The following is a 56229-nucleotide window of genomic DNA, read 5'->3' as shown; positions in this document are numbered from 1 at the left end:
AAGCCCAAGCCAACCAGATCAGCGAGAACCTCCATGTCCAAACGTACTTTCCAGATTTACCGCTACGACCCCGACACCGACGCCAAGCCCTACATGCAGACCATCGAGGTCGAGCTCGACGGCAGCGAACGCATGTTGCTGGACGCGCTGATGAAGCTCAAGGCGCAGGACCCGACCATCTCCTTCCGCCGCTCCTGCCGCGAAGGTGTGTGCGGTTCGGACGCGATGAACATCAACGGCAAGAACGGCCTGGCCTGCCTGACCAACATGCGCACGCTGCCGGGCACCATCGTGCTCAAGCCGCTGCCCGGCCTGCCGGTGGTGCGCGACCTGATCGTCGACATGACGGACTTCTTCAAGCAGTACAACTCGATCAAGCCTTACCTGATCAACGACAACGTGCCGCCCGAAAAAGAGCGCCTGCAAAGCCCCGAGGAACGCGACGAGCTCAACGGCCTGTACGAATGCATCCTGTGCGCGAGCTGCTCCACCAGCTGCCCGAGCTTCTGGTGGAACCCGGACAAGTTTGTCGGCCCGGCCGGCCTGCTGCAGGCCTACCGCTTCATTGCCGACAGCCGCGATGAGGCCACCGCCGACCGCCTGGACAACCTCGAAGACCCGTACCGCCTGTTCCGTTGCCACACCATCATGAACTGTGTCGATGTCTGCCCCAAGGGTCTGAACCCCAGCAAGGCCATCGGCAAGATCAAGGAAATGATGGTCTTGCGTTCTGTCTAGAACCCAGAACCACGGGACGGCTTGAGATGAACGGGATGGATGAACGACTCGACGAACGGGCCCTGAGCAAGCTCAAATGGCGGTGCCGCCGGGGTTTGCTGGAAAACGACCTGCTGATCGAAAAGTTTTTCCGGCGCCACGAAGCCACCCTGACCGTCAGCCAGGCTAAAGGCCTGAATGATTTAATGGATTTGTCTGACAACGATTTGCTGGACCTTCTGCTAAAACGTCGGGAGCCCAGCCAGCTTTCAGAAGCGGACGCGCAGGTAAGTGCATCTACTTACGAGGCCTTGCAGGTCTTAAACTTGATTCGCGCCGCAGCCACAGCCCCGTGACCGACCCCCTTTGATTTGACAAGAAAGACGCAAGAAATGAAGCTAGCTGACAACAAAGCCACCATGTCCTTCAGCAATGGCAGCCCCAGTGTTGATTTGCCGGTGTACCACGGCACCGTGGGCCCCGACGTCGTGGACATCCGCAAGCTGTATGCACAGACCGGCATGTTCACCTACGACCCGGGCTTCCTGTCCACGGCGTCCTGCCAGTCGGCCATCACCTACATCGACGGCGACAAGGGTGAGCTGCTGTACCGCGGCTACCCGATCGAGCAGCTGGCCACCAATTGCGACTACCTCGAAACCTGCCACCTGCTGCTTTACGGCGAACTGCCCAAGCCCGACCAGAAACGGGATTTCGTCAGCCGCGTGACCAACCACACCATGGTCAACGAGCAGATGCAGTTTTTCCTGCGCGGCTTCCGCCGTGACGCGCATCCGATGGCCATCATGACCGGCCTGGTCGGCGCCCTGTCGGCCTTCTACCATGACAGCACCGACATCACCAATCCCGAGCACCGCGAGATTGCCGCGATCCGCCTGATCGCCAAGATGCCGACCCTGGTCGCCATGGCCTACAAGTACACCGTGGGCCAGCCCTACATGTACCCCAAGAACGACCTGAGCTACGCCGGCAACTTCCTGCACATGATGTTTGCCACGCCATGTGAGGAGTACAAGGTCAACCCGGTGCTCGAACGCGCGCTGGACCGCATCTTCATCCTGCATGCCGACCACGAGCAGAACGCCTCGACCTCCACGGTCCGCCTGTGCGGCTCGTCCGGCACCAACCCGTTTGCAGCGATTGCAGCCGGTGTGGCCTGCCTCTGGGGCCCTGCGCACGGCGGCGCCAACGAAGCGGCGCTCAACATGCTCGGCGACATCCAGAAAAACGGCGGCGTCGAGAACATCGGCGAATTCATCAAGCAGGTCAAGGACAAGAACTCCGGCGTCAAGCTGATGGGGTTTGGCCACCGCGTCTACAAGAACTACGATCCGCGCGCCAAGCTGATGCAGGAAACCTGCAAGGAAGTGCTGCAGGAAATGGGTCTGGAAAACGACCCGCTGTTCAAGCTGGCCATGGCGCTGGAAAAAATTGCGCTCGAAGACGACTACTTCGTCTCGCGCAAGCTCTACCCCAACGTCGACTTCTACTCCGGCATCGTGCAGCGCGCCATCGGCATCCCCGTGCCGCTGTTCACCGCGATCTTCGCGCTCGCCCGCACGGTCGGCTGGATCGCCCAGCTCAACGAGATGATTGGCGATCCCGAATACAAGATCGGCCGTCCGCGCCAGCTGTTCAACGGCTCCGTCCAGCGCGACGTCAAGCCGATCACCGCACGCTGATCCGCCTGCATGCCTGAATCCGGCCCGCCCGTGGCAACATGGGCGGGCTTTTTTGCGGCCCTGGCCGCTTGAGGAGTTCACCCTTGACATTCATCCAGACTGCTGCCGAGCTGCGTTCGGCCATCACCCGCCCCACCGCGCCCCGCGCCTGCGAGTGCGCGCTGGGTGCCTGCGCCGGCTGGGAAAGCCTGGCCGAGTACCGCTGGGAGGCCGGGCAGATGACCCGGGTCGCCACCTTGCGCGACCCGGCTGTGGAGGAACCCACACTGGAAGAAAAACACCCCCAGGGCACGCGTTACGACTCGCCCGAGGCCCCGGTGGCTGTCGGCTTTTTCCCCTACAACCGCAGCGAGGTCTGGCACTGCGGCCGCTGCGCGCGGCACCTGCTGCGTTACACCGAGTTCGGCGGCTACAACGTGGACCACCGGGTGCGGGCGCTCGATCCCGGCAAGATCATCGACTGAATGCTATCAATTCAGTAGCCTCCTTCGCCCGTCCCCTCTGGGCTGGAGGCCAAAAACACCCAAAACCCCTGCGCGGCAGGCGAGGCAGGCCCAGCCAGCGGGCAAGCCAGTCATCGCATTTCGCGATGACCAAGTCAGAATAAAGCGGTCAAAATAGGCAAACATCGTGAACCACGATGACTTTGACCCCTTTTGATGCTTAACTCAGAACGCAACTTCGCCCGCCGCATGGACCTCACGTCGCTGCAATTGTTTGTGGCCGTGTGTGAGCTGGGCAGCATCGGCAAGGCGGCGGAGCGGGAATTCATTGCCGCGTCGGCCGTCAGCAAACGCCTCTCCGACCTCGAAGCTGCGCTCGATACCCCCTTGCTCTACCGCCACACGCGCGGCGTGGACCTGACGCCGGCCGGCCAGAGCCTGCTGCACCATGCCCGTTCGGTGCTGTTCAGCCTCGAGAAAATGCAGGGCGAGCTCAGTGAATACGCGGCCGGCGTGCGTGGCCATGTGCGCGTGCACGCCAGCATCTCGGCCATCGTGCAATTCCTGCCGGAAGACCTGGGCACCTTCATCAGCCAGCATCCCGAGGTCAAGATCGACCTCGAGGAACACCTGAGCACGGAAGTCGTGCGCGCGGTGCAGGAAGGCGCGGCCGATCTGGGCATCTGCAACACGGCCGACGGCATTGGCAAGCTGCAGACCCTGCCCTACCGCCAGGACCGCCTGGTGATGATCGTGCCGCGCGGGCACGTGCTGGGCACGCGTGACAGCATCGCTTTTGCGGACAGCCTGGATTTCGACCACGTCGGCCTGCATTCGAACAGCTCGATTTACCTGGCCATGCGCAATGCCGCCGCCTCGGCCGGGCGCACCATCAAGCTGCGCATCCACGTGACCGGGCTGGACGCGATGTGCCGGATGATCCACAACGGCCTGGGCGTCGGCGTGATGCCGCAGCGGGCGTTCGAGCTGATGCACGGCGTCGGCGAACTCGAATCGGTCGCGCTGACCGATGCCTGGGCGTCCCGCCAGATCGAACTGGTGGCGCGCGATTTTTCCAGCCTGCCCGTCACCGCCCGCCTGCTGGTGGACCACCTCACTGCGCGTGCGGTGACCCCGGACAACACACCCCGACCCCCTTAAAATCGACAGACCACGAAGGAAAACACCATGGGACGCACCCTTTACGACAAGATCTGGGACGAACACGTCGTCCACACCGAGGAAGACGGCACGGCCATCCTCTACATCGACCGGCACCTGGTGCATGAAGTCACCAGCCCGCAGGCCTTCGAGGGCCTGCGCGAGGCCGGCCGCAAGGTCTGGCGCATCAGCTCCATCGTCGCCACCGCCGACCACAACACGCCGACCACCGGCTGGGAACTCGGCTACGACGGCATCACCGACCTGGTCAGCAAGGAGCAGATCACCACGCTGGACAGCAACATCGCCGAGTTCGGCGCGGCCGCCTACTTCCCCTTCCTGTCCAAGCGCCAGGGCATTGTGCATGTGATCGGTCCCGAGACCGGCGCCACCCTGCCCGGCATGACCGTGGTCTGCGGCGACTCGCATACCTCGACCCACGGCGCGTTTGGCGCACTGGCGCACGGCATCGGCACCAGCGAGGTCGAACACGTGATGGCCACGCAGACCCTGCTCGCCAAAAAAGCCAAAAACATGCTGGTCCGGGTGGACGGCATGCTGGCACCGGGCCTGACCGGCAAGGACATCGTGCTGGCGATCATTGGAAAAATCGGCACTGCGGGCGGCACCGGCTACACGATTGAATTCGGCGGCCCGGCGATACGCGCGCTGAGCATGGAAGGCCGCATGACGGTCTGCAACATGGCCATCGAAGCCGGCGCCCGTGCCGGTCTGGTGGCGGTGGACGCCAAGACCATCGCCTACGTCAAGGGCAAGCCGCTGGCCCCCACCGGCGTGGAGTGGGACCAGGCGGTGCAGTACTGGAGCACGCTGCAGTCCGATGCCGATGCCGTTTTCGACACCGTGGTGCAGCTCGATGCGAGCCAGATCCGGCCGCAGGTCACCTGGGGCACCTCGCCCGAGATGGTGCTGTCCATCGACGACCGCGTGCCCGATCCCGACAAGGAAAAAGACGCCAACAAGCGCGATGCCATCGAACGCGCGCTGACCTACATGGGCCTGCAGCCCGGCAAGGCCATCAACGACATCCTCATCGACAAGGTCTTCATCGGCTCCTGCACCAACAGCCGCATCGAGGACATGCGCGAAGCCGCTGCCATGGTCCAGAAGATCGGCCAGAAGGTCGCCGCCAACGTCAAGCTCGCGCTGGTCGTGCCCGGCTCCGGCCTGGTCAAGGAACAGGCCGAGCGCGAAGGCCTGGACAAGATTTTTGTGGCCGCGGGTTTTGAGTGGCGTGAGCCCGGCTGCTCGATGTGCCTGGCGATGAACGCCGACCGGCTCGAGCCGGGCGAGCGTTGCGCCTCCACCAGCAACCGCAACTTCGAAGGCCGGCAGGGCGCCGGCGGCCGCACCCACCTGGTGAGCCCGGCCATGGCCGCAGCCGCGGCCGTGCACGGTCACTTTGTCGATATCCGCAAGTTTTCCTAGCCCCATCTCAGGAGAGTCATCATGAAAAAGACCACCGCGCTGCTCGCACTGTCACTGGCCGCTGCTGCGTTTGTGCTGGCTGGCTGCAACACCGCCAGGGGATTCGGCCAGGACCTGCAAAAAGTCGGCGAGAAAATTGAAGACAAGGCGAAAAAATAATGCAACCCTTCACCGTGCACAAAGGCCTCGTGGCCCCGATGGACCGCGAGAACGTCGACACCGACGCCATCATCCCCAAGCAGTTCCTCAAGTCCATCCGCAAGACCGGCTTCGGCCCCAACCTGTTCGACGCCTGGCGTTACCTGGACCCCGGCTTTCCCGGCCAGGACCCGGCCACACGCAAGCCGAACCCGGACTTCGTGCTGAACCAGCCGCGTTACCAGGGCGCCTCCATCCTGCTGGCGCGCAAGAACTTCGGTTGCGGCTCCTCGCGCGAGCACGCACCCTGGGCGCTGGACCAGTACGGCTTTCGCGCCATCATTGCGCCGAGTTACGCCGACATCTTTTTCAACAACAGCTTCAAGAACGGCCTGCTGCCCATCGTGCTCAGCGAAGCGCAGGTCAGCCAGCTGTTCGACGAGGCCCTGGCCTTCCCCGGCTACCAGCTCACCATCGACCTGGAGCGCCAGGTGGTGATCAAGCCGCAGGGTGAAGAGCTTGCCTTCGAGGTCCAGGCCTTCAAGAAATTCTGCCTGCTCGGCGGTTACGACGACATTGGCCTGACCCTGCGCCAGAGCGACAAGATCAAGGCCTTTGAAGCCGAACGGCTGGCGAAAAAGCCCTGGCTGGCGCATACCCTGATCGCCTGATCACCTGTTATTTAATACATAAAAAACGACCCGGCCCCTTATGGGTCGGGCGCCAACAGCTATCAATAAAAGAGCAAGCATGAAAATCGCAATTCTTCCGGGTGACGGCATCGGCACCGAAATCGTCGCCGAGGCCGTCAAGGTCCTCCAGGTGCTGGACCTGAAACTCGAGATGGACACCGCGCTGGTCGGCGGTGCCGCTTACGAAGCGCATGGCCATCCGCTGCCCGACGCCACCCTGAAACTCGCGCAAGCCTCGGACGCGGTGTTGTTCGGCGCCGTCGGCGACTGGAAATACGACAAGCTGGACCGCCCGCTGCGCCCCGAGCAGGCCATCCTGGGCCTGCGCAAGCACCTGGGCCTGTTCGCCAACTTCCGGCCCGCCATCTGCTACCCGCAGCTGGTGGATGCCTCCAGCCTGAAACGCGAACTGGTGTCCGGCCTGGACATCCTGATCATCCGCGAGCTGACCGGCGACATCTACTTCGGCCAGCCGCGCGGCCGCCGCACCGCCACCGACGGCCACTTCCCCGGCAGCGAGGAAGCGTTCGACACCATGCGTTATTCGCGGCCCGAGATCGAACGCATCGCCCATGTCGCCTTCCAGGCGGCGCGCAAGCGCGGCAAACGCGTGACCAGCGTGGACAAGGCCAATGTGCTGGAGACCTTCCAGTTCTGGAAAGACATCGTCACTGAAGTCGGTCTGCAATACCCCGATGTCGCGCTGGACCACATGTACGTGGACAACGCCGCCATGCAGCTGGTCAAGGCGCCCAAGAAGTTCGACGTGGTGGTCACCGGCAACATGTTCGGCGATATCCTCAGCGACGCGGCCGCCATGCTGACCGGCTCGATCGGCATGTTGCCCTCGGCCAGCCTGAACACGAAAAACCAGGGCCTGTACGAACCCAGCCATGGCAGCGCACCCGACATCGCCGGCAAGGGCGTGGCCAATCCGCTGGCCACGATTTTGAGCGCGGCCATGATGCTGCGTTTCAGCCTGAACCAGCCGGAAGCCGCCGCACGTATTGAAAAAGCCGTGGACGCGGTGTTGACGCAAGGCCTGCGCACCCCTGACATCTACAGCGAAGGCACGACCAAGGTCGGCACGGTGCAGATGGGCGACGCGGTCGTCAAGGCACTCAGCCAGTCCTGAAAACGCCGCCGACGCTTCGGCGTTGGCTGGCTGCCACAGGCCAAACCGGCAAATGGTGCCTTGCGGCGCCGGGCCGGCCGGCGGTGATTACAATAGCTCCATGCGCAAAAACCCCGCTTTCACCCGTCTTGTCGCCGCTTCGCGCGCGATCGGCGCTGCGCCGGTTTTTGCCCAGACCACCAAAACGACCACCATTAAAGGCTAGCAAGCCTGGTTCGTCGTGCCCTGCCGGCTCGATGAGCCGGGCCGAAAAGCTTCATTTTTGACTTTTTGAAGGGCGCATCATGAAACTCAAGGGCAATCTCACGGGACTCGTCGGCTGGCGCGGCATGGTCGGCTCGGTGCTGATCGACCGCATGCAGGCCGAAGGCGACTTCGACCTGATCGAACCGGTCTTCTTTTCGACCTCCAATGCCGGCGGCAAAGCCCCGGCGCAGGCGAAGAACGAAACCACGCTGAAAGACGCGTTCGACATCGAGGCCCTGAAAAAGTGTGACGTGATCATCACCGCCCAAGGCGGCGACTACACCTCCGAGGTCTACCCCAAGCTGCGCGCCGCCGGCTGGACCGGCCACTGGATTGATGCCGCATCGACCCTGCGCATGAACGACGACGCCATCATCGTGCTGGACCCGGTCAACCTGCCGGTGATCCAGAACGCACTGGCCAAGGGCGGCAGGAACTGGATTGGCGGCAACTGCACCGTGAGCTGCATGCTGATGGGTGTGGGCGCGCTGTACAAGGCCGGCCTGGTCGAGTGGATGACCAGCATGACCTACCAAGCCGCCTCCGGCGGTGGCGCCCAGCACATGCGCGAGTTGTTGACGCAGTACGGCACACTCAACGCTGAAGTCCGTGCGCTGCTGGACGACCCGAAATCGGCCATTCTTGAAATCGACCGCCGCGTGCTGGCCAGGCAGCAGTCGCTGTCATCCGCAGAGACCGCGAACTTCGGCGTGCCGTTGGGCGGCAGCCTGATCCCCTGGATCGACAAGGACCTGGGCAACGGCATGAGCAAGGAAGAGTGGAAGGGCGGCGCCGAAACCAACAAGATCCTGGGCCAGGGCGCCAGCTTCGGCACCGCCGAAACGCCGGTGGACGGCTTCTGTGTGCGCATAGGCGCGATGCGTTGCCACAGCCAGGCGCTGACCTTCAAGCTCAAGAAAGACGTGCCGCTGGCCGACATCGAGGCCATGATTGCGGCCGACAACGCCTGGGTCAAGGTGGTGCCGAACACGCGTGAAGCCAGCATCACCGACCTGACCCCCGTGGCCGTGACCGGCACCATGGGCATCCCGGTCGGCCGCCTGCGCAAGCTGGCCATGGGTCCCGACTACCTGGGCGCTTTCACGGTGGGTGACCAGCTCCTCTGGGGTGCGGCAGAGCCGTTGCGCCGCATGTTGCGCATCCTGCTGCAGGCCTGAAAACACGAGGAAGTGGCCAATGATGCCCGGCCACCACCCGTAACCACTTGTGACAGCCCGTTGTCGTCAGGCAACATCTGGAAGATGTAAGTTGATGCTAACCCGGGGTGTCAAAACTTAAGTGCTGTCTTAGCTTGTCAGCCTAATGCCTTGATGTTAATGTTGTTTTGTCGAAATTAGCGCTGAGGTTTTTGTGCGGACCAGCAGAATAAAATTTAATGCAACCCGGGCCCCAAAGGCTCCGAATCCCATGATTCAACCCGTCCGTTGGCGCATGGGAGCCGTGGCGGCTGCCATGGCTGTTTTGGGTAGCATGGCCGCTTTGCCGGCACATGCGCTGGGGCTGGGCCGGGTCACCGTCCAGTCCGCCTTGGGTGAACCCCTGCGGGCAGAAATCGAAATCGTCGAAATCAGCGCCGAAGAAGCAGCCTCCCTGAAGGCCAGCGTCGCCAATGCCGATGCCTTCAAGGCCGCCGGCCTGGAATACACGGCGGCCGTGGCCAATGTCAAAATCAGCCTGCAGCGCCGTACCGATGGCCGGTCGTTCCTGCGCCTGAGCAGCGACAGGCCCGTCAGCGAACCTTTTGTCGACCTGATTCTCGAGGCCCGCTGGGCCTCCGGGCGCATCGTGCGTGACTACACGATGCTGTTTGATCCACCGAACCTGCGTCAGGCCGCCGCCCCGGCCATGCCGGCCCCGACCGCACCTGTCATGTCGCGGCCTGCCGCCCCGCCTCCGGTGGCCTCCTTGCCGGCGCCACCGCGGCCAGGCGTCGCGCCAGCACCCTATTCCCCTCCGGGTCCGCCACCTTCCAGGCCAGCCCCGGTGGCCAAGGCGCCTGCGCCCGCACCCGCCGAACGGCCCGCCTCCGCGGAGGGCCAGAAAATTGTCGTCAAAGCTGGCGACACCGCCGGAAAAATCGCGGCGCAGGCCAAGCCGGCCAGCGTGTCGCTGGACCAGATGCTGGTCGCGCTGCTGCGCAGCAACCCCGATGCCTTCATAGGCGGCAACGTCAACCGGCTCAGGTCCGGCGCCGTCCTGGAAGTCCCGACGGGCGACCAGGCGGAATACGTCCCTGCCGGCGAAGCCACCCGGACCATTGTTGCGCAGAGCAAGGACTTCAACGAATTCCGCCGCAAGCTGGCCGAAGGCGCCCCGACGACCCAGGTCGCCGGCGCGGACCGCAAGGCCGCAGGCCAGGTCCAGGCCAAGGTCGAGGACAAGGCCCCTGCCGCCGCCACGCCTGACAAGCTGACCCTCTCTAAAGGTGCGGTCCAGAGCAAGGCCGCGGCCGAAGAAAAAATCGCGCAGGAACGCCAGGCCAAGGAAGCAGCGGCCCGCGTGGCCGAGCTGTCAAAAAACATCAGCGACCTCAACAAGCTGACCAGTGCGCCCACCACAGCGCCCATAACAGCACCCACCCCTCCGGCAACGACCCCTGCCACCCCCCCCGCAACGCCAGGGCTGGCCGTGCCAACACCGGCGGCCGTATCCGCTGCGCCCGGCGCATTGCCAGCTGCCGCACCCGCGGCTTCCGCCCCTGCCGCCGTCACCACGGCAAGTCCGGCCAGTGCGGCCGTGTCACCTGAAGCCGCTGCCAGCGCCCCCGCAGCGGTGCTTGCTGCAGCCCCGGCGCCAGTGAAAAAGCCGGTCGTGATTCCTCCTCTGCCTCCGGAACCCAGCCTGATCGACGAACTGCTCCAGAACCCGCTGATGCTGGCCGGTGGCGCTGGCTTGCTGGTGCTTCTGGCAGCCTTCGGCGTGTACCGCTCGCGCCAGCGCAAAAATGCCGTCGCGGTCGACAGCTCCTTCCTCGAGAGCCGCCTGCAGCCCGATTCCTTCTTTGGCGCCAGTGGCGGCCAGCGCATAGACACCAATGAAGCCAATGTCACCGGCTCGTCGATGGTGTACTCACCGAGCCAGCTCGATGCCGCCGGCGATGTGGATCCGGTCGCTGAAGCCGATGTTTACCTGGCTTACGGGCGTGACCTCCAAGCCGAGGAAATTCTCAAGGAAGCCATCCGTGTGAGTCCCACCCGCGTGGCCATCCATGCGAAGCTGATGGAGATTTATGCCAAACGCCGCGACACCAAGGCGTTTGAAATGGTGGCGACCGAAGCGTTCAACCTGACCCGGGGCCAGGGCGTTGAGTGGGCGCACATGGCTGAAATGGGCCGTGAGCTCGACCCCGCCAACCCCATGTACCAGCCCGGTGGACAACCGGTGTCTGCCGCCGCAAGCAGCAGCATGGCGGTTGCCGGCGCCAGCGCCGCCGGATTGGCCGCGGGACCAACCCTGGCCCAGGCTGCCAGCCCGGCGCCGGAGCCGGCGGCCGCGGCCGTGGATTTCGACCTGGACCTTGATTTCTCGCTGGACGACGAACCCACCGCGCCGGTAGCCGTTACGGCGCCGGCCCCGGTGGCGCCGGTTCAACCTGTCCTGGCCATGCCGGTTGCGGCAGCCCCTGCAGCCGACGACAACAGCCTGGACTTCAGCTCCGCGACGTTCGATATGCCTGTTGCGGCACCGGCTCCGGCGAAAGCCGCCGCCCCCGTTGCCTCACCCGCAGCGGGCAACAGCCTGAACTTCGCCACCGAACCGGCCACCCTGAGCACGGGTGCCGCAGATCTGGACACCTCTGGCGGCATGCTTGAATTTGATATGGGCGCCCTGTCGCTCGATCTCGATGGCCCGTCCACGGAAAGCCAGAAAATCACCGCAGCCAGCGCGGCGGCGCCGTCGGTGGACAGTGACGATCCGCTGGAAACCAAGTTTGCGCTGGCCGAAGAGTTCCGCGCGATTGGCGATGTCGAGGGCGCCCGCTCACTGGCCGAGGAAGTGCTGACGCAATCGAGCGGCTCCCTCAAGAGCAAGGCCCAGGCATTTCTTAACGCCCTGGCCTGACCCCTTGCACCTTTCCCTTGAGGGCTACCCGTGAGGATCGCTCTGGGACTGAGCTACAGCGGCACCGCTTACGAAGGCTGGCAAAGCCAGCTTTCGGGCAACACGGTGCAGGACCGGCTGGAAAAAGCGCTGGGCAAGTTCGCCGCCCAGCCTTTGCGCACGCTGTGCGCCGGACGTACCGATGCCGGGGTTCACGCCCTGATGCAGGTGGTTCATTTCGACACCCCCTTGCAACGCGAGCTGTCCTCCTGGGTGCGCGGCACCAACGCTTTCTTGCCCCGCGACATCGCCGTGCAGTGGGCGCGTGAGGTACCCGCCGAGTTCCATTGCCGCGGCAGCGCCACAAGCCGCCGCTACGCCTACGTGCTGCTGGAGTCGCCGGTGCGCCCCAGCGTGGAAGCGGGCCGCGTCGGCTGGGTCTACCGGCCAATGGACCCGGCAGCCATCCGCACAGCCATCACCCACCTGCTGGGTGAACACGACTTCAGCTCCTTCCGCGCGGCCCAGTGCCAGGCGAAGTCGCCGGTCAAGACCATCAGCCGCATCGAGGTGTCGCAGCGCGCAGGCTACTGGCGCTTCGAGTTTGAAGCCAATGCCTTCCTGCACCACATGATCCGCAATATCATGGGCTGCCTGGTCGCCGTCGGCCAGGGCCAGCACCCTCCTGACTGGCTCGCCGAGGTGCGGGCCGCGCGCCGCCGGGACGTCGCCGCCCCCACCTTTTCGCCCGACGGCCTGTATTTTCTGGGTCCGCGTTACGAGGCCCGCTACGGCCTGCCCGAGCGCACCGCAGCTTATGATTGGTTGCCATGACCATGCACAGGACTCGCATCAAGATCTGCGGCCTCACCCGCGAAGAGGACGTGGACGCCGCCGTGGCTGCCGGTGCCGATGCCGTGGGTTTTGTCATGTACGCGCCCAGCCCGCGCAGCGTCAGCGCTGAACGCGCCGCCGAGCTGGCCCGCCGCCTGCCGCCTTTCGTCACACCGGTCCTGCTTTTCGTCAATGCTGATGCTCCTGAAATCATAGCTGCCTGCACCCATGTACCAACGGCCTTGCTTCAATTTCATGGAGATGAAACGCCCGAGACCTGCCTGCGCGCCGGGCGCCCCTTCCTGCGCGCGGCACGCATCCCGCTGGATGAAAAACCCGCTGATGGCGCCACCGCTTTTGATCTCGTAAAATACGCGCAAGACTTCAAAGCTGCCCAGGCCATCCTGCTCGACGCCCATGTCGACGGATTCGGGGGCGGCGGAAAAACATTCAATTGGTCACTTCTTCCTCCAAGCGTCAACGCTCACCTCGTTTTGTCTGGTGGACTCACACCTGCAAATGTGACCGATGGCATTTTGCAAGTGCGGCCGCGTTGTAAGACGCTGGCCGTCGATGTCAGTTCGGGCGTCGAGATTTCGAAAGGAATCAAAAGCGCCGACAAGATCCATCAGTTCGTCGCAGCCGTTCGTGCCGCCGACGACTTACTTGCAAAAAACCATGTACACCTACCAGCAACCTGACCCGACGGGCCACTTCGGGATTTACGGCGGCAGTTTCGTTTCTGAAACGCTGACCCATGCGATCAACGAGCTGAAAGACGCGTACGCGAAATACCAGCACGACCCGGCCTTCCTCGCGGAATTCCACTACGAGCTCAAGCATTTCGTCGGCCGCCCCTCCCCGATCTACCACGCCGCCCGCATGAGCCGCGAGCAGGGCGGCGCGCAGATCTACCTGAAACGCGAAGACCTGAACCACACCGGCGCGCACAAGATCAACAACACCATCGGCCAGGCCATGCTGGCCCGGCGCATGGGCAAGCCGCGCATCATCGCCGAAACCGGCGCCGGCCAGCACGGCGTGGCCACCGCCACCATCTGCGCGCGTTACGGCCTCGAATGTGTGGTCTACATGGGCAGTGAGGACGTCAAGCGCCAGAGCCCCAACGTCTACCGCATGAAGCTGCTGGGCGCCACCGTGGTGCCGGTCGAGTCCGGCAGCAAGACGCTGAAGGACGCGCTCAACGAAGCCATGCGCGACTGGGTCGCCAACGTCGACAACACCTTCTACATCATCGGCACCGTCGCCGGCCCGCACCCCTACCCGATGATGGTGCGCGACTTCCAGAGCGTGATCGGCGAAGAGTGCCTGACGCAGATGCCGGAAATGACCAGCGGCAAACAGCCTGACGCGGTGATTGCCTGCGTCGGCGGCGGCAGCAACGCCATGGGCATTTTCCACCCCTATATTTCGCATGAAACAACACGCCTGATCGGCGTCGAGGCGGCTGGCGAAGGCATGGACAGCGGCAAACACTCGGCCTCCCTGCAGCGCGGCAGCCCGGGCGTGCTGCATGGCAACCGCACCTATGTGCTGCAAAACGAGGACGGCCAGGTCACCGAAACGCACAGCATCAGCGCCGGCCTGGACTACCCCGGCGTCGGCCCCGAACACGCGTTTCTCAAGGACATCGGCCGCGCAGAGTATGTCGGCATCACCGACAAGGAAGCGCTGTCGGCCTTTCATTACCTGTGCCGCACCGAAGGCATCATTCCCGCGCTGGAGTCCAGCCACGCCGTGGCCTACGCGATGAAACTGGCCAGCACCATGCGCAGCGATCAGTCCATCCTGGTCAACCTCTCGGGCCGCGGCGACAAGGACATCGGCACCGTGGCCGACCTGTCGGGCGCGGACTTCTACGACCGACCGTCCATGCGCGGCCACGCCGTCAAGGGAAGTGGGACACCATCATGAGCCGCATTGCTGCCACTTTTGCCGCGCTGAAAGCCCAAAACCGCAAGGCGTTGATTCCCTATGTCACCGGCGGCTTCCCCTATGCCGACATCACGCCCGCGCTGATGCACGGCATGGTGGCCGGCGGCGCCGACGTGATTGAGCTCGGCGTGCCCTTTTCCGACCCGAGTGCCGACGGCCCGGTGATCCAGAAAGCCGGCGACCAGGCCCTGGCCATGGGCATTGGCCTGGCGCAGGTGCTGGAGATGGTGCGTATGTTCCGCCAGCAGGACGACAGGACGCCGGTGGTGCTGATGGGTTATGCCAACCCGATCGAAGCCTATGACCTCAAGCGTGGCAAGGAGGCCTTTGTGCGCGATGCGGCCGCGGCCGGCGTGGACGGCGTGCTGGTGGTGGACTACCCGCCCGAGGAATGTGTGGCTTTTGCCGCCACCTTGCGCAGCCACGGCATGGACCTGATCTTCCTGCTGGCCCCGACCAGCACCGATGCACGCATGGCGCAAATCGCCGGCGTGGCCAGCGGTTATGTCTATTACGTCTCGCTCAAGGGTGTGACCGGGGCCGGCACCCTGGACCTGGGCGCGGTGGAGGCCATGCTGCCACGCATCCGCCAACACGTCAGCATCCCGGTGGGCGTGGGCTTCGGCATCCGCGATGCCGCGACCGCCAAAGCCATCAGCCGGGTCGCCGACGCCGTGGTCATCGGCAGCCGCATCATCCAGCTGATCACCGACCAGCCGCGCGCGGAAGTCGTGCCCCTGGTGCGTGATTTTCTGGCCGGCATCCGCCAGGCGCTGGACGCCCCGGCCGGGTCCGGAGACAGCGCATAATCCCCTTTCTTTTCCGGTTTGACCCCCGCGAGCGGCCAGCGCCCTCCCGGGGGCACCACCCCACAAGGACATAAGGACCCATCATGTCTTGGCTAGAAAAACTCCTCCCGCCGAAAATCAGCCCGACCAACCCGACCGAGCGCCGCAGCGTGCCCGAAGGCCTGTGGGTCAAGTGCCCCAGCTGCGAAGCCGTGCTGTACAAGACCGATCTGGAAAAAAACCAGAACGTCTGCCCGCAGTGCAGCCACCACCACCGCATGGACGCGCGGGCCCGGCTGGACTCGTTTCTGGACCCCGAGGGCCGTTACGAGCTGGGCCAGGAAGTGCTGCCGGTCGACCCGCTCAAGTTCAAGGACAGCCGCAAATACCCCGAGCGCCTGAAAGAAGCGCTGGAGAACACCGGCGAGACCGATGCGCTCATCGTCATGGGCGGCGCGGTGCACAGCATTGGCGTGGTGGTGGCCTGCTTTGAGTTCGACTTCATGGGTGGCAGCATGGGCAGCGTGGTCGGCGAACGTTTCGTGCGCGGCGTGCATGCAGCGATCGAGCAGAAAGTGCCGTTCATCTGCTTTACCGCCACCGGCGGTGCGCGCATGCAGGAAGGCCTGCTGAGCCTGATGCAGATGGCCAAGACCAATGCCTCGCTGACGCGCCTGGCCAAAAAAGGCCTGCCCTACATCAGCGTGCTGACCGACCCGACCATGGGTGGGGTCAGCGCCGGCTTTGCGTTTGTCGGCGACATCGTTATTGCCGAGCCGAAAGCGCTGATCGGTTTTGCCGGCCCGCGTGTCATCGAGTCCACCGTGCGCGTGACCCTGCCGGAAGGCTTCCAGCGCGCCGAGTTCCTGCAGACCAAGGGCGCGGTCGACTTCATCTGCGACCGGCGCGAACTGCGCAAGACCGTGGCAAATTCACTGGCCATGCTGCTGCGCCAGCCGGCGGACGCCGTCGCCTGAGGTCACGGCGCCCCAACCACGGGCGCCGGTCAGGCCGCTTTCACTCTCAATTTGATAGCTGCCAGCGCTCTGCCCGAAAGGGCTGGAGTCTGTTTTAATGCATAACCACGGCCTCAGCCGGTCCGGGGCCTGCCTGCCCGCCGGCGAACCGCCTGGCAGGAATTGCCCAACGGGCATCAAAACCCGCACAAGGGAAAACAGGATCGTGGGAAGATAGTGCTAAACAGAAATTCCCCACCTGATCGATGTCTGACGTGCTCACCCTTTCCTCTCTGCCGCTTTTCCCGCTGGGCACGGTGCTCTACCCCGGTGGTCTGCTGCCGCTGCGGATTTTCGAGGTGCGTTACCTCGACATGATTGGCAAATGCCACAAGACCGGCGCGCCCTTTGGTGTGGTGGCGCTGACCCAGGGCTCCGAGGTGCGCAAGCCCGAGGACGGGCCCGGCGGCGACGGGTTTGCCAGCGAGGCTTTTCACAAGGTCGGCACCCTGGCCACCATCACCAGTTTTTCCGTGCCGCAGCCGGGCCTGATGGCGATTCGCTGCACCGGCACCCAGCGTTTCGAGGTTTCCCGCCGTGAAAAACTCAAGCACGGCCTGTGGATCGCCGACGTGACGCGGCTGGACGACGACCTGGCCATCCCGGTTCCCGAGGACTTGCGCGGCACCGCCAATGCGCTGGGCAAGCTGATCCGCACCCTGCAGGAGCGCGGCGTGCCGGCGGACCAGATGCCGCTGGAGCCGCCCTACCGGCTCGACGACTGCGGCTGGGTGGCCAACCGCTGGTGCGAACTGCTGCCCATGCCGCTGGAGCTCAAGCAGCGGCTGATGGAGCTGGACAACCCGCTGGTGCGGCTGGAACTGGTCAGCGACATCCTCGAAAAAACCGGCATCGCGATGTAGCGAGCCGACCGCTCCGACTGGAGCGGCAACGCAGCCTAAAATCAGGGGTTTGGCACTTTGCCCGTTCCCGCCGGTTTTTCCGGCCCGCCGCCCTGTGCGGCCCGGCCTGCCCTCTTTCTTCGAGAACCTTTTTCATGTCCAACACCATCACCAGCCCCGCCCCCGCGCCCGCCCATGACGAGAACCAGCTCATGGCCGAGCGCCGCGAAAAGCTCAAGGTCCTGCGCCAGCACCAAGCCGACGGCAAGGGCGTGGCCTTCCCGAACGACGTCAAGCCGGAACACCGGGCCGAAGCCCTGTTTGCCCAGTACGACGAAAAAACCAAGGAAGAGCTGGAGCCGCTGGCCGTCAACGCCAGTGTGGCCGGCCGCATGATGCTCAAGCGCGTGATGGGCAAGGCCAGTTTTGCCACCTTGCAGGACGCGTCGTTCGGCCCTTCCGGCGGGCGCATCCAGGTGTACGTCAACAACGAAGGCGTGGGTGAAGAGGTTCACAACGCCTTCAAGCACTGGGATCTGGGCGACATCGTGGCCGCGACCGGCACGCTGTTCAAGACCAAGACCGGCGAGCTGTCGATTCACGCCACCAGCATCCGCCTGATCACCAAAAGCCTGCGGCCGCTGCCCGACAAGTTTCACGGCGTGGCAGATCAAGAGGTCAAGTACCGCCAGCGTTATGTGGACCTGATCACCGACGAAGCCGCGCGCAAGCGTTTTGCCGCCCGCAGCAAGGCCGTCTCGGCGATGCGCAACTTCATGGTCGACAACGACTTTCTCGAAGTCGAAACCCCGATGCTGCACCCGATTCCGGGCGGCGCCAATGCCAAGCCGTTTGTGACGCACCACAACGCGCTGGACCAGCAGATGTTTTTGCGCATTGCGCCCGAACTCTACTTGAAGCGCCTGATCGTCGGCGGCTTCGAACGTGTGTTCGAGATCAACCGCAGCTTCCGCAACGAAGGCATCAGCGTGCGGCACAACCCCGAGTTCACGATGATGGAGTTCTACGCCGCCTGGTGGAACTACGAAGACCTGATGAGCTTCACCGAAGACCTGATCCGCCACGTCGCCACCCGGGTCACCGGCGGCACACAGCTGAGCTACCAGGGCCAGCCGGTGGACCTGGGCCAGCCGTTTGAACGCCTGACCATCCGCGAAGCCATCCTCAAGCACACCGACGCCGGCGCCCATGTGGACGACGCCGCCTGGCTGCTCGCCGCCCTGAAGAAACTCGGCAAGTTTAGCGCCAAGGACCGGCTCGATGCGCGCTCGCTGCCCAGCCTGCAGGTGACTTATTTTGAAGAGCTGGTCGAAGACAAACTCTGGCAGCCCACCTTCATCATGGAACACCCGACCGAGATCTCGCCGCTGGCCCGCGCCAACGACGCGCGCCCGGAAGTGACCGAGCGCTTTGAGCTTTACATCACTGGCCGCGAGTTCGGCAACGGCTTCAGCGAGCTCAACGACGCCGAAGACCAGGCCGCGCGTTTTCTCGCCCAGTCAGACGCCAAGGACGGCGGCGACGAGGAAGCCATGCACTACGACGCCGACTACGTGCGCGCCCTCGAATACGGCATGCCCCCCGCCGGCGGCTGCGGCATCGGCATCGACCGCTTCATGATGCTGCTGACCGACAGTGCCAGCATCCGTGACGTCATTCTGTTCCCGGCGCTGCGGCACGAGGCTTGAGGTTTGGGCCGGGCTGAACCGGCGCTCCGCACCGAAACGGCCGTTGCCCACGTCTGCCTCCCTGTTTAAGCGTTGAATTCCACAGTTGCCGCAGGCGGTCTGCTGGGCTAGGCGATGCGTTCCTGGCGAGGCGTCTGGGCGCTGAGTGCACGAGCCTGAATCTCAAAATGGTTGTCCCAATACGCGCTGCGGCCCCGCATGAGCTGCCAGAGGCTTGATGCGCCATACGCGAAGAAAAACAGCAGCCCCCAACGCCCGTACTGCTGCACATGCACACGCTCATGCGGACCGATGCTTAGCAGCTCCTCACGCGTCACGGCAAGGATGACATGGCCGAAGACGATGCCGCGAAACGGAAGCTTGCGCGCCAGCTTGCCGCAACCCGCCTGGTTTTCGCGGTAGGTCACTTCCAGCGCGCCCGATGACCACCTGGCTCGGCCACCGGCCAGCAAGGGAATGCAGGCAAGCACGATACCGACGGCGGAGCAAGGCGAAGCCCACAGCAACTTCACGATTTCAAGCCAATGCTTCATGACGGCGCCTAACGTTTAAGGTAAGGGCCGCGATTTAGCGCGTCCCGCTTGGCCGCAATGTTAGGCACCTGATTGCCATGGAAGACAATTTACTTGCAGGTGAACTGGATCTCAGCTGCCGCAGATGATTGATAGGGTTTGTAATCCTCATTTGTGGAGAGCCTGTCAGAAATTTTGTGTGTGAGGCATAACATGTCACGAAGGAACATGAATGCCAAGCAAGATCAACAAGGGCAAGGCCGCGCCGGCGCTGCCCACCATCCCCAAAGAACTCATTGACCAGTTTGTCGATGGCCCCATGAGTGCCGAGGCGGTCAATGCCGCCTCCATGGCATTCAAGAAGGCGCTGATCGAGCGTGCGTTGGGAGCGGAGCTTACCCACCACCTGGGCTATGCGCCTGGCGCAGACAAGCCCCTTGAGGCCAAGAACCACCGCAATGGTGCCTCAGGCAAGACCGTCCTGACCGAGGACGGCCCGCTGCGGATAGAGGTTCCGCGCGACCGCACGGGCAGCTTCGAGCCCTTGCTCATCCCCCCCGATGGCCACCCCAAACTGCTCCACTTATGGCCAGTCAAACTGCTCCAGGCAGGACGGCTAAATTATCGACTCTTTGGCCTGTCTGGTTCTGACTTCCTTTCTTGGTAATTCCTCCCTGACTTTTTGGAATTTTTCATAAAAAGGCTGTTTGGCAAGCGCAGCGCGTCAGGCCGAAGGCGAAACGCCGGGGAGCGGTGGGCAACTGTCGTACCGGTGCGCAGCACCGGCTGTCCACAGGCTCGTCCTGTGGTCAGGACAGTTGTCCACGGCGGGCGAGTGCTTCACGGACGTCTGCATCTGGCTGGACAGCCAGTAATCCGCAAACACGCTGTGGCTCGCAGATGCAGGATTCATGAAACAGTGGGCGCTGGTGCTGCAATTCGAGCTGCCGCCTCCCTGAGTCGATAGCTCTTTCCTTCGAAGTCGAGCATGCTGCAGCGGTGCATCAGGCGGTCCAGGATGGTGCTGCCCATGGTGGCGTCGCCCAGATATTTGCCCCAGTCCTGGACCACGCGGTTTGAAGTCACAACAATGGAGCGGCGCAGTTTGTAGCGCTGGTGCACGATCGCCTGGAGCAACTCCGCGCTCACCTCGGCAATGCGTCGGGCCAGAAAGAGATCGTCAAGGACGAGTAGATCCGGCTCGGTGTAGGCGCTCAGTATCTTGGCTTGTTCTGCCTGGGTGGCCAGGCCAAACTTTGCAAAGTCGCTGTCGGCCTCGACGTACTTGACGCTGTAGCCCTGCAGGGTTGCCTGGTAGGCCACGGCCTTGGCGATGTGACTTTTACCGGTGCCGGGCTTGCCAATGATCAGGGCGTTGGCACCCTCGGTAATGAATTTGAGTGTGTGCAGCTCGAAGCAGGCTTGCCTGGGAACCTTGGGGTTAAAGCGCCAGTCAAAGTCAGCCAGGCTCAGCCGTTCATCGAGTCCGGATTGTTTGAATCGGCGCTCTGTTAAACGCGAGCGGCGCCGATCCAGTTCGTCCTGAAGCATGGAAGCAAAGATGTCGAGAAACGGCTCCTGCGAGCTTTGGGCCTGCATGACGCGGGTGTTCAAGGTGGCGGCAATGCCGGAGAGGCGCAGTTCGCTCAGGGCGCGTTCAATCTCAGTGAGGGTCATGGGAATATCTCTGTCAAAAATAAAAATGGATGGGGGGGTTATGGCTGGGCGCTGCAGCGGGCAAAGAGGTCTGCGTATTCATCAGGGCTGCGGATGAGGTGGTGCTCCTGGGTCAGGGGCAACTCGGCCTGAGCGGGGGGAGTTTCTGGCGAAGAATCGATGGCCGCCAGGGCGTCGGCCACGAGCCGCTCGGTAAGCGCCTTGACGTGCTTGTAGCTGTAAAGGCCATCGTTCAGGGCGCGCTCGCAAGCCGAGTTGACCAGACGGAGCGGGTAGGTCCGACCCAGGCCCACGATGCCCCAGAGCTTGCGCTGGCCCACACGCCCCTCAATGCCAAAGAGCATCTCGCACAGCCGGTGCGCCTGAGGTCCGATGTCCTTGGCTTGGTTGAGGATGTACAGGGTCTCACGGGAGGGGTTGAAGACGCGCTCCTCATTGGGCAGGATCACTGATCCCGGGCGCTGCGCGCGCGGGTGGGTACGCAGCAGGGATTTGGAGTGGAGGTCACGAATCTCGATGCGGTGCTCGAAGATGCGCACCAGAACAAGGGAGCCAATGGGGGCCGGGCGTGCTGCGTAGCTGCTGTGGTCAACGCGCACGCAGGTGTCGTCGTAGACGGTGCGCTGGGACTCGGTGAAATACTGCATGCCCACGATGGGCAGGGCTTGCAGGTGGGGCTTCTCTTCTTCAAACATGGCCTGCACCTGGCGGCGCTCACTGCCGTGGATACGGGTGGCGGCCCAGGTGACTTCCCAGTGTTCAAGAAAGTCATTCTGCTCTTCGATGGTCTCAAAGCGCCGGCCCTTGAGGGCGGTGGCCTGTGTGTGGCCGATGGCGTTCTCGACCGTGCCCTTGCGATTCGGATCCCGTACGCGGGCGGGGTCACCCACGACGTCATAGTGTTTGAGCGCGGCGGCATAAACCGGGTTGAGTTCGGGCTCGTGGATGTCGGGCTTGAGCACGCCTTCCTTCAGGTTGTCCAGCACGACGTATCGGCAAGACCCGCCGAAGTAGCGCCATGCCTGCTCATGCAGCCGCGCCCAGGTCTCTTGGCTGGACTTCCAGACCACCCGGCGAAAGCTGCGCCGGGAGTAGCGCAGCGTTGCCACGAACAGGCGTGGTTTACGGTATCGGGTGGTTCCAAGCACGCGGGTGGGTGCACCCTCGCCGTAGTCAACCTGCATCTCCTCGCCGGGCGAAAACTCCAGGCGGTCGAACTGTTCGGGCTCGCGGTAGCGTAGTTTGGCGCTAAAGCGCTTGACGGCGTTGTAGGCACCCGTGAAGCCGAACTGATCGACCAGGTCCTGGTAGATGGCCATGGCGTTGCGTTTGAGGCGCAACTGGGCCTCGATGTAGTCGCGGTAGGGCTCGCAGATGGAGGCACTGGTCTGTTGTTCAGTTGGTGCAGCCGCTGGAGTCGGTGGCCAGGGTGGGGCAGTTTGAATTGGCGCGCTGGCCTGATCACGAGCCGGGTCAAGGTTCTGACTGTCGAACTTCTTCTTGTAGGCCCGTATCGTGTGGCGCGAAATGCCTGTGGCGCGCTCAATCTGGCGCTGGGTGGACCCGGCTTTAAGCAGGGTCCAAATGGTGGTTTGCAAATGCAGTTTCAAGACGTTCACTCCGGTTATCCCCTCAAAGGTGAGGGGGTGAAAGTAACGTCCTGCCAGTGGCCGCCGAGCTACTGGTGCGCCCAGGTCAGCACATCAATTTACGGTGGTCGGGGTGGAGCAGTTTGACTGGCCATAAGTGGAGCACTTTGAGTGGCCATCGGGGTCCCCAAGCACGAACGCCGCTTCACCGGCTTTGACGACAAGATCGTGGCCATGTACGCGCGGGGCATGACGGTGCGCGAGATTCAAGGCTTTCTGGCCGAGCAATATGCCACCGAAGTCTCGCCGGATCTGATCAGCTCGGTCACGGACGCGGTGATGAGCGAGGTCACGGCCTGGCAGGCGCGTGCCCTGGAGCCGATGTATCCGGTGGTCTTCTTCGACGCCCTGAGGGTGAAGATCCGCGAGGACGCGGTGGTGCGCAACAAGGCCGTCTACTTGGCGCTGGGCGTGCGCCCGGACGGCACGCGCGACATCCTGGGCCTGTGGATTGAGAACACCGAGGGCGCGAAGTTCTGGATGAAGGTGTTCAACGACCTCAAGACGCGGGGCGTCAATGACATCCTGATCGCCGTCACCGATGGGCTCAAGGGAATGGCTGAGGCGCTGGGTGCAGTGTTCCCGGCCACCACGCTGCAGACTTGCGTCGTGCACCTGATACGCAACAGCCTGGACTACGCCAGCTGGAAGGACCGCAAGGCACTGGCGGCGGCCATTAAGCCGATCTACACAGCACCCAGCGCTGAGGCCGCGCTGGGCGAGTTGGATGCGTTTGAGCAGGGTCCATGGGGCAGCAAGTTCCCGACCGTGGTGGGGGCCTGGAGGCGGGCCTGGGACAAGGTAATTCCCTTCTTTGCCTTCCCCGCTCACATCCGGCGGGTGATCTACACCACCAACGCCATCGAAAGTGTCAACGCCAGATTGCGCAAGATCATCAAGACGCGGGGGCACTTCCCCACGGACGATGCGGCCACCAAGCTGATCTGGCTGGCCCTGCGAAACATCACGGCCGACTGGCACCGAGCAGGCAGGGATTGGAAGGAGGCGATGAACCAGTTCGCGATTCTCTACGACGACCGATTTACCAAGCAATTCAACTAAGATGAAATCCGTTTGCCCAAACCTCGGGCAGGCAATCTCGCCTCACACACAGAAATTCAGACACCCCCTTTGTGGAATTAAGTGGCGCAAACTTCTTGCCCTTACCCGCACAGAAAGCGTTAGCTTCTTTATATAGCTCCGCTTTAACAACACTACCTGAATATGCCATCCAGTCCTGCTTGGCATACATATATGTGTCTTCGGAAATTTGAACAATCCCTGTATTTGTAGATGCACAACCAGCAAGAGCAGATGTGATGGCGACGACAACGAACAACGATTTCTTCATTCTGGTTTCCCTGTTTAGATAATGAACGATTGGTTACGGATGTTAATGCCTAACGCTTGAGTTAGAGCTCACCGGCAGGTCAAGCTGAGCTCTGATTTTGGCGCGTACTCTGCCTGCAATCTGTCGTCACTTCGCTGGCGGAACTCATGCACAGGAAGACGAATAGAGAAGAGGTTGTCATGCGGCGTTTGCTTGACGTGCATTGAGTATGCCGCCTTGCGATGTGACAGTTCTTTGGCCAAGTTTTTTTCAGCGCCGATGGAAATCTGAAACATGCCGCAATGCGGGCATTCAAAGTATTTGACATTTCCATCGTCAACTTCGCCGTACTCCGCCGGGTTGTCGCAGAGAGGGCAGTCCTGATTGAAATAGGTTGCCACGAACTCTCCTTGTGAGCTTTAACGATATGGCTCAGCGGGCGGCGAAGCCGTCCGCTGGAGCGACTGTTTAGACCAAGGACTCAGCACCGCTTTTGATAGTAAAGAGCCTCAGCCACGAAAAGCCTCCAATCGGACTTCCCGAATTCTCGGTCCAACTCGGCGGCGAGCCTTTCCCGGAATTCCGTTCTTCCCTGCTCGATCGTTAAGTGTTCAGTTCTGACGAGTTGTTCCGGCTCTGTCATTCTTAGCGCCACACTGCGCCCCACTTCACCAGCGTAGTATCTGTCGAAAATCTCTCTCCTCGAGTAACCCGGCGATGTAAAAAAAGCGTGGTCAATTTTGAGAAGGTAATTCTCTGTGGACGCATAAACGGCAATTGAGCCAATGACTGCAACCACAAGAAAGGCAAAAAAGTTATTCATGAGGAGCCCCACAACGAATCCAGAAGCTCCCCCAACAATGTAGAAATACTTCTTCAATAGATAGACCCGAGAAATAGAAGAAACTTTCCTCCCAAAAAAGCCCTCAATTTCCGCCATTAGTCCTTCAATTCTCGCCATTTATGCCTCATGCAAATGAATAGCCATTCATCTTGGGAATGTCGCAATGAAGTGGCCTAACGTAATTTAGACGGCAAAACCTACGGTACCTATCGCCGACTGCGATTTGAGCTGGTGTCATCTTGAGGCACCCAGTCTTTGTCAGAGAAAACTTCCTGCACATCGAGAAACCCCGTTAGCCTAAAGCAAAGATCGCACAACACTGAGGAATCGATCATAGAACCGAAGCGGCGCTAGGCCCATCCCCCAATCGAAGGAGAAGCGACGGGCCAACGAGCTTCCATCGAGACGGGCGGCACGACAAGCCCGCTGGATGCATTAGCTGCTTGACACGCTATCAATTAGATAGCTGCTTGCGTCCATTTCCAAATGACCAGAGCCTGTTTTCATGCTGAACAGGGGCGTCTCACGTCGTCAAGTGTGAAAAGCCAGCGCTTCAGCATCAAATCGGCAGTTCACCCAAGCAGTACGGGCACCATAAGCTATTAAATTAGTAGCAAATACGCCAACCACCGCACTACAGCAACCCAGCCCCCGGCAGAAAAACCGGCGGCGGTTCGGGTGGCGGCGGCTCGATCTGCGCGGGTTCGGCTTTTTCCACCGGCATGCGCAAGTCATCGAGGTAATCGCGCGCGATGTTGACCGTGCTTTTCACGCCGAGCGCGTCGAAGCGTTTGGCCAGCCACTCTTTGCCGCAGGCCATGCCCAGGTCGCGCAGCGAATGGATCAGGGCCTTGTCCGTCGATGACTTGCTGGCGGCGGTGAATTTTTCGAGCGCCTGGCCGCCGTCGATGCGGTGCATCAGCACGTCTTTGTAATGCGCGGGGTCCAGCTTGCCTTCGGCGAGCAGGCGCTTGACGAAATCGACCGCGCGCATCTCGGCAATCAGCGCGGCGTTGAAGGTGATCTCGGTCATGCGGTCCATGATCTCGCCGGGTTTCGTCGGCAGTTCGGTGCGCTGGATCGGGTTGATCTGCACCAGCACGATGTCGCGGCTTTCGCAGCGGTAGATCAGTGGGTGAATCGCCGGGTTGCCCGAATAACCGCCGTCCCAGAAGTGGTCGCCGTCAATTTCCACCGCCTGAAACACCATGGGCAGGCAGGCTGAGGCCATCACCGCGCTGGCGGTCAGCCGCTTGCCGCAAAACACCTCGGCCTTGCCGCTGCTGACGCGTGTGGCCACCACAAACACCTGGGGCGTGTCCGGGCTGGCTGCCGCCGCCAGGCGTTCAAAATCCACCTGCTTTTCCAGGAAGTCTTTCAGCGGGTTGATGTCGAAGGGGTTGCGCTGGTAGGGCGAGAGCGCATTCGACCAGTAACGCGTCATGGCGTCGGTCCACAGCCTGCTGGACCAGTTGCCGCCGCCCATCAGTCCGAACAGGATGCCGAACGGCGCCTGCTGTATCTTGCTGACGGATTGCGAGAGCGAGGAAGACAGCGCCCCCATGTCGACAATGCCGTTCCAGAAGCTGTCCAGCGCTTCGCGTGCCGCGTCGTGCCGCGCGGCCCGGGGTTGGCCTTCGGCGCGGGCAAAGCCGTGGGCCAGCGCCACCGCGTTCATGGCGCCGGCGCTGGTGCCGCTGATGCCTTCGAAGTCGATGCGCCCGTCGTCCAGCAGGGCGTCGAGCACGCCCCAGGTGAAAGCGCCGTGCGAGCCGCCGCCCTGCAGCGCCAGGTTGATGCGCGGCGCCCCGGTATCGGGCACGGGGGCAGGGTCCGGGGCGGCGGGCGGGTTCATGCCACAAGCTTAGCAAGAATCGGACGCGGGACTAAAATCGCGCATGGCCTCCGCCCTCCGCTCGCCTCCCTCCTTCCCGACCCCATGAACTACCTGACGGGCTACCCCGACACCCTGCAGAGCCAGGTGCGTGACCTTGTCGCGCACGACCGGCTGGGCGCCCTGTTGCTCAAAAAATACCGCTGCGCGCACGAGATACGCACCGACAAGGCGCTGTACGACTATGTCATCGACATCAAGAACAGTTTTCTGCGCAATGCCGACGCGTTGAGCAAGGTGGCGTTTGACAGCAAGCTGCAGGTGATTGCCCATGCGCTGGGCACCCACACCACGGTGTCGCGGGTGCAGGGCAGCAAGCTCAAGTCCAAACGCGAGATCCGCGTGGCCAGCCTGTTCAAGGAGGTGCCCATCGAGTTCCTGCGCATGATCACGGTGCACGAGCTGGCGCACCTGAAGGAAAAGGCGCACGACAAGGCGTTTTACCAACTCTGCACCTACATGGAGCCGGACTACCACCAGTTCGAGCTGGACCTGCGCCTGTACCTGACCCACATGGCCGCCGGCGGCGAAGCGCCGTGGCCGGTGAGCCGCTGACCAGGCGCCGCCTGCTATTTATTTGATAGCTATCCGCGCACGCAGCACTTGGGCGGGGGCACGAAAAAGCTCAAGAAAAACTCAGGGAACCAGCCCGAGCGCGTGCATGTAGGTCGGGTGCAGCATCAGCGCGTCCCAGGTGATGGCAGGCGTGACGGGCAGCAGGTCAACCCGGCGCCCCTCGCTGGCTTCCAGCGGCTCCCACAGCTGCCTGAGCTGGCCCTGCGTCAAGCCATCGAGCAACTCGTCCACCTCCTGGCCCTCGCCCATCGACTGGTTGCACAGCAGCACCATGTCGCAACCGGCGTTGAGCGCGGCCATCGCCGCTTCGGTGTAGCTGACCGGCTTGCCGTCGAGCAGGCGGGCACCGGCCATGCTGAGATCGTCGCTGAAAATGGCGCCGCCAAACCCGAGCTGGCCGCGCAGGATGTAGGTCAGCCACTTCTCGGAAAACCCCGCCGGGCGCGCATCGACCTTGGGGTAGATCACATGCGCCGGCATCACGCTGGTCAGCGTGGTGTTGAGCCATTCGTAGGGGGCGGCGTCGTCCGCCAGGATGGCCTTGAGGCTGCGCCTGTCGACCGGGATGTCGGTGTGGGAATCGGCTTTCACAAAGCCATGGCCGGGAAAATGTTTGCCGCAGTTGGCCATGCCGCTTTGCAGCAGGCCGTGCATCAGGCTTTTGGCCAGCAGGCCGACGACACGCGGGTCGCGCGCAAAAGCGCGGTCGCCGATGACGCTGCTTTCGCCAAAATCCAGGTCCAGCACCGGCGTGAAGCTGAAATCCACGCCGCAGGCGCGCAGCTCGGCGCCCAGCACGTAGCCGCAGGCGGTGGCGGCATTGGTGGCTGCCATCGCGTCCTTGAGCCACAACTCCCCGAGCGCGCGCATGGGCGGCAGGTGGGTGAAACCGTCGGTCTTGAAACGCTGCACGCGGCCGCCTTCGTGGTCCACACAGATCAGCAGGTCCTTGCGGATTTTCTTGATCTCGGCGCACAGCGCGGTCAGTTGCGCGCGGTTGTCCCAGTTGCGGGCAAACAGGATGATGCCGCCCGTCAGCGGATGCTTGAGGCGGCGTTTGTCGGTTTTGCTCAGGCTCAGGCCGGCAATGTCGATGATCAGGGGGGCGTGTTGGCTCATGGTGGGTGCTCGGTCTCTGGATGGAAAAAAAGGGTGGCTGGCGCCGGGGCTCAGGGGGCGGTTTTTTGTTCGACCACCACAAAACTGGCGGCATAGTCGGTTTCGTCGGTCACGCTGACATGGGCGCTCAGGCCGCGCGCCTCGAACCATTCCTTGAGCGCGCCGTGCAGCACGATTTCAGGCTTGCCGCTGGCGGCCTTGGCAATTTCGCAGTGGCGCCAGGTCATGGGCAAACGCATGCCCATGCCGACCGCCTTGCTGAACGCTTCCTTGGCGGAAAACCGCGTCGCCAGGTAACGCAGGCCACGCTCGGGCCAGCGTGCGCTGCGGGCTTGCCAGGTGGCGAACTCGGCGTCGCTGAGGATCTTCTGCGCAAAACGCTCGCCATGCCGCTCGAAGCTGGCACGGACCCGGCGGACATCGCAGATGTCGGTGCCAATACCGTAGATCATTCTGGCCCGAAGTCCGGCTCAAAAGCTGCATCAATGCAGCGCAGATAAGCAGCGACCGTGGCGCCGTAGCCCAGCTCCAGCGCGTCGGCAATCAGCGCATGGCCAATCGACACCTCCAGCACGCCGGGTACCGCACGCAGAAAATCGGCGAGGTTGTCGCGGTTCAGGTCGTGGCCGGCGTTGACTCCCAATTTGATAGCTGCCGCCGCCCGTCCCGCAAAGACAAACGGCTCCAAAGCCTTGTCCTGTTCAGGCGTGCCCCAGGCCCGCGCATAAGTCTCGGTGTACAGCTCCACCCGGTCGGCGCCGACGGCCTTGGCGGCCGCCATGGCTTCGGGCAGCGGGTCCATGAACAGGCTGACGCGCACGCCCCGGTCGTGGGCTTCTTCAATCAACGGTGTCAAACGGGCCGCATCCTGGGGAAAGCTCCAGCCATGGTCGCTCGTGAACTGGCCTTCGCTGTCGGGCACAAAGGTGCACTGGTGCAGCGGCAGGCCGCGCGCCGACAGGTTGCGCACAAACTCCATCAGGTTCTGCAGCGGGTTGCCTTCAACATTGAACTCGCGGTCCGGCCAGTCCTTCATCAGGGCGGCCAGCTCGTAGACATCGTCCTTGCGGATGTGGCGCTCGTCGGGCCGCGGATGCACGGTGATGCCCTGGGCGCCTGCCTCCAGGCACAGCTCGGCGGCCCGCAGCACATCGGGAATGCCCAGGTGCCGGGTGTTGCGCAGCAAGGCGACCTTGTTGACATTGACCGACAGGGCGGTGCGGTGACGGGGAGCGGGGGCGTGTACAGGAGCCATGGTGGGCATTGATCCGTTAGAAAGCCTGCAGATCGATCATCATCTGCCGGGTTTTGAAAACCTTCACATCGCAATGGTAGTGCAGCAGGGCGCGCAGCTGGGTTTTGAGCGCCGGCAAATGGTTCACACAGGCCTGCACCGTGTCGGTGAACGGCGCATCGTCCTTGAGCGTGTCCTGCAGGTCCAGCCACTGCCGGCCCTGCAGGCTGGCGCGGTCGTCGTCATGCGCCTCGCGCAGGCCGGCTTCGGCCACCAGCACATAAGGCGTCTGCGGCTCCAGCGGCGCCAGGGTGGCGGTCTGGGCGTCCAGTGCCGGCAGCAGGCCGATGCCCTGCAGCAGGCGCAACTCGAACGCGCGCAAAGCCACCTCCAGCGTGTCGATGGTCTGGCTCGCCAGCAGCTGCACCGTGGCGGTGTAGGCGTCGAACAGCAGCGGGTGCGGGTCGTCGCGCGCCAGCAGGCGCATCAGCAACTCATTGAGGTAATAGCCCGACAGCAGGGCGTCGCCGGTCGGCATGACGTGACCGCCCTGCCACTCGGCGCTGCGCAGCATGCGGATCTCGGCGTCGCCGCCAAAGGCAATGTGCAGCGGCTGCAGCGGCAGCAAAATGGGCCGGAAATTCGAGCTCGGCTTCTTGGCGCCGCGCGCCACCAGCGCGATCCGGCCGTAGCTGCGGGTGAACACTTCCAGGATCAGGCTGGACTCGCTCCAGTCGTAGCGGTGCAGGACGTAAGCCGGCTCATCGCTGATGCGTTTGGTAGCCACAGCCGGTGTGCCTATAAATCCGACGGCCGGGCGCATGCCGGCGTTGCGCGGTGCCCGGAATCCTCATGCACCCAAGTGCATTCCGGTGTCCTCCACTCCGTACGCCCTGGCCTGCATCCCTGCCCTCGAATTTCTAGGCGCACCGCAACTCCACTTATTCGTAGCCGAAGGTTTTTACCCTCGCTTCGTCGTCAGCCCAGCCGGAGCGCACCTTGACCCAGATCTCCAGGAACACCTTGCCGCCGGTCAGGGCTTCAAGTTCGTGGCGGGCTTCGGTGCCGATGCGCTTGAGCTTTTCACCCTTTTCGCCAATGATCATGCCCTTGTGGCCGTCACGCTCAACAACGATGGTGGCAGCGATCCGGCGCAGCTCACCCTCCTGCTCGAACTTGTCGATGATCACGGTCGAGGTGTAGGGCAGCTCGTCGCCGGTCAGGCGGAACAGCTTTTCGCGGATGATCTCGGCGGCCATGAAACGCTCGCTGCGGTCGGTCAGTTCCTCGGCCCCGTACATCCAGGGCTGCGGGGGCAGGTATTTCTCGCAGATGCCGAACAGGCGCTCGACATCCTTGGCGTTGTTGGCCGACATGGGCACGAATTCGGCAAAATTGTGCCGCTCCTGCATCTCCTTGAGCCAGGGCGCGATGTCCGCGCGGCGGTGGATCAGGTCAAACTTGTTGGCCAGCAAGATCGCCGGCGTGTTGGCCGGCAGCAGCGACAGCACCTTGGCATCGGCCTGGTTGAACTGGCCCGCCTCGACGACAAACACGATCAGGTCCACGTCGTTGACCGCGCCGACCACTGTTTTGTTGAGCGAGCGGTTCAGGGCGTTGCCGTGGCGGGTCTGGAAACCGGGGGTGTCGACAAACACAAACTGGGTGGCGCCCAGCGTGCGCATACCGGTGATGCGGTGCCGCGTGGTCTGCGCCTTGCGCGAGGTGATGCTGATTTTCTGGCCCACCAGCGCGTTGAGCAGGGTCGATTTGCCCACATTGGGCTTGCCCACGATGGCGATCAGGCCGCAGCGCTGGCCTTCGACCGGCGGGGCGTTGTTGGCCTGCGACGTCATGGCCTTGGCCAGCATGGCTTCCAGGGCTGCGTCCTGCGCCGGCACGATGGCCTCTGCGGGTGCAACCGCAGGCGCAGCCTTGGCCTTGGCTTTGGTAGTGGCGGCTGGCGCTGCCGGTCGTGCCGGCTTGGAGGGGGTCTTTTTTGCGGGGGTCATGGGGGTCGCCTGTTGGCGGCTGCGCTTGCAGCGCCGGTTTCAAATCAAGGGAGCGTTTTTACGTAAGCCAGCATCGCGGCGGCCGCTGCCTGCTCGCCGGCACGCCGCGAGCCGCCGATGCCGCGTTCGGCACGGCCGAATTCGCTGATTTCACATTCCACGTCAAAGGTCTGCTTGTGGGCTGCACCCAGCGTTCCGACCACGCGGTAGATCGGCAGGTTCATTTTGCGACCCTGCAGCCATTCCTGCAACTCCGTCTTCGGGTCTTTGCCGATGGCCTGCATCGTCGGGTTGATTTCAACGTCCTGGAACAGCCGGCGCACCAGACGGTCGGCCTTGTCGAAACCGGCATCCAGGAACACGGCGCCAATGACCGCTTCCAGCGCATCGGCCAGAATCGACGGCCGTTTTTGTCCGCCCGACTTGGCCTCGCCTTCGCCGAGGCGTATCAGCAGCGGCAGGCCCAGCTGCACCGCCAGCTTGTGCAGCGTGTCCTGCTTGACCAGGTTGGCGCGCACCCGCGACAAGTCGCCCTCGGGCAACTCGCTCAGCCGCTCGTAGAGCAGACCCGCCACCGCCAGGTTGAGCACGGAGTCGCCCAGAAACTCGACGCGCTCGTTGTGGTCGGCCGAAAAGCTGCGGTGGGTCAGGGCCTGCTGCAACAGGCGCGGATTGGAAAATTCGTGCTCCAGACGCGTTTGCAGCGCCTGCAGGTCAGGGCTCAGGGAAGGACTGGCACGCACTTATTTGGAGCGGCCGGTGTATTTGAGTAGCAGGTAAGCCGGCCCGCCAAGGTGGATTTCCCGGTTGTAGGCAAAACTGACGGTCACCTTGTCGCCGTCTTTGCCGACTTCAAGGTCCTTGCCACTGATCGACTTGATGTCGTCGATGGCGGCTGCCTTGTCGAAAATCGACCGTACTTCGGGCACCGTGTTGCCCTCGGCAGCCTTGTTGGCGGCCTTGGTGATGGCCTGGAACTCGACCAGCGTGGGAAACACCTGGGCCGCGATCACGCCGGCGAAAGCCAGCACGCCACCCACGAACAGGATGCCGATGAACGAAATGCCACGTTGCCGATTTTTCATGATGTGTTTCCCCAGCTGTTGTTAGTTGCGCTCCATGCCCCGTTCTGGCCCTGCCCTGCCGGCAGGGCCAGCCCGGCACCTCCCTCAGTCGACCTTGCCGATGCGTTTGAGGTTACCAAAATTCATCCAGACAAAAAAGGCCTTGCCCACGATGTTGGCCTCGGGCACAAAGCCCCAGTAACGCGAATCGAGCGAGTTGTCGCGGTTGTCACCCATCATGAAATAGTGCCCCTGCGGCACCTTGCAAACCACGCCCTCGCTACTGTAACGGCAATTCTGACGATAGGGAAAGTCGGCGGCGCCGGCAATAAAGGCCGGCCGGTCCTCGTCATTGAGGACGCGGTAGGGCTTGCTGCCGCTGGTTTCCTGGAACTGCTTGGCATAACGCAAGGCATCTTCGTCAAAGAAATCCGGCAGCGCCACCTTGGGCACAGGCTTGCCGTTGATGGTGAGTTTTTTGTTCAGGTAGGCCACCTCGTCGCCGGGCACGCCGACCACCCGCTTGATGTAGTCCAGGCTGGGCTGGGGCGGGTAACGGAATACCATCACGTCGCCGCGTTGCGGGCTGTTGTTGTCAAGAATCTTGCGGTTGATGACCGGAAGCCGCACGCCGTAATGGAATTTGTTGACGAGGATCAGGTCGCCCACCAGCATGGTCGGAATCATGGAACCGGACGGGATTTTGAAGGGCTCGAACAGGAAAGAACGCAGCAGAAACACGACCACGATGACCGGAAAAAGCCCGGCGGTCCAGTCCAGCCACCAGGGCTGCATGATGACCCTGGCCCGGGCTTCCTCGATGTTGCCGTCCACCTGGCTGATGCCTCGGGCGGCCAGCTCGCTGCGGCGCCGGGCCGCTTCCTGCTCGATGATCCCGGCCGCCTTGCGGCGCTGGGGCCAGAAGTAAAATTTCTCGGCCAGCCAGTAAAGGCCCGTGACCACGGTCGCCAGAAACAGCAGCAGGGAAAAGTTGCCTTCCACCAGGCCCATGTACCAGGCACCACCGTAACCGGCAAACACCATCAGCACCAGCGCGGTGAGCGTAGCCATGAAGCCCATCATTATTCTTCTACCTGCAGGATGGCCAGGAAGGCCTCTTGGGGGACTTCCACCGAACCAATTTGTTTCATGCGTTTTTTACCCGCTTTTTGTTTTTCAAGAAGCTTTTTCTTGCGTGAAATGTCGCCACCGTAACACTTGGCAATCACGTTCTTGCGCAGCGCCTTGATTGTCTCACGCGCAATGATGTTGGCCCCGATGGCGGCCTGGATCGCGACGTCGAACTGCTGGCGGGAAATGATCTCGCGCATCTTGGCCACCACCGCCCGGCCGCGGTAGGCCGACTGGCTGCGGTGAACGATGATGGACAGCGCATCGACCTTCTCGCCGTTGAGCAGGATGTCGACCTTGACCACGTCGGACGCCCGGAATTCCTTGAACTCGTAGTCCATGGAGGCGTAACCGCGGGAGACGGACTTGAGCTTGTCGAAGAAGTCCAGCACGATCTCGCCCAGCGGCATTTCGTAGGTCAGCATGACCTGCTTGCCGTGGTAGGCCATGTTGAGCTGCACGCCGCGCTTGAGGTTGGCCAGCGTCATGACGGCGCCCACATAATCCTGCGGCATGTACAGGTGCACGGTCACGATCGGCTCGCGGATCTCGGTAACCCTGCCGGCGTCGGGGATCCTGGACGGGTTTTCGACCTTGATGACCGTGCCGTCGGCCTGGAGGACTTCGTAGACCACGCTGGGCGCGGTCGTGATCAGGTCCTGGTCGAACTCGCGCTCAAGCCGCTGCTGGACGATCTCCATGTGCAGCAGGCCCAGAAAGCCGCAGCGAAAACCAAAGCCCAGCGCCTGGCTGACTTCCGGCTCGTAGTGCAGGGACGCATCATTGAGCTTGAGTTTTTCCAGCGCGTCGCGCAGCGAGTCGTACTCGCTGGCTTCAGTCGGGTAGAGGCCGGCAAACACCTGCGGCTGGATTTCCTTGAAGCCAGGCAAGGCCTCGGTGGCGGTCGCGGCCGCCCCGCCGGTGCCCGGCCTGATCAGCGTCACGGTGTCGCCAACCCGCGCCGCCTGCAGTTCCTTGATGCCGGCAATGATGAAGCCGACCTCGCCAGCCTCCAGCGAGGTGCGCTGCTCGGTGTGCGGCGTGAACACGCCGAGCTGCTCGGCGTTGTAGGTGGCGCCGCTGGCCATCATCCTGATCCGCTCGCCCTTGGCCAGCCGGCCGTCCACCACACGCACCAGCATGACCACGCCGACATAGGCGTCGTACCAGCTGTCGACAATCATCGCGCGCAACGGTCCGTCCGGATTGCCCTGCGGCGGCGGGATGCGCGCGATCACCGCTTCGAGAATCTCATCGATGCCCATGCCGGTCTTGGCGCTGCAGGGAATCGCGTCGGTGGCATCGATGCCGATCACGTCCTCGATTTCCTGCTTGGCATTGTCAGGATCTGCATTCGGCAAATCCATCTTGTTGAGCACCGGCACCACGGTCACACCAAGCTCGAGTGCGGTGTAGCAGTTGGCCACGGTCTGCGCTTCCACACCCTGGCTTGCGTCCACCACCAGCAGCGCACCTTCGCAGGCCGACAGCGAACGGCTCACTTCATACGAGAAGTCAACATGGCCCGGCGTGTCGATCAGATTGAGGTTGTAAACCTGGCCATCGAGGGCCTTGTATTTGAGCGCGGCGGTCTGCGCCTTGATGGTTATCCCACGCTCCTTTTCCAGATCCATGGAGTCGAGCACCTGCGCACTCATCTCGCGATCCTGCAATCCGCCGCAACGCTGGATGATGCGATCGGCCAGCGTCGATTTGCCGTGATCAATGTGCGCAATGATCGAAAAGTTTCTGATGTGATTCATCAAAGGGAACGCCTAAGTGCTTGAAAGTATTGCGAAGAGCCCGCGGTCAATTCGCGAAAGCCATAAAAAAGGGCGCGTCACTTGTGACGCGCCCTGAACCAACAATCTATGGCAACTGCGATAGTTGGAAGCTTCATTGTAGGCAAAAAGCCGACCACGCATAGCCTCGAAATTGCCAAATTTTTCTCGTTGCAAGGCAGCAACATGAATCTTATACACAAGTTATTCACAATTTTAACCGGGAGCCTATGGACAACATGTGGGTGATCTGTGGATCAGCGGTGAATCGTGCCAGTTCATGCCACGGAGCGGAATTTTGAACGCTTGATATATCGGAATGATCCTGAATATGACATCCATTCTACCAAAATCGATTAATAGCCAAACTTTAAGTTAGCAAGCACAAACATTCATTGAGCCCTTGAACCGGGAAAAAATATTTTTTTGGGCCCATCCGCGAAGTGTCATTTCAGGCAAAACCCCATCCCCGATCAGGGTATGGGGGTTGCCCGGACAGGCAATTGCGCGGCCGGCGCGCGTCAGTGCCCGCCCCGCGCAACCCTTAACGCAAGGGACGGATCAGCGCGAACTGAGCCACCTCGCCGCGCCGGAACAGCACGTTGATCACCTTGCTCTTGTCGGTTTTGGCCAGCACCGCTTCAAAGTCCTTGACGCTGCTGACTTCCGTGTTGGCAATCGCCAGAATCACATCACCCTCACGCAAGCCGGCGCGCGCAGCGGCACCCTCACTCGCATCCACCTTGACGCCGCCCTTGAGCTTGAGCTCCTTCTTCAGGGCCTCGGGCAACTCGCTGACGACCAGCCCGATCACCTGTGCCGGTCCGGCCACCGGCGCTTTGCTCTCGGGCGCCTGGGCCTTGCGCACCGGCTTTTCTGCCTCGACCTCGGCAATCGTCACGTTGAGGTCCCGGGTACTGCCGCGACGGAAAACGGTGAGCGTCGTTCTGGTACCGGGCTTCACGTTGCCCACCATGCGCGGCAGGTCCGTTGCCCGGTCAATCACCTTGCCCTCAAACCTGGTGATGATGTCGCCCGCTTCGATCCCGGCTTTTTCCGCAGGCGATCCGGCTTCGACGCCGCGCACCAGCGCACCTTGCGGCTTGCCCAGTCCGATGGACTCCGCGACATCCTTGCTGACCTGGTCGATCTGCACGCCGATGCGACCGCGCGTCACCCGTCCATTGGTACGCAACTGGTCGGCCACCCGGGTGGCCTCGTCAATCGGAATGGCAAACGAGATGCCCTGGAAGCCCCCGGAGCGCGAGTAGATCTGGCTGTTGATGCCCACCACTTCGCCGCGCATGTTGATCAGCGGCCCGCCCGAGTTGCCCGGATTGATCGCCACATCGGTCTGGATGAAAGGCAGGTAGTCACCGGTGTCGCGCTGCTTGGCGCTCACAATGCCGGCGGTCACCGTGTTCTCAAGGCCAAAAGGCGAACCGATGGCCATGACCCACTCACCGACTTTCAGGCGGCTGATGTCACCTATTTTCACGGCCGGCAAGCCGGCGGCCTCGATTTTGACCAGGGCCACATCGGTGCGCTTGTCGGTACCGATGATCCGGGCCTTGAACTCGCGCTTGTCCGTCAGCGTCACCAGCACCTCATCGGCGCCTTCGACGACATGGGCATTGGTCATGACCAGCCCGTCGGTGCTGAGGATGAATCCCGAACCCACCCCGCGTGGCTGCTCCTCGTCAGGCTGGCCACGGTCCGGCCTGGGCGCGCGCGGCATGTTGGGCGGCACCGGAATGCCGAAACGCCGGAAAAACTCCAGCATCTGTTCGTCGGCGCTGCCAGCTGCGCCGGCCTTGGCTTTTTCAACGGTCCGGATGTTGACGACCGAAGGACCGACCGCTTCCACCAGGTCCGTGAAGTCCGGCAGGGTCCTGGCTTGCGCCATCACCGGCTGCACAGGCATCACGGCCAGGACGGTGCCCAGCGCCAGCGTACCGGCGACGAGGCAGGAGCGACCTTGTTTCCAGTTCAATATATGCATCATCAGCCTTTGAAAAAATTGTCGGAGAAGAAGGGAAAGCCGCGCATCGAATCAGGTGCAGGTCGGCCCGCCGCGGCCAACGGCCGCCCCGCGCCCACAGGCAGGCGCCAGGACGACATGGGGGCGCTATTTCCGGCGTTCAAGACCATTGGCAAACAGGCTCAGGGTGGCCATGGGTACCTCGCCCATCACGGTCAGCCAGTAAGCGTCGATACGCCGGGTCAGCGACTGCGTGGCACCCAGGGACACCCTGGATTCCCTGAGGTGGCGCTGTGCATCAAAGGACTCGACAAAAAGCGACACCGACGCCAGGCCGTCCGAAAAAACCCACTGCATGGGATCGCTTCCCGACTGGCCCGCGAGCGGGCGCTTGTAGCAACTCATGGACTGAAAACCCGGCACCGGGGTTTTCATCACCCAGCCTTCGGCGCTGGCCGTGGTCTTGACCAGTCCCGGTTTCTCGACCCGGTACCCGTCGACCTTGGCCATCATTTGCGCCAGCTTGTCGATCCTGACCGGCGCATCGAGCTGCAATTCCGAAAACGCCGCCTGCTCCAGCACCTTGCCATCGGCATCGAGCGTCTGCAGCTTGACGACCATGCCTTTCTTCTGTTCGGCCCAGACGCGGTAGCCGAAGCGCAGCGTGTCGCGGGGAATCAGGGCGACGATGTCGGCCTCCACCCCGGCCACCCGCTCGCTGCCCTCCTGCCGGGCCTTGTAGAAATCGGCGATGTGGCTGTCGGTGGACTTGAGCAGCTGGGGAAAAAGACCCAGCGACTCCCGCTTTTCAGCACGCACCACCTTCTGGTCGGGCATGAAGGTCACGACCTGGTCGTTGTGCCGGAAAACCGTGCGCGGGGCCCCAGTCAGCGTCTCGACTTTTTCCATCTGCTGCGATCCGTCGCAGACATGCCAGATCTTCGCGCTGGACATGACCCCGCCGGAGGACACCACAAAAGTGCCCACGTAAGACCGGTTTCTGGAGGCTTCGTGCATGCGCATCAACCACTCGTTGATGCTCCTGGGCTCCGCGCCTTGGCCCGGCGCGGTTGCGGTTGCGGCTGCCGGGGCCTGAGCTTGAGCCGCTACATAATTTGTAGCAAACAGCGAACACGCAGCAAGGGCCAGAGGGCGAAAACAGCTGAAATTCATGAGGTGACCTGGCCTGGCGTTGCCTGCAGCGGCCACGTCAGCGACGCTCGCCTTGGGGCGACTCGAAGGTGGCGTTTCGCAGGAAGCCCGAGGGCATCTGCAGGGCCGAGGTGCCACCCAGTTGCCGGTGCGCCGCCAGCAGCTCCTGCGTCCTCGCATCGCGCACCATGGTGCCCTGCTCCGACACCACCAGCACCTGCTGCGCGGCAGGCTCGGTGCGGGCCAGTTGCGGTGCAGCCACTGGCGACAGCAGGCCGGCACCGGCATTCCAGGCAATCGCCGCCACGGCAGCGACGGACGCAAAACCCGCCACCATTTTCCAGGGGAAGCTGGCATCGTTGGCGGCTTCGGCTTTGCTCCACCCGAGCCGCCCGGCCGGCGCGTGACGTACTTCCGGCAGGGCCGGCGCAGCAACCAGGACCGGCTCCTGGCTCAGGCGCACCCGCAGGCGCGCCACAAAGGCCGTATCCGCGGCATGCGGGCTCAGTTCCGGCGAGCGCAACACATCGCCAATCAGGTGGTAGGTGGTCCAGCTGTCCAGCGCTTGGGCATCGGCCTCGCAGGCCGCCAGCGCACGGGCAAAGTCCTCGCTCGCGAGCTGGCCGTCAGCCAAGGCGGAGATCAGCTCACTGTGTTGCGTCATCGGTTTCATGGTGTGCATGGGCAGCTTGGGTCTGCCGGTTTCAATCGTTTACTCTGTCGTTCACTCTGGCTTGCATCAACGCGTCGCTACTTCTCGACAAACTACCAGCGCTTGCCGGACTGGTTTTCCAGCAAGGGCTTGATCCTTGCGGAAATCGCTTCCCGGGCCCTGAAGATCCGCGAACGCACGGTGCCGATCGGGCAGTTCATGACTTCGGCAATCTCTTCATAACTGAGCCCTTCAATTTCCCGCAGCGTGATGGCCTGGCGCAACTCCTCGGGCAAAGCCTCCATGGCGGCGTTGACCATTTGCGCGATCTCCTTGCCGGCAAGCACGGCCTCGGGCGTTTCCGAACTGATTAGTTCGTTTTCCAGCGGGGAAGTTTCATCGCTTTCGTCGCTTTGGCCGGATTTGAAGGAATTCTCCGAGACCGTGGGGTCACGCTTGAGCTCCATCAGGGCCTTTTTGGCGGTATTGACGGCAATGCGGTACAGCCAGGTGTAGAACTGGGCCTCGCCCCGGAACTGCGCCAGCGCGCGGTAGGCACGAATGAAGGTTTCCTGGGCAATGTCCTCGACCAGGTCCACGTCGCGCACCATGCGCCCGATCAGGCGCTGGATGCGGCGCTGGTACTTGATGACCAGCAGCTCAAAGGCCTTCTGGTCTCCCGCGACCGTGCGCTCGACCAGCATGGCGTCGCTGTCGCTGGGCGAAGCCGGCGCCTGCGGGGACTCGTCGGTACTCATGAACCGGAACGCGGCGAAGGAGACTGCGCCGGAAAATCTGACATGACCACAGGGGCACTGGCGTCCCACGGCATCAAGCCCGGAGACAGCCTGTGCCGCGCGTGCACGGCACGGCGCAAATCCAGCCAGCGCTCGGGCTGGGTTGAACGGCCCGCCCAGAGCCACAGGGTGGCGTGGTCCTGGTTCTCCAGCCGCAGCAGCATGATGCGCTGGAGGTCCAGCGCGACTGCCAGATCACGCACGGGTGTGCCCGACCGGTAACCCTGGCTTTCCCAGCGCCAGTCCTGCCCGTCCCAGTGCAGCTGGCCGACCGGCGAATGAAGCCATGCCCAGCCGGCAGCCACACCGGCAGCCAGCACGACGGCCAGGGCCGACCACAAGCGCCAGTCCGCGGCGGGAGCCGCGCGCCACCACAGGGCCAGCACGCCGACCCCGGCGAGCCAGAGGCCCAGCACGGCAACGCCCTGAAAATGCGAACGCCCCAGCGGGTAAGTAACCGGCGGGGCGTTATGCATGGTCAGGGTGCGAAGTGATGGAAATCGGGTGCGGCTGGGCGTGGGGGATGGGGAAAGGCCTCAGACGCGCTTGAACACCAGCGTCCCGTTGGTGCCGCCAAAACCAAAGTTGTTTTTGACCGCCACCTCGATGTTGGCGTCACGCGCCGTGTTCGCGCAGTAGTCCAGATCGCACTCGGGATCCTGGTTGAAGATATTGATGGTCGGCGGAATCTTCTGGTGGTGCAGTGCCAGCACGGTAAACACCGATTCGATGCCACCGGCGCCACCAAGCAGGTGCCCGGTCATGGACTTGGTCGAACTGACCACCAGGTTTTTGGCGTGGTCGCCAAATGCTGCCTTGATGGCATTCGTCTCGTTCAGGTCACCGAGCGGTGTCGAGGTGCCATGCGCATTGAGGTACTGCACGTCGCCGGCATTGATGCCGGCGTCCTTGAGGGCCATGTCCATGGAACGGCGCGGGCCATTCACGTCGGGCGTGGTCATGTGAAAAGCGTCGCCGCTCATGCCGAAGCCGACCACCTCGGCATAAATCTTCGCGCCACGCGCCTTGGCGTGTTCGTACTCCTCGAGCACCAACACACCGCCCCCCTCGCCGAGCACGAAGCCATCCCGGTCCTTGTCCCAGGGACGCGACGCCGTCTTCGGGTCTTCGTTGCGGGTCGACAGGGCACGGGCTGCGGCAAAACCGCCCACGCCCAGCGGCGACACCGTGGCTTCCGCGCCGCCGGCCACCATGACGTCGCAATCACCATGCTCGATCATGCGTGCCGACAGGCCGATCGCATGCAGGCCGGTGGTACAGGCCGTCACGACGGCAATGTTGGGGCCCTTGAAGCCAAACTTGATCGATACATGCCCGGAGATCATGTTGATGATCGAGGCCGGCACAAAAAACGGGGAAATCCGGCGCGGACCGCGGTTGGTCAGCTCGGTGTGCGTCTGCTCGATCATTGGCAAGCCGCCGATGCCCGAGCCGATGTTGCAGCCGATGCGTGTCGCCAGCTCCTCGCCCAGCGCATCGCCCGTGGGCAAGCCGCTGTCGGCCACCGCCTGGCAGGCCGCGGCCAGACCCAGGTGAATGAACCGGTCCATGTGCCGGGCTTCTTTTTCAGGGATGTAATCCGTGATGTCGAAGCCTTTGACCTCGCCCGCAAATTTGCAAGCGTAGCTGCTTGCATCAAATTGCGTGATCAGGTCAATGCCGGGCGTTCCGGCAAGTACGTTGGCCCAGGAGTCGGCCACGGTGTTACCCACCGGGCTGACACAACCCAGACCTGTCACAACGACGCGGCGACGGCTCATGCGCAATTCCTGAAGAAAGTCCCGAAAGACCCAAGGCCTTTCGAGCGAGCTGAAAAAAGACCGGAGTCTTTAGGCTTTTTGATGGGTGTTCGCGTAGTCAATCGCGTTCTGAACGGTGGTGATCTTCTCGGCGTCTTCGTCGGGGATCTCGATGCCAAACTCGTCTTCCAGAGCCATGACCAGTTCTACGGTGTCAAGCGAGTCAGCGCCCAGATCGGCCACAAAGGCTTTTTCGCTGGTGACCTGGCCTTCTTCCACGCCAAGTTGCTCGGCAATGATTTTCTTAACACGTGCTTCGATATCGCTCATAGTTCCCTCTGAGGGTTGTGAATTAATCCGTGATTTTAGCGTTGTTGGGGTTGATTCCCCAACGCGCCAGCCGGACGGATAAAACCCGGCTTGTGGTCCGGTGCCTGCAGGCTGCATGCGTCCCCATTATTCATGATCATGGTGACGCAGGACAGCCCGGCAGTCGCCGGATGGTTTACATGTACATCCCGCCGTTGACGTGAAGCTCCTGCCCGGTGATGTAACCGGCCTGCGGGCTCGCCACAAAGGCCACCGCATGCGCAATGTCCTGCGGCTTGCCCAGGTGCCCCAGCGGAATCTGGCCAAGCAGCGCCTTTTGTTGTTCCTCGGGCAAACCTGCCGTCATGTCGGTTTCAATAAAGCCTGGCGCGACGCAGTTGACAGTGATGTTGCGGCTGCCGAGTTCCCGCGCCAGCGCACGGGTCATCCCGGCCACGCCGGCCTTGGCCGCCGCGTAGTTGGCCTGGCCGGCGTTGCCGGAGGCGCCCACCACCGAGGTGATGCTGATGATGCGGCCATAACGCTGCTTCATCATGGTGCGCATCACGGCGCGGCTCATGCGGAACACCGCCTTGAGGTTGGTGTCCAGCACCGCGTCCCAGTCTTCATCCTTGAGGCGCATGGCCAGCATGTCGCGCGTGATGCCGGCATTGTTGACCAGCACCTGCAGCCCGCCGTGCTCCTTGACGATGACATCGATCAGCGCCTCGGCGGCCGCCACGTCGTTCACGTTGAGGTTGCGCCCGGCGCAACCGGGAAAAGCGGCCAGCGCCTGGCTGATTCTGGCGGCGCCCTCGTCGGTGGTGGCCGTGCCGATCACTTTCAGGCCGCGCTGCGCCAGCTCCAGTGCAATCGCAGCACCGATGCCGCGCGACGCGCCCGTGACCAGCGCGACCTGTCCCTCAAACTTGATCTCGCTCATGCCAGCAGCTCCCTGGTTTGCGCCAGACTGGCAGGGTCGAACATCGCCACTCCCGTCAGTTCGGCATCGATACGTTTGACCATGCCGGCCAGCACCTTGCCGGGGCCGCATTCGACGATGGTCGTCAGCCCGCGCGCCTTGATGGCCTGCACACATTCGACCCAGCGCACCGGGCCAAAGGCCTGCTCGTAAAGGGCGGCCCGAATGCGGTCGGGATCGGTTTCGACAGCGACCGCAATGTTGTTGATCACCGGGATCTGCGGCGCGGCAAAGGCCGTCGCCGCCAGCTTTTCCCTGAGCTTGTCCGCCGCGGGTTTCATCAGGCTGGAGTGAAACGGTGCCGACACCGGCAGCGGCAAGGCTCGTTTGGCGCCGTTGGCCTTGAGGACTTCGCAGGCTTTGTCAACCGCCGCCTGGCTGCCGGCAATCACGGTCTGCATCGGGTCGTTGAAGTTGACCGCCTCCACCACTTCCGCGGTGTTCAGGCCAAAGCTGCGAGCGGCTTCGGCGCACCCTTCAATCACGCGGGACGCCTCCATGCCCAGAATGGCCGCCATCGCACCGATGCCCACAGGCACCGCCTCCTGCATGGCCTGCGCGCGAAAGCGCACCAGCGGCGCAGCCTGCGCCAGGCTCAGCACACCGGAAGCCACCAGCGCGGAATATTCACCCAGGGAATGCCCGGCGACCACCGCCGGCGCGGCGCCGGTCTCGGCCATCCAGGCACGGTAAGCCGCCACACCGGCCACCAGCATCACGGGTTGCGTGTTGGTGGTCAGGCCCAGCGCCTCCTTGGGTCCCTGGCTGATCAGTTGGGCCAGGTCCTCGCCCAGCGCATCCGAGGCCTCCCGCAGCGTCTCCCGCACGGCCGGATGGTCGCCCCAAGCGTCGAGCATGCCGACGGCCTGCGAGCCCTGTCCGGGAAAAACAAAAGCAAAAGGTTTCATAAAATTATCGATGAAAACAGCTTGCCGCCCATATAGAACGGGCGCAAGCTGCTATAGATTCAGGAGTACCGCGCCCCAGGTGAAGCCGCCGCCGACCCCTTCGAGCAGCAGCGTCTCGCCTTTTTTGATCTTGCCGCTGCGCACCGCCACGTCGAGCGCCAGCGGAATGGAAGCGGCGGAGGTGTTGCCGTGCTGGTCCACCGTGACGATCACCTTGTCCATGGACATCTTGAGCTTCTTCGCGGTGCCCTGCATGATGCGGATGTTGGCTTGGTGGGGAACCAGCCAGTCAATGTCGCTCTCCTGCAGGCCGGCCTTGGCCAGGGTTGCCCGCGCCGCATCCTCGAGAACACCGACCGCGAGTTTGAACACGGCCTGCCCGTCCATCTTGAGCAGCGGATCGCCCAGCACCTTGCCGCCGGACACGGTGCCCGGCACACACAGAATGCCGACGTGTTTGCCGTCGGCGTGCAGGTCACTGGCCAGGATGCCGGGCGTCTCGGACGCCTCCAGCACCACGGCGCCGGCACCGTCACCAAACAGCACGCAGGTGGTGCGGTCCGAAAAATCGAGAATGCGCGAAAACACCTCGGCGCCAATGACCAGCGCCTTGCTGGCCGAACCGGTCTTGATCAGGGCGTCGGCGATGGTCAACGCATACACAAAGCCGCTGCAAACCGCCTGCACGTCAAACGCCGCGCAGCCGGCGATGCCGAGTTTGTTCTGCAGGATGCAGGCTGCCGAAGGAAACACCATGTCCGGCGTCGACGTGGCCACGATGATCAGATCGATGTCGCCGGGCTGGAGTCCGGCGGCCTGCAAGGCGTTTTTGGCGGCCTCCACCCCCAGGTCGCTGCTGCAAACACCGGGCTCGGCAAAATGGCGGGCACGGATGCCAGTGCGCTCGACTATCCAGTCGTCGGAGGTTTCAACTCCCTGCGCCGCCAGTTCGGCAGCCAGCTCGGCGTTGCTCAGTCGGCGCGGCGGCAGGTAGCTGCCGGTGCCTGTGATACGTGAATAAGGGCTCATGAATAACTTAATGTGCGGCGGTAGGGTCGGCCAATTCGGCATGTGCCGTCACGGCTGGGGATTCCACCAGCGGCGCACCGGCCATGGCCAGCAGCGGCGCCGCGTGAGCAATGCGTTCCCTCACCCGGTCCAGCAAATTGTTGCGAGCTGCATCATAAGCCCGATTCAGGGCCCTCTCGAAGGCAAACGCATCGGCCGAACCGTGGCTCTTGAAAACCAGCCCGCGCAGCCCCAGCAGCGCTGCGCCGTTGTACCGCCTGTGGTCAACTCGGTTTTTAAATGCAGATAACACCGGATAGGCAACGATGGCTGCAATTTTTGTGAAAATATTGCGAGAAAATTCGGCCTTGATGAAGCCACCAATCATGCCAGCCAAGCCTTCGCTGGCCTTGAGCGCCACATTGCCAACAAAGCCGTCGCAGACCACGATGTCCACCACGCCCTTGAAAATATCGTTACCCTCGACATTGCCGTAAAAATTAAGATCACAACTTTTAGAGGCAGATCGCAGCAGTTCGCCGGCTTTTTTAATGATTTCACTGCCTTTTATCGCCTCTTCGCCGATATTGAGCAGGCCCACGCTGGGATTGGATTTGTCGGCGATGGCCGCAACCAGGGCCGAACCCATGACCGCAAACTGGAACAGGTGATCTTGCGTGCAGTCGACATTGGCGCCGAGGTCGAGCACGGTGGTGGCGCCGCCTTTGGCGTTGGGGATTTGTCCGGCAATTGCAGGGCGGTCAATACCGTCCAGCGTCTTGAGGATGTAGCGCGAAATGGCCATCAGCGCGCCGGTGTTGCCAGCCGAGACGGCAGCTTGCGCGGCGCCCTCTTTGACCTGCATGATCGCCACGCGCATGGACGAGTCTTTTTTGCGCCGCAGCGCGACTTCGATCGGATCATCCATGGTCACCACCTCGGTGGCAACGACCAGCTGGCAGCGCGAATGGGCCTGAAGACGGGGAAACAGCGGGTGGGCCGCCAGCACGGCAGGCTGACCTACCAGCAGGATGGCCGCTTCGGGGTGGCTGTCCAGGAAGGACAGGCTGGCCGGCACGGTGACCTGCGGGCCGACATCACCGCCCATGGCGTCGACAGCTATCCTGATCATGGCAGGACCGGTGCAGTCAGGAAATGGGATTTCAACAAAACAAAGGCCCGCAGGATGAGTGCGGGCCAGTCGTTAAAGCGCGGAATTACGCTTCGGATTTTGTTTTCAGCACTTTGCGGCCACGGTAAAAACCGGTGGGGCTGATGTGATGACGCAGGTGCGTCTCACCGGTGGTGGACTCGACAGCAATGCCCGGAACGGTCAAAGCGTTGTGCGCGCGGTGCATGCCGCGCTTGGAAGGTGATTTTTTGTTCTGCTGGACGGCCATGATCCGCTCCTGAGGGGGTATAGGGTGGGTAAATTACGCACAAAACCCGTGAGAAGGTCTTGGCGCCAAGCCTTGCATTATAGCGCGATACGGGCGGCTTTTCCGCTTGGCACTGCAAGGCGGGCGCCAGCCCCCTGAAAATCCGCTTGCGCAACCGCCTTAAAACCTGCCTGCCCAGTGCCGGCGGGGTCCTGCCGCAGACGCGACTTTGCGGCTATTTTTTCTTTTTCAGCTGGGCCAGGGCCGCAAAGGGGTGGGGTTTGGCTTCTTCCTGCTGCGCCAGCTCACCCTCGCCCGCACTGAACACCGGCGCCACCGGACAGGCCTCGTGCATGGGCACCAGCGGCAGGGCCATCAGCAGCTCGTCCTCGACCACCGCCAGCAGGTCGAATTGCGGCGCCATCACCAGCAGGTCCTCCTCGGACTCGTCGTCCTCGGCCATGGCAATGTCTTCGTCGGCCACAAAGCGGTACCACTGGTCCACGTCCAGCGCGGTGGACACCGCGCCCATGCAGCGCTGACAGGTCAGCGGCAGCGTCGCATTGGCCTGCAGGTGCAGCCAGACATCATCGTCGGCACCGGCGTGCGGCCGCAGCTCGGCGCGGGCTTCCCACTTGACAGCCAAATCGGGCGCCAGCCCATGTATTTCCTGCGCCAGGCGCTCCATAGTTGATAGTGGCGTGCTTTCGACGAGCGGCTTGCCCTCTTGGGCGAAGGCCTGCATGTTGAGCCGGCGGGCGTGAAGATGTCTGGACATGGCAGCAGTGTAAGAGAATCGACGCATGAACCCTGCACCTTCTCCCGCCGCCCGCAGCGGCGCCGCCCGTCCCACAGCGCGCCGCCTGATCCTGGGCTCGACCTCGCCCTACCGCCGTGAACTGCTGCAACGCCTGCAGATCCCCTTTGAGGTGGCCTCCCCCGCGGTCGACGAAACCCCGCTGCCCGGCGAAGCCCCGGTGGCCCTGGCCCGGCGACTGGCCCTGGCCAAGGCGCATGCCGTGGCCGCGGCTTTCCCCGACGCGGTGGTGATCGGCTCGGACCAGGTCGCCGACCTCAACGGGCAGGCCCTCGGCAAGCCCGGCAACCATGCCAATGCGGTTGCCCAGCTTCGCCAGATGCGCGGCCAGAGCGTGGTGTTCCAGACCGCCGTGGCCGTGGTCTGCCTGCAAAGCGGGTTTGAACAGACCGACCTGGCCGCGGTGAAAGTGCAGTTTCGCGCACTCGGCGATGAGGAGATCGAAAACTACCTGCAGGCCGAGCAGCCTTACGACTGCGCCGGCAGCGCCAAAAGCGAAGGGCTGGGCATCACCCTGCTGGAGGCCATCGAAAACGACGACCCGACCGCCCTGGTCGGCCTGCCCCTGATACGCACCTGCCGGATGCTCCAGGCCGCCGGCATCCCGCTGCTGCCGGCACGCGGGGGGAAACCATGACCGCCGCCCCCAAAGGCCGGCTTTACCTGGTGCCCGCACCGCTGGATTTCGGCTGTGACGTGCAGGCCCCGCTCCAGGACGTGATGCCGCTGGGCACGCTGCAGGTCGCGGCGACCCTGTCTAGCTGGATTTGTGAAAACGCCAAAAGCACACGCGCCTACCTCAAACGGGTGGGCGAGGTGGTGCCGCTGCAGCAGCCGGTACAGGCGCAGCAGATCCAGGAACTGCCGCGCGAGGTGCATAAAAAGGGCGACCATGGCGGCAACTTCGACGCCCGCCCGCTGCTGGCGGCTGCGCTGGCCGGCCGGGACATCGGCCTGGTCAGCGAAGCCGGCATGCCGGCGATTGCCGACCCGGGCTCGTCCGTCGTGCGCGCCGCGCATGACCTGGGCCTGCAGGTGCTGCCGCTGGTGGGGCCGATGTCGCTGATGCTGGCACTCGCCGCCAGCGGACTGAATGGCCAGCATTTTGCGTTTGTCGGCTACCTGCCGCAGGACGGCGGCGAACGCAGCCAGCGCATCCGCGAACTCGAATCGCTGGCGCTGAAGACCGGCCAGACGCAGATCTTCATTGAAACGCCCTACCGCAACACCGCCTTGCTGCAGGCGTTGCTGCAGACGCTGCAGCCGGGCACGCGGCTGGCCCTGAGCTGCGGCCTGAGCCTGCCCGGCGGCTGGTCGCGCAGCGCGTCGGTCAGCACCTGGAAACGCGACAAGCCTGCGGCGCCGCTGGCCCTGCCCACGGTGTTCTGCATCGGCCGCTGAACCCGCGTGGGACAATAAAAAAAGCCCGCAGCGAGCGGGCTTTTTTACCTGGCAGCCGGCCAGCGGCTGCGTGCTGTTTCAGCGAATCGCAGGCACTGTCTTCAGCGTGCGGATCGCCCCGTCGCCGATGGCTGCACCAAATTTCTTGGCCAGGCGTTCGGCGACGTTTTCGCGGCGCGTGTAGTCGATGATTTCTTCGGTCTTGACGATTTCGCGGGCCACATAGTCAAGCGAGCCGAGCTGGTCAGCCAGGCCCAGTTCGATGGCCTGCTGGCCGGTCCAGAACAGGCCGCTGAACATCTCCGGCGTTTCCTTCAGGCGCTTGCCGCGGCCGGCCTTGACCACCGTGATGAACTGCTGGTGAATCTGGTCCAGCATGGCCTGGGCGTACACGCGCTGCTTGTCGGTCTGCGGGCTGAACGGGTCGAGGAAGCCCTTGTTTTCGCCGGCCGTCATGAGGCGGCGCTCGACGCCCAGCTTGTCCATCAGGCCGGTGAAGCCGAAGCCATCCATCAGCACGCCGATGCTGCCGACGATGCTGGCCTTGTCGACAAAAATCCTGTCGGCCGAGGCGGCGACGTAATACGCCGCCGAAGCGCAGGTTTCTCCCACCACGGCATACACGGGCTTCTTGTGTTTGGCCTTGAGGCGCACGATCTCGTCGTTCATCATGCCGGCCTGTACCGGGCTGCCGCCCGGCGAATTGATCAGCAGCACCACGGCTTTGGCGCCTTCGTCTTCAAACGCGGCGCGCAGCGCGGCATTGATGAACTCGGCGCTTGCGTCGGCCCCATCGGCAATCTCACCCTTGAGTTCCACCACCGCGGTGTGCGGCGTGCTCACGCTGGTGGCGGTGCTGCGGTGCATGGCAAACCACACCAGGAACACAAAAAAGGCCAGCCAGGACAGGCGCACAAAGGTTTTCCAGCGGCGCGTGGCCTTCTGCTCGTTGAGCGCGGCAAACGCCAGCTTCTCCAGCGTCGCGCGCTCCCAGCCCGGCTCGGTGCCCAGGGCGTTGCGGTTTGCTACGTTTTCAGGAGCTATTTGCGCCCGTGTTTGCTGGGCTGAGTGCCTGTTTGGATCGAAATCCGGGGTGTCGGACGGATCGGTGCGGTTTGAATCATTCATACGGGTAGTTTAGAACTCCAATGTTTTAAGTTTGTAGGACGTGTGCCAGAAAACAAGGCCTTCGCCTTCGGAAATGTCAATTTTGACCAGCCCGCCCTGGCAGGGGCCGCCGCTGCACTCGCCGGTGTCAGGCCGGTAGGCCGCGCCGTGGCTGGCGCACAGCAGCCACTGGCCGCTGTCGTCGAACACCCGGTTGGGTTGCCAGTCAAGTTCCATCGCCACGTGGCTGCAGCGGTTCAGGTAGGCGTGGGGCCGGCCCTCGAAGCGGACGGCAAAGGCGCGGCAAGTCTGGCCCGCGTAGTTCACGTCGAAGGGCACGGCCTGCCCGCCATCGGCCAGCTCACTGGATTTACACAGGGCAACCAACAATTCATTCATTGCATGAGCCATCCATGCCACAACGCAGCGACAAGGTCGGGGCGGCCTCTTCACCAGCCGGGGCCGCGGAACCGGCTTTGCCGGGCCGCAGGCGCAGCGCCCCCTCGGGGGGCAGTGCAGTACACGAAGTGACAAACGTGGGGGCCATTTGTCAGGCGTTGCGGGCCAGCCAGTCATGCAGGTCCTGCACGGAATGGGCGACAAAGCGCGGCTGGAGGGCGTCAAAGGCGGCACTTTCGTGCGCGCCGTAACTGACCCCGACGCTGGCGCAGCCGGCATTGAGCGCCATCTGCAGGTCGTGTGTGGTGTCGCCAATCATCAGCGTGCGCGCCGGGCTCACGCCGAACTCGTCCATCAGCTCATGCAGCATGCGCGGGTGCGGCTTGCCGGCGGTTTCATCGGCGGTGCGCGAGCCGTCAAACCGGCCCTTGAGTTCGACCGCCTGCAGCGCTTCATCGAGGCCGTGCCGGCTCTTGCCGGTCGCTACCGTCAGCAGGTGGCCGCGCGCCTTGAGCGCGGCCAGCAGCGGCAGCACGCCGTCAAACAGGCTGATGTCGTTCTGGTGGCCGATGTAGTGGTGGCGGTAACGCGCGCCGAGTTCGGGGTACTTCTCGGGCGGCACATCGGGCGCCGCATGGGCCAGCGCCTGCATCAGCCCCAGGCCGATCACATAACCGGCGGCTTCGTCGGTCGGCACGGTGCCGCCCACGTCACGCACCGCCGCCTGGATGCAGCGCACGATGATTTTGGTCGAATCGAACAGCGTGCCGTCCCAGTCGAAGGCAATCAGGTCAAAGTTGAGCGGGGGGGACGGGCGTGGCATGGGCGGTGAAACTCTCGAGATCGGGGGGAAGCGCGGCCAGCAGGTCAATGCGTTTGCCGCTGGACGGATGGGTGAACTTTAACCGCCAGGCATGAAGAAACATGCGTTTGAGGGCCGCGCCGCCAGCTTCTTTTTGCAAGGCTTTGTTCAGTTCGAAGTCGCCGTATTTGTCGTCGCCGGCAATCGGGTGGCCGGCGCTGGCCAGGTGCACACGGATCTGGTGGGTGCGGCCGGTCTTGATGGTCACTTCGAGCAGCGTGAAATCGCGCCCGGCCGCAGCCAGCGCCGCTTTCACCTTGACCAGGGTCACCGCGCGCATGGCGTCCGGATGGTCCTTCGGCACCACGCGCACGCGGCGCTCGCCGTCGGGCAACAGGTATTTCTGCAGGGAAGCGTCCAGCACTTTTTGATTGGCCGGCCAGGCGCCGCTGACAAGCGCCAGGTAAATCTTGTCGGTCTCGCGCTCGCGAAACTGCTCCTGCAGGTTTTTCAGCGCCACCCTTTTCTTGGCGACCAGCAAAATGCCGCTGGTTTCACGGTCCAGCCGGTGGACCAGCTCCAGGAACCGCGCCTCGGGCCGCGCCATGCGCAGTTGCTCGATCACGCCAAAAGCCACACCGCTGCCGCCGTGCACGGCCACGCCGGCCGGTTTGTCGATGGCCAGTAGGTGCTCGTCTTCAAACAGGATGGGGAACTCCCGTGACGGCGCGTAACCACCTGTGGTGGACGCGGCGCCGTGGCGGGCCACCTCCACCGCCATGGCCTTGGCCTTTTCGTCGGCCCGCTCCGAGGTGCGCACCGGCGGCAGGCGCACGATGTCGCCGGCCTCGACCCGGGTGTCGGCCTGCGCCCGGCCCTTGTTGATGCGCACTTCCCCGCTGCGGATGATGCGGTAGACGTGGGTCTTGGGCACACCCTTGAGCTGGCGGATCAGGAAGTTGTCCAGGCGCTGGCCCGCAAAGTCAGCGTCCACTGTCACCAGCGTGGCCTGTGGGGCCGCTTTCGCGGGCAGTTCCGGCGGGGCTTGCAGAGGTGGCGGGGGTCTGGGTCGGTCAGGCTGCGTCGCCGTCAGGGGTTTACCCGGGCGGCGTGTTTTACCTGAACCTGCGCCTATAATGTGTTTCACTAGCGACAAGCTGTAAGTGGTTGATTTGTCTGGGAGTTTAGTCCACACACCCATCAACCCACTGCAACAGCCTTGCTGGAAGGTCGACGCCACTGGCAGCAAATGCCCGCAAGCGCACGGTGCCAGGCACCCCGCGGCAGGAACATGTTGTGCAGACGAGTCGACGTTTTGCGAATACAACTACGGAATACGATGTGTTCAGCCCCACGGGCTGGACACGGATCCAGGTGAAATCTGGTCTTGGAATGGGTAGCCCTTTGACAACAACACTGGTTGAACTGATGTATCTGTGCCTGCGGCGCTTTTTAGCCCCGCTTTCAGGCATGGATCAGCCGCCAGCCCTTGTTTCACGGGCGCAAGCAGCTACTTTTTTGGTAGCAAACCCCTGTCAGACCCCGATTCGCCCCATCCACGCGCCTACGCCCAGACCGCTCCGCTGACTGATTTTTTCAGTCGCCATGGCGCGTCAAAAGCTCTCCGGCAATTCCCCACGTTCGCACAGCGTCTGCTCCCGGCGTCGTTTGCCCGTTTTTCGGGCAGTGATGTTTGAGACAGAAGAACGAAGGAACCCCCATGAAACGCATGCTGGTCAATGCCACCCAGTCGGAAGAACGCCGCCTGGCCATTGTCGACGGACAAAAACTCCTCGACTACGAAATCGAAATTGAAGGGCGCGAACAGCGCAAGGGCAACATCTACAAGGCCGTCGTGACACGTGTCGAGCCCTCGCTCGAAGCCTGTTTTGTCGACTACGGTGAAGACCGCCACGGCTTTTTGCCGTTCAAGGAAATTTCCAAGCAGTACTTCGCCCAGGGCGTGTCGGTCAGCCAGGCGCGCATCCAGGACGTGATCCGTGAAGGCCAGGAAATCCTGGTCCAGGTCGAAAAAGAAGAACGCGGCAACAAGGGCGCCGCCCTGACCACCTTTGTCTCGCTGGCCGGCCGCTACGTCGTGCTGATGCCCAACAACCCGCGCGGCGGTGGCGTCAGCCGCCGTATTGAAGGCGAAGACCGGGCCGAGCTCAAGGAAAACATGGACCAGCTGGAATACCCGGCCGGCGCCAGCATCATTGCCCGCACCGCCGGCATCGGCCGCAGCGCCGCCGAGCTGCAGTGGGACCTGAACTACCTGATCAAGCTGTGGACCGCGATTGACGGCGCCGGCAAGGGCGGCAAGGGCGCCTTCCTGATTTACCAGGAATCGAGCCTGGTGATCCGCGCGATCCGCGACTACTTCAACAGCGACATCGGCGACATCCTGTTCGACACCGACGACGTCTACGAACAAGCGCGCCAGTTCATGGCCCACGTGATGCCCGAGCACGAGCACCGCGTCAAGCGTTACCGCGACGACGCGCCGCTGTTCAGCCGCTTCCAGATCGAGCACCAGATCGAGTCGGCCTATGCCCGGACCGTTCAGCTGCCTTCGGGCGGCGCCATCGTGATCGACCACACCGAAGCGCTGGTGTCGGTGGACGTCAACTCGGCGCGTGCCATCAAGGGCGGCGACATTGAAGAGACCGCCACCCGCACGAATCTGGAAGCCGCCGACGAAGTCGCGCGCCAGATGCGTCTGCGCGATTTGGGTGGCCTGATCGTCATCGACTTCATCGACATGGAAGAGTCGCGCAACCGCCGCGACGTCGAAAACCGCCTGCGTGACGCGCTGCGCCAGGACCGCGCGCGTGTGCAGTTCGGCACCATTAGCAAGTTCGGCCTGATGGAAATGAGCCGCCAGCGCCTGCGCCCCGCCCTGTCGGAAGGTGCCTCGATTCCCTGCCCGCGTTGCGGCGGTTCCGGCCACATCCGCGACACCGAAAGCTCGGCGCTGCAGATCCTGCGCATCATCCAGGAAGAGTCGCTCAAAGACAGCACGGCCTCGGTGCTGTGCCAGGTGCCGGTCGATGTCGCGTCCTTCCTGCTCAACGAAAAACGCTCCGAGATCGCCAAGATCGAGATGAAGCAGCGCATCAACGTGCTGCTGGTGCCCAACAAGACGCTGGAAACACCGAACTACAAGCTCGAGCGCCTGAAACACGACGACCCGCGCCTGGACAACATCGAGGCGAGCTACAAGATGGCCGAGGAGATGGAAGACCCGACCACGGTCACCCGCCGCAGCCAGGAAAAGCACAACAAGCAGGAACCCATCATCAAGGGCGTGCTGCCCGATGCACCGGCACCCATCGCCGTGCCCAAGCCGGCACCCGCACCTGCCCCGGTGGCGGCGCAGCCGGTCCGGCCTGTGGTTGCGGCTCCGGCGGAAAAAAGCTTCTTTGCCAAACTCAAGGAATTTTTTGTAGGCGCAGAAGCGGCACCCGCACCGGCGCCCGTCAAGGAAGTAAAAAAAGACGAACGCGGCGAAGGCCGGCGTGACGAGCAGCGCGGCGAACGGGGTGAACGCAGCGAGCGCGGTGGCCGTGGTGAACGCGGCGGCCGTGGCGGCCGTGGTGGCCGCGGCGAAGGCCGCCCAGGCGAAGGACGTGGCGAAGCCCGTCCGGACCAGCGCGGTGAAGGCCGCGGTGGTGAGCGCGGTGAAGGCCGTGGCGGCGAGCGCCGCGAGCGCAATGCCGATGGCCGCGCCGAAGGTATCCGCCAGGAACGTCCCGCCGGTGAAGCACGGCCCGAAGGTCGCAGCAACGAGGCCCGCCCCGAGCGCGCAGAGCGGCCACCCCGTCCTGAAGGCCAGGGCGAAACCGAAGGCCGCGGCGAACGTGGTGAACGCAGCCGCCGTGGTCGTGGCGAACGTGGTGCCGAGCGCGGTGGCGAACGGGCCGACCGCCCGGCACGCGACTCCATCGAGCAGGATCTGGCACTGGCCAACCAGGCCGCCATGGCCGCAGCCATGAACGAAGGTGATGCCGCGCCGCGCCAGGAACGTCCGGCACAGGACGCCGGCCGTGACGGCGAGCGCCAGCCGCGCGCCGAAGGCCAGGGTCGCCGTGAACGCGGCGAGCGTGGTGAAGCACGCGGTGAGCGTGGCGAACGCGGCGAGCGCGGCGCAGGCCGTCGCAACGAGCGTCGTGACGAGCGCACGGACGGCAGCACCGCACCCGCGGCCGCCGCCCAGGCCGACAGCTTTGATGCAGCGCATCCCGCCGTCGTGGCCGGCCTCGATGAAGCCGGCAACCCGGTGGTGCCCGCCTCTTCCACCGACGTCCAGCCGCGCGCTGAAGGTCAGGAAGAAGGCCAGGACCGCCAGCCGCGCGAGCGCCGCAGCCGTGACCGTTATGGCCGCGACCGCCGCGAGCGTTCAGAGCGCAGCGACCAGCCGGCCGAGGGCCAGGCAGAAGGCGCAGCCCCCGCTGCCGCTGAAAGCTTTGAGCAAAATCAGGCTGCAGCCCAGGAAACGCGTGCGCCAGCAGCTACTGAATTTGTAGCAGCTGCAGCACCGGCACCTGTCGCCGCACCCGCCATCGCCCGGCCAGCGGCCGCCGCGCCGGCCGCTGCTGCCCCCGCAGCACGCGCGCTGCCGAAAGTCCAGACCTACGACTTGCCGCTGCAGGACCTGGCCCAGGTGGCCCAGTCCTCGGGTCTGCAATGGGTCAACTCCGACGCCAGCAAGATCGCGGAGATACAAGCTGCGATGGCAGCCGAACCCAAACCCATCCATGTGCCACGCGAGCGTCCACCGGCACCGCAGCTGGACGCCAGCCCGCTGGTGCTGGTCGAAACCAAACGCGACCTGCGCGACATGAGCCTGCCGTTTGAGCAGCCTGCCGCACCGGCAGCGGGTGAACGCACGGAGTAATCCTGACGTTCGTGCCGGATTGGCACTTCAGATCAAAGGCAGCTTTCGGGCTGCCTTTTTTTCGTCTGCTGTTGTTGGTTTTTTGGGGAGTGGAAGCCGAGGACTTCAGCATCACGCTAGGCCTGCGGTCTGCGCTGGACAGTAGGTCAAACTCCCCACTCCCT

The 56229-nt window shown here is 63.3% G+C and carries 56 protein-coding genes and 2 pseudogenes (1 of these 58 only partly in view); 25 read left to right on the top strand and 33 right to left on the bottom strand.

The features are described from left to right. From sdhA to lysS, 19 genes are all read left to right on the top strand, one after another. A protein-coding gene (gene sdhA / locus B7G53_RS15930; protein WP_096669432.1) for a succinate dehydrogenase flavoprotein subunit crosses the window boundary here: on the top strand, nt 1-2 show a 2-nt sliver of it. It extends 1792 nt beyond the left edge of the window; only 2 of the gene's 1794 nt are visible here; its start codon lies beyond the left edge, outside the window; its stop codon straddles the left edge of the window (only 2 of its three bases are visible, at nt 1-2). Between the two features lie 31 nt (nt 3-33). Then, complete coding sequence (locus B7G53_RS15925; RefSeq protein WP_096669430.1) at nt 34-738, top strand: succinate dehydrogenase iron-sulfur subunit; 705 nt, start codon at nt 34-36, stop codon at nt 736-738. 26 nt (nt 739-764) lie between these two features. Next, nucleotides 765-1073, top strand: a complete 309-nt coding sequence (locus B7G53_RS15920; protein WP_096669428.1) for an FAD assembly factor SdhE — start codon at nt 765-767, stop codon at nt 1071-1073. A gap of 36 nt (nt 1074-1109) precedes the next feature. Then, nucleotides 1110-2420, top strand: a complete 1311-nt coding sequence (gene gltA / locus B7G53_RS15915) for a citrate synthase (protein WP_096669426.1) — start codon at nt 1110-1112, stop codon at nt 2418-2420. 83 nt (nt 2421-2503) lie between these two features. Then, entirely contained in the window at nt 2504-2884 is a 381-nt protein-coding gene (locus B7G53_RS15910) for a hypothetical protein (protein ID WP_096669424.1), read from the top strand. 195 nt (nt 2885-3079) lie between these two features. Continuing rightward, entirely contained in the window at nt 3080-4024 is a 945-nt protein-coding gene (locus tag B7G53_RS15905; RefSeq protein WP_096669422.1) for a LysR family transcriptional regulator, read from the top strand. 27 nt (nt 4025-4051) lie between these two features. Beyond that, a complete protein-coding gene (gene leuC / locus B7G53_RS15900; RefSeq protein ID WP_096669420.1) occupies nt 4052-5473 on the top strand; it encodes a 3-isopropylmalate dehydratase large subunit in 1422 nt (473 codons plus the stop codon). Nucleotides 5474-5494: 21 nt separating this feature from the next. After that, nucleotides 5495-5632 (top strand): entericidin A/B family lipoprotein, encoded by a 138-nt coding sequence (locus B7G53_RS15895; RefSeq protein ID WP_096669418.1) that lies wholly within the window; start codon nt 5495-5497, stop codon nt 5630-5632. Then, on the top strand, nt 5632-6282 hold the full coding sequence (gene leuD / locus B7G53_RS15890) for a 3-isopropylmalate dehydratase small subunit (protein WP_096669416.1): 651 nt from the start codon (nt 5632-5634) through the stop codon (nt 6280-6282). Before B7G53_RS15895 ends, leuD begins: the two co-directional genes overlap by 1 nt. A 79-nt stretch (nt 6283-6361) precedes the next feature. Then, nucleotides 6362-7438: a 3-isopropylmalate dehydrogenase gene (leuB, locus tag B7G53_RS15885; protein ID WP_096669414.1), complete on the top strand. Its 1077-nt coding sequence runs from the start codon at nt 6362-6364 to the stop codon at nt 7436-7438. A gap of 284 nt (nt 7439-7722) precedes the next feature. After that, the gene (gene asd, locus B7G53_RS15880; protein ID WP_096669412.1) at nt 7723-8862 is read left to right on the top strand and encodes an aspartate-semialdehyde dehydrogenase; all 1140 of its coding nucleotides are present in this window, start codon (nt 7723-7725) and stop codon (nt 8860-8862) included. A 295-nt stretch (nt 8863-9157) separates the two neighbouring features. Beyond that, nucleotides 9158-11767 (top strand): FimV/HubP family polar landmark protein, encoded by a 2610-nt coding sequence (locus B7G53_RS15875; RefSeq protein WP_255250037.1) that lies wholly within the window; start codon nt 9158-9160, stop codon nt 11765-11767. Between the two features lie 30 nt (nt 11768-11797). After that, nucleotides 11798-12580 (top strand): tRNA pseudouridine(38-40) synthase TruA, encoded by a 783-nt coding sequence (gene truA / locus B7G53_RS15870; RefSeq protein WP_096669408.1) that lies wholly within the window; start codon nt 11798-11800, stop codon nt 12578-12580. Between the two features lie 2 nt (nt 12581-12582). Beyond that, a complete protein-coding gene (locus B7G53_RS15865) occupies nt 12583-13281 on the top strand; it encodes a phosphoribosylanthranilate isomerase (protein WP_096669406.1) in 699 nt (232 codons plus the stop codon). Then, nucleotides 13259-14515: a tryptophan synthase subunit beta gene (gene trpB, locus B7G53_RS15860; RefSeq protein ID WP_096669404.1), complete on the top strand. Its 1257-nt coding sequence runs from the start codon at nt 13259-13261 to the stop codon at nt 14513-14515. The genes B7G53_RS15865 and trpB overlap by 23 nt, the downstream gene beginning before the upstream one ends. Then, complete coding sequence (gene trpA / locus B7G53_RS15855; protein WP_096669402.1) at nt 14512-15345, top strand: tryptophan synthase subunit alpha; 834 nt, start codon at nt 14512-14514, stop codon at nt 15343-15345. The genes trpB and trpA overlap by 4 nt, the downstream gene beginning before the upstream one ends. Before the next feature lie 83 nt (nt 15346-15428). Continuing rightward, nucleotides 15429-16301, top strand: a complete 873-nt coding sequence (gene accD / locus B7G53_RS15850; protein ID WP_096669400.1) for an acetyl-CoA carboxylase, carboxyltransferase subunit beta — start codon at nt 15429-15431, stop codon at nt 16299-16301. Nucleotides 16302-16546: 245 nt separating this feature from the next. Continuing rightward, complete coding sequence (locus B7G53_RS15845; protein ID WP_096669398.1) at nt 16547-17203, top strand: LON peptidase substrate-binding domain-containing protein; 657 nt, start codon at nt 16547-16549, stop codon at nt 17201-17203. A gap of 134 nt (nt 17204-17337) precedes the next feature. After that, the gene (gene lysS / locus B7G53_RS15840; protein ID WP_096669396.1) at nt 17338-18891 is read left to right on the top strand and encodes a lysine--tRNA ligase; all 1554 of its coding nucleotides are present in this window, start codon (nt 17338-17340) and stop codon (nt 18889-18891) included. Between the two features lie 107 nt (nt 18892-18998). Here the strand turns inward: lysS and B7G53_RS15835 are convergent, their stop codons facing one another. Beyond that, nucleotides 18999-19424: a hypothetical protein gene (locus B7G53_RS15835; protein ID WP_096669394.1), complete on the bottom strand. Its 426-nt coding sequence runs from the start codon at nt 19422-19424 to the stop codon at nt 18999-19001. Between the two features lie 211 nt (nt 19425-19635). Between B7G53_RS15835 and B7G53_RS15830 the strand changes: the two are divergent. Then, nucleotides 19636-19959 (top strand): annotated as a pseudogene (locus tag B7G53_RS15830) (transposase); the annotation flags it as partial. A 353-nt stretch (nt 19960-20312) separates the two neighbouring features. On the opposite strand, the gene istB reads toward B7G53_RS15830, so the two are convergent. After that, nucleotides 20313-21080, bottom strand: a complete 768-nt coding sequence (gene istB / locus B7G53_RS15825) for an IS21-like element helper ATPase IstB (RefSeq protein ID WP_096669392.1) — start codon at nt 21078-21080, stop codon at nt 20313-20315. 38 nt (nt 21081-21118) lie between these two features. After that, a complete protein-coding gene (istA, locus tag B7G53_RS15820) occupies nt 21119-22699 on the bottom strand; it encodes an IS21 family transposase (protein ID WP_096669390.1) in 1581 nt (526 codons plus the stop codon). A gap of 153 nt (nt 22700-22852) precedes the next feature. Here istA and B7G53_RS15815 point away from each other — a divergent pair. Further along, nucleotides 22853-23791, top strand: a pseudogene (locus tag B7G53_RS15815) (IS256 family transposase); the annotation flags it as partial. On the opposite strand, the gene B7G53_RS22550 reads toward B7G53_RS15815, so the two are convergent. The 4 genes from B7G53_RS22550 to B7G53_RS15800 form a co-directional block, all read right to left on the bottom strand. Beyond that, nucleotides 23784-24080 carry a hypothetical protein gene (locus B7G53_RS22550; RefSeq protein ID WP_141396357.1) on the bottom strand — a complete coding sequence of 99 codons (297 nt, stop codon included), beginning with the start codon at nt 24078-24080 and terminating at the stop codon, nt 23784-23786. The pseudogene B7G53_RS15815 and the gene B7G53_RS22550 overlap by 8 nt on opposite strands. Before the next feature lie 68 nt (nt 24081-24148). After that, nucleotides 24149-24460: a hypothetical protein gene (locus B7G53_RS15810; protein ID WP_141396356.1), complete on the bottom strand. Its 312-nt coding sequence runs from the start codon at nt 24458-24460 to the stop codon at nt 24149-24151. A gap of 80 nt (nt 24461-24540) precedes the next feature. Next, on the bottom strand, nt 24541-25020 hold the full coding sequence (locus B7G53_RS15805) for a hypothetical protein (RefSeq protein ID WP_141396355.1): 480 nt from the start codon (nt 25018-25020) through the stop codon (nt 24541-24543). A 517-nt stretch (nt 25021-25537) separates the two neighbouring features. Then, on the bottom strand, nt 25538-26758 hold the full coding sequence (locus B7G53_RS15800; RefSeq protein ID WP_096669384.1) for a patatin-like phospholipase family protein: 1221 nt from the start codon (nt 26756-26758) through the stop codon (nt 25538-25540). Between the two features lie 84 nt (nt 26759-26842). On the opposite strand from B7G53_RS15800, the gene B7G53_RS15795 reads away from it, so the two are divergent. Beyond that, entirely contained in the window at nt 26843-27352 is a 510-nt protein-coding gene (locus tag B7G53_RS15795; protein WP_096669382.1) for a YgjP-like metallopeptidase domain-containing protein, read from the top strand. Between the two features lie 81 nt (nt 27353-27433). Here the strand turns inward: B7G53_RS15795 and nagZ are convergent, their stop codons facing one another. The 22 genes from nagZ to B7G53_RS15685 form a co-directional block, all read right to left on the bottom strand. Further along, entirely contained in the window at nt 27434-28492 is a 1059-nt protein-coding gene (gene nagZ / locus B7G53_RS15790) for a beta-N-acetylhexosaminidase (RefSeq protein ID WP_096669380.1), read from the bottom strand. A gap of 50 nt (nt 28493-28542) precedes the next feature. Then, on the bottom strand, nt 28543-28944 hold the full coding sequence (gene acpS / locus B7G53_RS15785) for a holo-ACP synthase (RefSeq protein ID WP_096669378.1): 402 nt from the start codon (nt 28942-28944) through the stop codon (nt 28543-28545). Continuing rightward, nucleotides 28941-29747, bottom strand: a complete 807-nt coding sequence (locus B7G53_RS15780; RefSeq protein WP_096669376.1) for a pyridoxine 5'-phosphate synthase — start codon at nt 29745-29747, stop codon at nt 28941-28943. The genes acpS and B7G53_RS15780 overlap by 4 nt, the downstream gene beginning before the upstream one ends. A gap of 16 nt (nt 29748-29763) precedes the next feature. Beyond that, entirely contained in the window at nt 29764-30513 is a 750-nt protein-coding gene (recO, locus tag B7G53_RS15775) for a DNA repair protein RecO (protein ID WP_096669487.1), read from the bottom strand. Nucleotides 30514-30667: 154 nt separating this feature from the next. After that, a complete protein-coding gene (gene era / locus B7G53_RS15770) occupies nt 30668-31597 on the bottom strand; it encodes a GTPase Era (protein WP_096669485.1) in 930 nt (309 codons plus the stop codon). 185 nt (nt 31598-31782) lie between these two features. Then, the gene (rnc, locus tag B7G53_RS15765; RefSeq protein ID WP_255250036.1) at nt 31783-32481 is read right to left on the bottom strand and encodes a ribonuclease III; all 699 of its coding nucleotides are present in this window, start codon (nt 32479-32481) and stop codon (nt 31783-31785) included. Beyond that, nucleotides 32482-32823, bottom strand: a complete 342-nt coding sequence (locus tag B7G53_RS15760; RefSeq protein ID WP_096669374.1) for a DUF4845 domain-containing protein — start codon at nt 32821-32823, stop codon at nt 32482-32484. A gap of 84 nt (nt 32824-32907) precedes the next feature. Next, a complete protein-coding gene (gene lepB, locus B7G53_RS15755; RefSeq protein ID WP_441338990.1) occupies nt 32908-33882 on the bottom strand; it encodes a signal peptidase I in 975 nt (324 codons plus the stop codon). A gap of 2 nt (nt 33883-33884) precedes the next feature. Next, a complete protein-coding gene (gene lepA / locus B7G53_RS15750; RefSeq protein ID WP_096669370.1) occupies nt 33885-35696 on the bottom strand; it encodes a translation elongation factor 4 in 1812 nt (603 codons plus the stop codon). Between the two features lie 562 nt (nt 35697-36258). Further along, a complete protein-coding gene (locus tag B7G53_RS15745) occupies nt 36259-37719 on the bottom strand; it encodes a DegQ family serine endoprotease (protein WP_176491379.1) in 1461 nt (486 codons plus the stop codon). A gap of 123 nt (nt 37720-37842) precedes the next feature. Next, the gene (locus tag B7G53_RS15740) at nt 37843-38868 is read right to left on the bottom strand and encodes a MucB/RseB C-terminal domain-containing protein (protein WP_096669368.1); all 1026 of its coding nucleotides are present in this window, start codon (nt 38866-38868) and stop codon (nt 37843-37845) included. A 37-nt stretch (nt 38869-38905) separates the two neighbouring features. Beyond that, the gene (locus B7G53_RS15735) at nt 38906-39520 is read right to left on the bottom strand and encodes a sigma-E factor negative regulatory protein (RefSeq protein WP_096669479.1); all 615 of its coding nucleotides are present in this window, start codon (nt 39518-39520) and stop codon (nt 38906-38908) included. Between the two features lie 92 nt (nt 39521-39612). Beyond that, nucleotides 39613-40257, bottom strand: a complete 645-nt coding sequence (gene rpoE, locus B7G53_RS15730; RefSeq protein ID WP_096669366.1) for an RNA polymerase sigma factor RpoE — start codon at nt 40255-40257, stop codon at nt 39613-39615. Then, nucleotides 40254-40772, bottom strand: coding sequence for a hypothetical protein (locus B7G53_RS15725; protein WP_176491378.1), 519 nt, complete (start codon nt 40770-40772; stop codon nt 40254-40256). The genes rpoE and B7G53_RS15725 overlap by 4 nt, the downstream gene beginning before the upstream one ends. A gap of 60 nt (nt 40773-40832) precedes the next feature. Beyond that, nucleotides 40833-42077, bottom strand: coding sequence for a beta-ketoacyl-ACP synthase II (gene fabF / locus B7G53_RS15720; protein ID WP_096669364.1), 1245 nt, complete (start codon nt 42075-42077; stop codon nt 40833-40835). A 69-nt stretch (nt 42078-42146) separates the two neighbouring features. Beyond that, a complete protein-coding gene (acpP, locus tag B7G53_RS15715) occupies nt 42147-42386 on the bottom strand; it encodes an acyl carrier protein (protein WP_011484542.1) in 240 nt (79 codons plus the stop codon). A gap of 175 nt (nt 42387-42561) precedes the next feature. Then, a complete protein-coding gene (fabG, locus tag B7G53_RS15710) occupies nt 42562-43308 on the bottom strand; it encodes a 3-oxoacyl-ACP reductase FabG (RefSeq protein WP_096669362.1) in 747 nt (248 codons plus the stop codon). Next, the gene (gene fabD / locus B7G53_RS15705) at nt 43305-44255 is read right to left on the bottom strand and encodes an ACP S-malonyltransferase (RefSeq protein ID WP_096669360.1); all 951 of its coding nucleotides are present in this window, start codon (nt 44253-44255) and stop codon (nt 43305-43307) included. Before fabD ends, fabG begins: the two co-directional genes overlap by 4 nt. Before the next feature lie 51 nt (nt 44256-44306). Next, nucleotides 44307-45284 (bottom strand): beta-ketoacyl-ACP synthase III, encoded by a 978-nt coding sequence (locus B7G53_RS15700; RefSeq protein ID WP_096669358.1) that lies wholly within the window; start codon nt 45282-45284, stop codon nt 44307-44309. Between the two features lie 7 nt (nt 45285-45291). Then, nucleotides 45292-46395, bottom strand: coding sequence for a phosphate acyltransferase PlsX (gene plsX, locus B7G53_RS15695; RefSeq protein WP_096669356.1), 1104 nt, complete (start codon nt 46393-46395; stop codon nt 45292-45294). A gap of 85 nt (nt 46396-46480) precedes the next feature. Further along, a complete protein-coding gene (gene rpmF / locus B7G53_RS15690; protein ID WP_096669354.1) occupies nt 46481-46663 on the bottom strand; it encodes a 50S ribosomal protein L32 in 183 nt (60 codons plus the stop codon). Nucleotides 46664-46877: 214 nt separating this feature from the next. Next, nucleotides 46878-47420 (bottom strand): YceD family protein, encoded by a 543-nt coding sequence (locus tag B7G53_RS15685; protein ID WP_255250034.1) that lies wholly within the window; start codon nt 47418-47420, stop codon nt 46878-46880. A gap of 25 nt (nt 47421-47445) precedes the next feature. Here B7G53_RS15685 and B7G53_RS15680 point away from each other — a divergent pair, with 25 nt between their 5' ends. Both B7G53_RS15680 and B7G53_RS15675 read left to right on the top strand, forming a co-directional pair. Beyond that, the gene (locus B7G53_RS15680; protein ID WP_096669350.1) at nt 47446-48096 is read left to right on the top strand and encodes a Maf family nucleotide pyrophosphatase; all 651 of its coding nucleotides are present in this window, start codon (nt 47446-47448) and stop codon (nt 48094-48096) included. After that, nucleotides 48093-48860 carry an SAM-dependent methyltransferase gene (locus tag B7G53_RS15675; protein ID WP_096669348.1) on the top strand — a complete coding sequence of 256 codons (768 nt, stop codon included), beginning with the start codon at nt 48093-48095 and terminating at the stop codon, nt 48858-48860. Before B7G53_RS15680 ends, B7G53_RS15675 begins: the two co-directional genes overlap by 4 nt. A 78-nt stretch (nt 48861-48938) precedes the next feature. Here the strand turns inward: B7G53_RS15675 and B7G53_RS15670 are convergent, their stop codons facing one another. From B7G53_RS15670 to B7G53_RS15655, 4 genes are all read right to left on the bottom strand, one after another. Then, entirely contained in the window at nt 48939-49988 is a 1050-nt protein-coding gene (locus B7G53_RS15670) for a S49 family peptidase (RefSeq protein ID WP_096669346.1), read from the bottom strand. A gap of 9 nt (nt 49989-49997) precedes the next feature. Continuing rightward, nucleotides 49998-50366 (bottom strand): Rieske (2Fe-2S) protein, encoded by a 369-nt coding sequence (locus tag B7G53_RS15665; protein WP_096669344.1) that lies wholly within the window; start codon nt 50364-50366, stop codon nt 49998-50000. Between the two features lie 151 nt (nt 50367-50517). Continuing rightward, a complete protein-coding gene (locus tag B7G53_RS15660; RefSeq protein WP_096669342.1) occupies nt 50518-51189 on the bottom strand; it encodes an HAD family hydrolase in 672 nt (223 codons plus the stop codon). Further along, the gene (locus B7G53_RS15655; RefSeq protein ID WP_096669340.1) at nt 51158-52369 is read right to left on the bottom strand and encodes an RluA family pseudouridine synthase; all 1212 of its coding nucleotides are present in this window, start codon (nt 52367-52369) and stop codon (nt 51158-51160) included. The genes B7G53_RS15660 and B7G53_RS15655 overlap by 32 nt, the downstream gene beginning before the upstream one ends. Before the next feature lie 519 nt (nt 52370-52888). On the opposite strand from B7G53_RS15655, the gene B7G53_RS15650 reads away from it, so the two are divergent. After that, nucleotides 52889-56065 carry an Rne/Rng family ribonuclease gene (locus B7G53_RS15650; RefSeq protein ID WP_096669338.1) on the top strand — a complete coding sequence of 1059 codons (3177 nt, stop codon included), beginning with the start codon at nt 52889-52891 and terminating at the stop codon, nt 56063-56065. Nucleotides 56066-56229 lie beyond the last annotated feature (164 nt).

This window comes from Polaromonas sp. AET17H-212 (assembly GCF_002379085.1).
In the GTDB taxonomy this organism is placed as follows: domain Bacteria; phylum Pseudomonadota; class Gammaproteobacteria; order Burkholderiales; family Burkholderiaceae_C; genus Polaromonas.
This window is presented reverse-complemented; position numbering and strand designations above follow the sequence as displayed.

Bases quoted from the DNA above. Each gene is read 5' to 3' on its own strand.
- accD (WP_096669400.1), top strand. From the start codon at position 15,429: ATGTCTTGGCTAGAAAAACTCCTCCCGCCGAAAATCAGCCCGACCAAC.
- B7G53_RS15805 (WP_141396355.1), bottom strand. From the start codon at position 25,020: ATGGCGAGAATTGAAGGACTAATGGCGGAAATTGAGGGCTTTTTTGGG.
- B7G53_RS15875 (WP_255250037.1), top strand. From the start codon at position 9,158: ATGGCTGTTTTGGGTAGCATGGCCGCTTTGCCGGCACATGCGCTGGGG.
- B7G53_RS15675 (WP_096669348.1), top strand. From the start codon at position 48,093: ATGACCGCCGCCCCCAAAGGCCGGCTTTACCTGGTGCCCGCACCGCTG.
- fabG (WP_096669362.1), bottom strand. From the start codon at position 43,308: ATGAGCGAGATCAAGTTTGAGGGACAGGTCGCGCTGGTCACGGGCGCG.
- nagZ (WP_096669380.1), bottom strand. From the start codon at position 28,492: ATGAGCCAACACGCCCCCCTGATCATCGACATTGCCGGCCTGAGCCTG.
- B7G53_RS15745 (WP_176491379.1), bottom strand. From the start codon at position 37,719: ATGATGCATATATTGAACTGGAAACAAGGTCGCTCCTGCCTCGTCGCC.
- leuD (WP_096669416.1), top strand. From the start codon at position 5,632: ATGCAACCCTTCACCGTGCACAAAGGCCTCGTGGCCCCGATGGACCGC.
- B7G53_RS15865 (WP_096669406.1), top strand. From the start codon at position 12,583: ATGCACAGGACTCGCATCAAGATCTGCGGCCTCACCCGCGAAGAGGAC.
- fabF (WP_096669364.1), bottom strand. From the start codon at position 42,077: ATGAGCCGTCGCCGCGTCGTTGTGACAGGTCTGGGTTGTGTCAGCCCG.
- asd (WP_096669412.1), top strand. From the start codon at position 7,723: ATGAAACTCAAGGGCAATCTCACGGGACTCGTCGGCTGGCGCGGCATG.
- B7G53_RS15735 (WP_096669479.1), bottom strand. From the start codon at position 39,520: ATGAAACCGATGACGCAACACAGTGAGCTGATCTCCGCCTTGGCTGAC.
- B7G53_RS15700 (WP_096669358.1), bottom strand. From the start codon at position 45,284: ATGAGCCCTTATTCACGTATCACAGGCACCGGCAGCTACCTGCCGCCG.
- istB (WP_096669392.1), bottom strand. From the start codon at position 21,080: ATGACCCTCACTGAGATTGAACGCGCCCTGAGCGAACTGCGCCTCTCC.
- lepA (WP_096669370.1), bottom strand. From the start codon at position 35,696: ATGAATCACATCAGAAACTTTTCGATCATTGCGCACATTGATCACGGC.
- B7G53_RS15725 (WP_176491378.1), bottom strand. From the start codon at position 40,772: ATGCATAACGCCCCGCCGGTTACTTACCCGCTGGGGCGTTCGCATTTT.
- rpoE (WP_096669366.1), bottom strand. From the start codon at position 40,257: ATGAGTACCGACGAGTCCCCGCAGGCGCCGGCTTCGCCCAGCGACAGC.
- B7G53_RS15800 (WP_096669384.1), bottom strand. From the start codon at position 26,758: ATGAACCCGCCCGCCGCCCCGGACCCTGCCCCCGTGCCCGATACCGGG.
- fabD (WP_096669360.1), bottom strand. From the start codon at position 44,255: ATGAAACCTTTTGCTTTTGTTTTTCCCGGACAGGGCTCGCAGGCCGTC.
- gltA (WP_096669426.1), top strand. From the start codon at position 1,110: ATGAAGCTAGCTGACAACAAAGCCACCATGTCCTTCAGCAATGGCAGC.
- B7G53_RS15685 (WP_255250034.1), bottom strand. From the start codon at position 47,420: ATGTCCAGACATCTTCACGCCCGCCGGCTCAACATGCAGGCCTTCGCC.
- trpB (WP_096669404.1), top strand. From the start codon at position 13,259: ATGTACACCTACCAGCAACCTGACCCGACGGGCCACTTCGGGATTTAC.
- B7G53_RS15740 (WP_096669368.1), bottom strand. From the start codon at position 38,868: ATGAATTTCAGCTGTTTTCGCCCTCTGGCCCTTGCTGCGTGTTCGCTG.
- era (WP_096669485.1), bottom strand. From the start codon at position 31,597: ATGCTGGCCAAGGCCATGACGTCGCAGGCCAACAACGCCCCGCCGGTC.
- leuB (WP_096669414.1), top strand. From the start codon at position 6,362: ATGAAAATCGCAATTCTTCCGGGTGACGGCATCGGCACCGAAATCGTC.
- B7G53_RS15925 (WP_096669430.1), top strand. From the start codon at position 34: ATGTCCAAACGTACTTTCCAGATTTACCGCTACGACCCCGACACCGAC.
- B7G53_RS15680 (WP_096669350.1), top strand. From the start codon at position 47,446: ATGAACCCTGCACCTTCTCCCGCCGCCCGCAGCGGCGCCGCCCGTCCC.
- lysS (WP_096669396.1), top strand. From the start codon at position 17,338: ATGTCCAACACCATCACCAGCCCCGCCCCCGCGCCCGCCCATGACGAG.
- trpA (WP_096669402.1), top strand. From the start codon at position 14,512: ATGAGCCGCATTGCTGCCACTTTTGCCGCGCTGAAAGCCCAAAACCGC.
- B7G53_RS15905 (WP_096669422.1), top strand. From the start codon at position 3,080: ATGCTTAACTCAGAACGCAACTTCGCCCGCCGCATGGACCTCACGTCG.
- B7G53_RS15780 (WP_096669376.1), bottom strand. From the start codon at position 29,747: ATGGCTCCTGTACACGCCCCCGCTCCCCGTCACCGCACCGCCCTGTCG.
- B7G53_RS15660 (WP_096669342.1), bottom strand. From the start codon at position 51,189: ATGCCACGCCCGTCCCCCCCGCTCAACTTTGACCTGATTGCCTTCGAC.
- B7G53_RS15650 (WP_096669338.1), top strand. From the start codon at position 52,889: ATGAAACGCATGCTGGTCAATGCCACCCAGTCGGAAGAACGCCGCCTG.
- leuC (WP_096669420.1), top strand. From the start codon at position 4,052: ATGGGACGCACCCTTTACGACAAGATCTGGGACGAACACGTCGTCCAC.
- B7G53_RS15920 (WP_096669428.1), top strand. From the start codon at position 765: ATGAACGGGATGGATGAACGACTCGACGAACGGGCCCTGAGCAAGCTC.
- B7G53_RS15795 (WP_096669382.1), top strand. From the start codon at position 26,843: ATGAACTACCTGACGGGCTACCCCGACACCCTGCAGAGCCAGGTGCGT.
- B7G53_RS15670 (WP_096669346.1), bottom strand. From the start codon at position 49,988: ATGAATGATTCAAACCGCACCGATCCGTCCGACACCCCGGATTTCGAT.
- acpP (WP_011484542.1), bottom strand. From the start codon at position 42,386: ATGAGCGATATCGAAGCACGTGTTAAGAAAATCATTGCCGAGCAACTT.
- B7G53_RS15655 (WP_096669340.1), bottom strand. From the start codon at position 52,369: ATGGGTGTGTGGACTAAACTCCCAGACAAATCAACCACTTACAGCTTG.
- plsX (WP_096669356.1), bottom strand. From the start codon at position 46,395: ATGATCAGGATAGCTGTCGACGCCATGGGCGGTGATGTCGGCCCGCAG.
- B7G53_RS22550 (WP_141396357.1), bottom strand. From the start codon at position 24,080: ATGAAGAAATCGTTGTTCGTTGTCGTCGCCATCACATCTGCTCTTGCT.
- B7G53_RS15835 (WP_096669394.1), bottom strand. From the start codon at position 19,424: ATGAAGCATTGGCTTGAAATCGTGAAGTTGCTGTGGGCTTCGCCTTGC.
- B7G53_RS15760 (WP_096669374.1), bottom strand. From the start codon at position 32,823: ATGAAAAATCGGCAACGTGGCATTTCGTTCATCGGCATCCTGTTCGTG.
- B7G53_RS15895 (WP_096669418.1), top strand. From the start codon at position 5,495: ATGAAAAAGACCACCGCGCTGCTCGCACTGTCACTGGCCGCTGCTGCG.
- rpmF (WP_096669354.1), bottom strand. From the start codon at position 46,663: ATGGCCGTCCAGCAGAACAAAAAATCACCTTCCAAGCGCGGCATGCAC.
- acpS (WP_096669378.1), bottom strand. From the start codon at position 28,944: ATGATCTACGGTATTGGCACCGACATCTGCGATGTCCGCCGGGTCCGT.
- B7G53_RS15665 (WP_096669344.1), bottom strand. From the start codon at position 50,366: ATGAATGAATTGTTGGTTGCCCTGTGTAAATCCAGTGAGCTGGCCGAT.
- B7G53_RS15845 (WP_096669398.1), top strand. From the start codon at position 16,547: ATGTCTGACGTGCTCACCCTTTCCTCTCTGCCGCTTTTCCCGCTGGGC.
- lepB (WP_441338990.1), bottom strand. From the start codon at position 33,882: ATGGGCTTCATGGCTACGCTCACCGCGCTGGTGCTGATGGTGTTTGCC.